The organism is Acinetobacter amyesii (assembly GCF_023499985.1).
In the GTDB taxonomy this organism is placed as follows: domain Bacteria; phylum Pseudomonadota; class Gammaproteobacteria; order Pseudomonadales; family Moraxellaceae; genus Acinetobacter; species Acinetobacter amyesii.
This window is the reverse complement of the sequence record NZ_JAMCOU010000030.1, coordinates 1-51,426: the sequence shown is the minus strand read 5'-3', so window position 1 is coordinate 51,426 and position 51,426 is coordinate 1. Positions and strand designations below refer to the sequence as shown.

Genomic DNA, 51,426 nt, shown 5'->3' with positions numbered 1-51,426 from the left:
CTGACAAAAATTTGCTCAAATAAACTTCGAGTAATTTCTACCATTAATCAATGAAAATAATTTCGATCAATCAATCAGTAAAAATCCACACAAGTTGTTCTTCATAATCTCTTAATGATCTTTCTAACATCTCGTCAATGCTAGAAGCTGGACTTCAATAAACTTAACAACTCAACGCTTCGCGTTTTGTTCGTTTCCGTCTATCTCGTCGGTATGGGGTGCATTCTAGAGCATTTCAGAATCATTGCAACCCCCAATTCACTATATTTTTCACGTATGTATTTTTTATAAGCGTTTTTGCTAAAAAAATTGCATTTTTACCTATTTTTTAAGCATTTTTTATAAATTTTTAGCAAATAGTCGATATTTAATTAAGTAAATTTCTTATATCTAGCAAATCTTTTTCATCACTTTTAAGTCTAATAAAAGTAGCTTTGATTATTTATTAATCATTAGTCTACTTTTCTGCCTCAAAGCACATCATTTTTCTGTCATCACACCGATTCAAGCTTCATTGACATTTTTTAGCGTGCATTTTTATATTTACCAGCATTTTTTTAACGTTCATATGCTAAATGTTGCATGACTTCCAAGATGACTTGTTGCTTTCCACTAAAATCCTCGGCAGAAAATAGCAGCTTTGCACGTCTAGGGAGTTGTTCTCTTACCAATGCGAATAGTTGGTACTGTGCTGCGATATCCAAATCATGTAATTGTTGCCGCGCCTCACAAAATAATGCTCGCTTATGCTGTGTGGTTTGGTAGTCAAATAAATATCTCAAGATTCGATCGATCTGTTCATCATGATTATCGGTGTTGTAATACGCCATATTGTTGCTCTTTTTTGATTTTTGACCATTGTTCCATAAGGCCTGTTTTTGCAAAAATCATTTTAATTACATGCTTAGTCATTTTTGCTGATAAAAATGCAGCCTATTTTATTTGAATAATCACTATTAACGATCACAGTCATAAAAAGCCACTATTTTTGGGCTTTAGACGCATAGAGCGTAGGCTGCGTTTAACGTACACTCTTTTTATTTTTTAGGTGCAGGATGCCAACACAGTTTTTCCCACGCTTACTCTTACTATTAAGCGGATTAGGATTATTGGCTTTTGGTGTCGTACTCTCTATACATTCAAATTTAGGGACATCCCCTATTTCTTCGGTGCCTTACAGCTTTAGCTATATCTTTCCACTCACCGTCGGCACATTAACAGTATTAATGCACATCATCATGATACTGCTGCAAATGCTGATCTTAAAATCACGCTTTCAGTGGATACAGTGGCTGCAATTACCTGTGGGAATTTTGTTTGGTGCATTTATTGACGGTTTAATGTGGCTCACCCAAGGCTGGAGCATAGAAAGTTACCCACTTCAACTCCTGGCTTGCTTGGCAAGTTGCCTGATTACTGCTTTAGGTGTGAGCTTAGTGGTCAAAGCCAGTCTAGTCCTCTTGGCCGCAGAAGGCCTCTATCAAGCCATTGCTGTTCGTTATCGCCTTGATTTTGGCAACTGTAAAACATATGGCGACATCCTCTTGGTCAGTATTGCGGTTATCAGCAGTTGGCTGGTCTTACATCAAGTCATCGGGGTACGTGAAGGCACCATTATTACCGCACTTTTAGTCGGGACTTTAGTCAAGCGGATCTTACCTAAATTAAGCTTCATTCAATTTGGCTCTAAGCCCTAAAACCAAGCTCCATGAACATCTATCTAAGTAAAGACATTTTAAAGCTCGATTGAATCGGGCCTTTTTTCTGGCGCGATTAAAATCTTTAATACAGAAATGAATGTGATTTTTGAAAGGAATAGCTCAATTTTACAAATAAAAAAGGGAAAGATCTCTCCCAAAATCTTTCCCTTAGAATTGAATCTTTAGTCGATCCATCGTGTAATTATTATAGTTATCTGTTTACTTCACTAAAAAAAGAGTCCCTTGGGGAAGAGACTTATAAAAAGTGGAGTTATCGTTATGTACCCTCTAGATGGTATATATATCTCTCTAGATGAATAAATCTTATACATAAAATTCAAGAAATGCAACACATTTGGCAAAATTTAAGTGTTGTTTTTATAAGGTTTTTTTTGAATTTGCTTATTTATATTATTAATATATTAATTGGTAAAAAAAAGCAGGCCGAAGCCTGCTTTTAATTCAATAACTTAACTAAAAATTCAAGAATTTATTAGTCGGTAAAAGTTACTTTTGCGATCGCTTTTTTGCTCGCTTGGATGATCAAAGTTTTGTTTTCTGACACAGCATAACCTGCATCGACCACTTCCCAATCCACTTTCACTGCACCACGACCAATTGCATCTTTTGCTTGAGCTGCATTTTTAGTCAAACCCGCTTCACGCAAAATAGATGTAATGAAAATCTCACCACCAAATGCGCCACGAGAAATAGTCACTTCTGGTGTACCTTCTGGAAGTTCACCTTCAGTAATCAAGTTGCCTGCACCTTTGTGCGCATTTGCTGCAGCTTCTGCGCCATGGAAACGCTCAACCAATTCAAGTGCAAGAATTTTCTTCACTTCTTGTGGGTTACGACCTTCAGCCACTTCTTTAAGCAACTGTTGAATTTCTTCAATCGATTTAAAGCTCAACAAGTCAAAGTAACGTTCGATCAAATCATCTGGCATTGAAAGCACTTTTTGGTACATCGCACCCGGTGCATCAAATACGGCAATATAGTTACCCAAAGATTTAGACATTTTATTTACGCCGTCTAAACCTTCAAGAATTGGCACAGTAATGCACACTTGAGATTCTTGGTCATAACGGCTTTGTAATGTACGACCCATCAGCAAGTTAAAGGTTTGGTCTGTACCACCCAGCTCTACATCCGCTTCTAGCGCAACTGAGTCATAACCTTGCACCAATGGATATAAAAATTCGTGAATCGCAATTGGTTGATGGCTGTTATAACGTTTAGTGAAGTCATCACGTTCCAACATACGTGCCACAGTTTGCTGTGAAGCTAACTGAATCAAGTCAGCAGCAGTTTTTTGACCAAACCACTCTGAGTTGAACACAACTTTAGTTTTCGCAGGGTCAAGAATCTTAAATACTTGTTCTTGATAAGTTTTCGCATTTTCTAAAACTTTTTCACGTGATAACGGTGGACGCGTAGCGCTCTTACCCGTTGGGTCACCGATCATGGCTGTATAGTCACCAATCAGGAAGTAAACTTCATGACCTAAATCTTGGAAAACTTTTAATTTATTAATCAGAACCGTATGACCTAAATGTAAATCAGGTGCAGTCGGGTCAAAACCCGCTTTAATTTTTAATGGGCGATTCTGCTTTAATTTCTTAAGAAGATCTTCTTCAGAAATAATCTCATGTGTGCCTCGTTGGATGAGGGCAAGTTGTTCTTCAGCCGGCAGGAAATTTGACATCACAAAATCCAAATAGATCAGTTATACAATTTGTGCGATATACTAACACTTTTTCAGCACATTGCAGGCTTAAGAATCATCATGACAGCGATCTACATTGGGGTAATGACCGGCACGAGCATGGATGGTGTCGATATTGTTGCTGCTTCTTTTGATCCTTTAGAGATTCATGCGACACTCACACTTCCCTTTGACCCAGACCTTCGTGATGAACTGATGGCCCTCACCTTGCCTGATGATAACGAAATTGATCGCATGGGTAAGGCAGACGTTGCATTAGCTCAAATGATCGGTCATGGCATCAATGAATTGATCGAGAAGAATGAGCTAGATCGTAGTCAAATCAAGGCGATTGGCTCGCATGGACAAACCATCCGTCATCGCCCTGAACATGGTTTTACCCTACAAATTGGCGACCCGAATATTATTACCGAACTCACTAAAATCCCTGTGATTTCAGACTTCCGCCGCCGTGATATGGCTGCAGGTGGTCAAGGCGCACCTTTAGTTCCTGCGTTTCATCAAGCGCTTTTCCAACATGACACCATTCACCGTGTGATTTTGAACTTGGGCGGAATTGCCAATGTCAGCATGTTACCTGCAGGCAAACCTGAAGCCGTGTATGGCTTTGATACAGGTCCAGCTAACATTTTAATGGATGCTTGGTGCGAACGTTATACTGGTCAGCCCTATGATGAAAATGGGAACTGGGCAGCTTATGGTCAACCTATTCGCAGTCTGCTCGACCGCTTACAAGCACATGAGTTTTTCTCTAAAGAACCGCCAAAAAGCACAGGTCGTGAAGACTTCAATCTAGAATGGTTAGATGAACAGATTCTCGATTGGCGTGGAGATCTCGAATATGACGAACTCGAAGATACGCCAGAAAACATTCAAGCAACCTTAATGAAACTCACCACACGCGCCATTAAAAAAGCCATTTACCGTTCTGATATGGATACTGGTGAAGTCTATGTCTGTGGTGGTGGTGCATACAATTCGCACCTATTAGAGCAACTGCGCTGGCGTTTACGTAAACATGAATGGACGGTGCAAAGTACCGCAGATTTAGGCTTAAGCCCAACATGGGTGGAAGCCACAGCCTTTGCTTGGTTGGCGATGCGCTTTGTCAATCAGCTTAGTGCAAATTTACCAAGTGTGACGGGTGCTGCTGGCTATCGTATCTTAGGTACAATCACTGCGGTTTAAGAGTCAAAAACATATAAAAAGGGTCTGCAATTGCAGACCTTTTTATTATTGATGAATTAACGCATCATATTTTTCGCATTTTCATTGCGAAATGCGCGTAAAATCTGTTGCCCTGCACGTCCTGTTGGACTTAAACCCAGTCGATTTTGCTCTTGTCGAATGGCTTGACGGGTTTTATCTCCAATTAATCCATCCACTTTACCAATGTCATAGCCACGGTTAAGTAAAAATTGTTGAATCTCTCGTCGTTCCGCACGTGAAGTCCCAGGATCATCGGTTGGCCATGTCGTACTAAAGCCACCCTTGCCTTGCAAGCGATCGGATAAATGCGCAATCGCTAATGCATAACTCTCTGCCGCATTATAGTTGTAGATTGCATCGAAATTTTTAAACACCAAGAACACAGGCCCACTTGCCCCAGCCGGTGCCATTAAACCTGCTTGGCTCGATCCAGAAAGGTTACCTTGAATTAACGGCGTACCATCGGCACGCTGCAAACCACGATTCATCCAGCTGTCTAATGACTTTTTATTACGGCGACTTTCTCCACTGATCGACATGCCATCCGGAATTTTGACTTCAAAGCCCCACGGCTGACCAGTTTGCCAACCACGCTTTTTCAGGAAGTTGGCTGTAGATGCCAACGCATCCGTGGTACTCGACACCAAATCACGGCGGCCATCACCATCAAAATCCACGGCCAGTTCTTCATAGGTACTCGGCATAAATTGGGTATGACCAAATGCACCTGCCCACGAACCTTTCAATTGAGATTCATTTAAATCACCACGCTGCAAAATCCGCATGGCTGCAAAAAACTCGCCACGGAAATAGCTTTGACGGCGTCCTTCACAACTTAAAGTGCCCAATGACTGTAATAAAGGATAGCTACCCGCAATATCACCAAAATTACTCTCCACACCCCAAACCGCGACCACGGTTTCAGCAGGCACACCATAAGCCGCTGCGACACGGTTTAATACATCACGATGCTGCGCCAATTTCTGCTGACCCAGTTGTACACGCTCTTCATCTACCAGACCGGACAGATAGTCCCAAATCGGAGTTGAAAACTCAGGCTGATAGTTGAGCTTTTCAATCACAGAATAATCAGGTGTTAAATTTTGTGTATAGCGATCATAAGTGGATGCACTCACACCAGCATTCATTGCTTGCGAGCGCAAATTGGCTAAACAACCTTGAAAGTTATTTTGTGGTGAAATGCTGCTTGTTGTAGGAATGCTCGACGAATTGACAGACTGACCATTAATAATCAACTCGGCATTTGCCTGAGTTATTGCCAATAAAGCAGTCCCGAAAACAAATCCTAAGTGATGCTTCATACCCTAGATCTTTTTTGAATTTAAATTGTTGCTTTAACAATAGCAGCTCAAAGCAAAAGTTAAAGGTTCAAAACGTAAATTTAAATTCATATTTTCTACTTATTTAAATTCATTTTTAAAATTTGAATTCAAAAGCAGTTATCCACAACCCAACTTTAAATTCATTAGAAACCAAACACCGGTTTAAATTTAAATTCAAAACTTTTAAATTTAAAGATAAATTAGGTGCATAAAAAATTATCCACAAATGCAAAATGGGGTAAAAATTCATTTTTATTATTAATAATCAAAATATTATAGGTTTTAAAATATACTCCCTATAGATCCAATAAGTCTGAGCAACTTTTAAATTCAAATTTTAAATTTAAACACGGCGAAATGAATTTATTTTTCAAATTTGAATTCATAAACTTTGAATTCATTTTTTCCGTATAGGATTTTTTGAATTCAAATTCATAGTTTGAATTCAAAAACACAATTTAAATTCAAAACGCTTTGGTTATTTTTGATTTTGATTCACACACATCACAGGCTATTGATACACAAAAAATAATACGAAGATTAACGCAGAATATTTATAAACGGACGAACACTTTATGATCAATAGTTTCTTATCGTTTCAGCGATAAACGGTGTGATTTTGCAAAGAGGCGCAATGATGCCCGAACTACAGCAATAAAAAAAGCGGCCATGTGCATGACCGCTTTTTTATCATTCAAACACAGGTTTAAATGGTCATATCTTCGCTAAGTGCCAGTGGATTCGGCAAAATTTTCGCCAAAGCACGACATAAAGCTGTTAATTCTGCAGTATCGTTCGGCATTAAAGTGATGTGACCGATTTTGCGACCTTCACGCTCTGTTTTGTTATACAGATGCAAATGTGCGCCATTCAGTGCCAATACATCTTCAGACTTCGGATGCTGGCCAATGATGTTCACCATGACCGTTGGACGAACAACTTCAGTCGAACCCAAAGGCAAACCTGCTACAGCACGGATGTGGTTTTCAAACTGTGAACACACTGCGCCTTCAATCGACCAATGCCCCGAGTTATGTACACGCGGCGCCATCTCATTGGCATATAAGCCTTTATCCGTCACAAACAGCTCAAGCGTCAAAACACCGACATAATTCAAATGATTGAGCAGGCGAGTAATGTAGTCTTGCGCAACTGGTTGTAAGTCTGCGCTGTTTGGCGCAGGCACAATTGAATGCGACAAAATACCGTTGTGGTGGTGGTTTTCCGCCAATGGCCATGTTTTCACATCGCCATCTTGACCACGCACCGCAATGATTGAGACTTCACGTGAGAAGGTTACAAAGCTTTCCGCGATCAATTCACCTGCAGGGCCTAGTTCAGCCCATGCTTGATCCATTTGCTCAGCGCTACGTAGCACAAATTGACCTTTACCGTCATAACCGCCACGCGATGTTTTCAGTACGATGGGTAAACCCAACTCAGCAACAGCAGCTTGTAAACCCTCGAAAGATGTCACGGCCTTATAAGGTGCAACTGGAATGGCTAATTCATCAAACAAAGCCTTTTCGGACAAACGATGCTGTGCAATCGCTAAAGCTTGGCGCGGTGGGTGCAATGCTTTGTTCTTGGTCAACACATCAACATCTGCTAACGGAGTATTTTCAAACTCTAAGCTGAAAACATCTGCGCTCTGAATGAAATCTTGCAAACCATTTTCAGCTTGAGTCGAAATCACTGGACCCAGCGCTGCAGAAGGGCACTCAGTACTCGCTTCAAAGAAGGTGCATTGAATGTTTAAAGGCAATGCCGCTTGCGCCATCATGCGACCCAACTGGCCACCACCAAAAATACCAATGGTTTTATCCATGAGAAATGCCCCTTAATTAAGCTTGACCCGGAATATTTTTACTCGCCACTTTATCGGTTTGCGCAGCACGGAAATCTGCAACATTTTTTGCGATTTCAGGACGCGTTAAACCTAAAATTTGTGCCGCCATGATCGCTGCATTGGTTGCACCCGCTGGGCCAATCGCCAAAGTACCGACAGCAATACCTGCTGGCATTTGTACAATTGAAAGTAGTGAATCTACACCATTTAAAATCGATGATTTTACCGGTACACCAAGTACAGGTAGGTCAGTCTTGGCTGCACACATACCTGGTAAATGCGCTGCACCGCCAGCACCGGCAATAATCACTTGAATACCACGATCACGTGCGGTTTCAGCATATTCGAATAATCGATCTGGAGTTCGGTGTGCAGATACAACTTCCGCTTCAAATGGGACGCCAAGCTGTTTCAGCATATTGGCAGTGTTTTCTAGCGTTGCCCAATCCGATTGAGAACCCATGATAATTCCAACGAGAGGAGTGTCTTGTGAAGCGGCCGCATTCATTGCAATGTTTCCAGAGATTAAAGTAAGAGAGAGTAAATCTCGACTAGAGCCAAGCTTTAATAAGAGCCCCATATTATAGACTGAAAATTCATCTCAATAAAATTTAACGGTTGTCTTTAAAGAGAAAACTCCATAATATTTTGATGAAAATATTTTTATTTTTTTCAATTTTATAAAAACTTTTATTAAATCAATATTTATAACAACACTTTAAACATGAAACAGATGTTTATCCTACTTACTCTAGCCCTAAGCTCTCCGAGTTTTGCCCAACTCGTTCAACTCAATACAAACCAATTTGAAAAAGACTTTAACCTCTTACAGCAACAAAAAGGCTATAACGGCCAAATTAAGAGTAATGGCTACATCCACGAAAAATTTTTAGTCACCGGAAAATCTATTATTGATGAACGTAAGCCGGTCAAGATGACAGGCTATTACAAAGCAGATGATGGCCGCGATAAAATGTATTCAATTTCAGAATATCGTGTTTATTGTGATGACCAAAGCTATGGTTTTGCTCTCATGAACTTTGAAGCAGACGGTCAAAGACTGTACTAACCAATGAGAGTGATTATGCCTTTGACTATGAAGATCCCACTCCACGAGACCGTGAGTTTAGTAAAGTCCTCAAAAATGCCTGCAAACACGCCTCACTTAAATGATCAGAGCCATGCAGCATTGGATCAGTTAAGCACTGCGAAACACGAAATAGACACATCCAAAAAGGCATAAACCTGCCCACAAATAGTCCAACTTAAAGGGTTGTTTAAAAAGGAAAATCATAAATGGAACGAAGACCAATAGCGTCACGACTTCTTGTGTGATTTTCATTTGACCCAAAGACCACCCATGTTTGGCCAACAGTCGCGTTGCTGGGATCATAAAACTGTATTCGAGTAACGCGATCGCCCATCCAAATAAAATCGCTTGCCAAAGCGGTGCATCATGTAAAAACTTCAAATGCCCATACCAGGCCAAAGTCATAAAACAGTTGGAAATAATCAATAAAAACAGGGCAAGTGACATAAGCAATCAAGATCGCAAAAATTTGCGCATATTGTACGTTTTTCATCACGATTTCGCGCCTATTTTCCGTGTTTTTATCCTCAAGAAAATTGCGTACATTTGATCAGTTACGAGCTCAATCTTTTTGCACGATCTCATACAAAAAAATCTATCTTTTCCCTAAGACCCTTGCTATGGTTGCTCTCAAATGAAATTAACCTTTTCAACCAAATCTATAATGACAACACCACAATAACAAAGTGATGTGTCGATAAAAGCAGTGGAGTTAGAACGAATGCATCTGCATATCTTGGGTATTTGTGGCACCTTTATGGGTTCATTGGCGCTCTTGGCGCGTGATTTAGGACATAAGGTGACGGGTTCAGACCAAAACGTTTACCCACCAATGTCTACCCAATTGGAAAATGCAGGCATTACCTTAATGCATGGCTATGACCGTAGCCACCTTCAACCACACCCAGATCTCGTGATTGTCGGCAATGCCATGAAACGTGGCATTGATGCAGTGGAATACATGCTGAACGAAGGCCTGCCTTATATTTCTGGCCCACAGTTCCTTGCAGACCACGTGCTACAAGGTAAACATGTCTTAGGTGTTGCAGGCACACATGGTAAAACCACAACCACAACCATGTTGGCATGGGTGCTCGATCAAGCGGGTTTAAACCCGGGTTTCTTGATTGGCGGCGTACCCTTAGGCTTTAGTGAAAGCGCACGTTTAGGCGGTGGAAAATACTTCTGTGTAGAAGCCGATGAATATGATTCGGCATTTTTCGACAAACGTTCAAAGTTTGTGCATTACCATCCTAAAACAGCGATTTTAAATAACCTTGAATTTGACCATGCCGATATCTTCGAAGACTTGGCTGCGATTCAAAAGCAATTCCATCATCTAGTGCGTACTATTCCAAGTGAAGGCCGTATCATTGCGCCCATCACTGAAACAAATATTGATGAAGTCTTGGATATGGGCTGCTGGACACCTGTGGTGCGTACATCTTTAGATGCCAATGACAAATCTGAATTGTATGCAGAACAATTGTCTGCTGACGGTTCACATTTCAAAGTGCTACAGCATGGTGTCGTGAAAGGCGAAGTCAAATGGAATATGACTGGGCAACACAGTGTAGCCAATGCTTTGGCAACCATTGCTGCGGCTGAACATGTCGGTGTTTCGATTGAAACGGCGTGTGAGGCACTTTCAAATTTTGGCGGTGTAAAACGTCGTATGGAGCTTTTGGGCACAATCCGTGGCATTGAAGTTTATGACGACTTTGCACATCACCCAACGGCGATTGATACCACATTAGAAGGTGCGCGTAAGCGTCTGGGTCAACGTAAGCTTTGGGCAGTAATCGAGCCACGTTCTAATACCATGCGCATGGGTAGCCATAAAGATGGGCTTGCACATTCTGCACGCTTAGCGGATGAAGTGATTTGGTATCAACCTGAAGGTTTGGATTGGGATTTACAACCTGTGATTGAAGCTGCTGCGAATAAAGCCGTCGTGGCGCGTTCACTGGATGACATCATTCAAACCATCGTAAGCGAGGCAGGCGAGGGCGATGCTGTGGTGATTATGTCGAATGGCGGTTTTGGTGGTTTACATCAGAAGTTGATCAGTGCATTAAAAGCCTAAACCCACTAGATAAAATAAAAAAAGCCCGCTGCGCGGGCTTTTTTTTTATTCACACTCAGCTTAAAAATAATGCTGATAGCCTCGGTTTTTATAGCCTAAATCCAGCTTAACCGACTGTTCAACATTCTCTAATCTTAACAATGTCGTTAAAAACGCCTGAATTTGTTCTAGATTGAGCAGGTCTGGTTGAAAGCTTGAATGTCCAAAGCGCTGAAACAAACTAGCAATTTCACTATGTCGGTTGACATATTTCATCGACCATTTTGAAAAATCGATTTGATCAATATTTTGATCAGGATAACGCACAATATCCCGATGGCGAGTATCTTTCGCAATATGCTGAAAAAGCTGTTCGAGAGCCGCTTGCTCACCTTGCAAGCATTGGAAGAACCGGCCTTCGGCATAGTACAGCACGCCAAAAATACGCTGTTCGGTATTGAAGCTGCGGGCTCTCACCAAAATATCACTTAAATCTTGTATTAAATCAAATTGTTGTTCTACACGTGTACTGGCATAACAGAGTTGTATCATTGTGTTTATTCTTAAAGTATTTGCACGATTTTAACGTAGAAAGTTCTACAGGATGAGTAAATATTTGTATATTTTTTAATCAAATGTGCTTTTTAACTTACAACAGAAAACCAAGATCACGTATACCGATATCACCTTCATTTTTTAAACTTATACATATTAAAACAATGAAATTATTTCCATTTGAAGATGAATAAAGAGGCCGACCATGCTTAAAAATTTACTCATTTTTTTATCGATCACTTGTGTATATTTTGCTGCCTTGATCATACTGAATAATTTTGGCGTTTCAGATTTTTTTAATGTCGTTATTTGCTCATTTATTTTAGGAATAACACTGCGCACCGTGATTCCTCACTATCTTATTTATTTACTAATGATGATGACCATTGGCAGTATTTATTTTGTACTGAATGACTTTGCATTATTAAATATCATGTGTTTAAGCTTATTTTTAGGGATATCAAGCTGCTCGATCTTATTGCAGTTTTGGCCAAATCTTTTCAAAGCACCTTCAACGCTGTTAAAATTAAAGCTCAATTAAATACAACTTAGCTTTTAAATTTTTTAAAAAATTCATAATGATAGAAACGCCCGCATCGCGGGCTTTTTTAGGCTTGAACATCGGCTAATGTCTTGTCTCGGCGAAACATCACCTCTACATAAGAACAGGTTGGAATAATTATTAAGTGTTTCTCACGAGCGAATTCCACCAAATGATCCAATAGTACACGAGCAACCCCTTGCCCACGTAAGGAATCATCTACCCACGTGTGATTTGCCACAATGGTATGTTCATCACGCCATAGATAACTCATTTCTGCAAGGCGTACACCCTCAGCATTTAACTGAAAAAATTCACCTTTTTGACCATTATCTTGATGTTGCATAGTCACTGTTTTTTCTTCCTTTTTATGAAAAAATACACCGTGTAACAAACGAGAAAGTGATTGGTACAGAACTTAAACAACCTATATTCAACTGTAGGTGATAATAAATCCGTACACCTTTCACATTAATTAAAAAACAATTAAATCACACTTGCCGGATATTTTTATTATGGACCTTTATCTTGTCGCTATCTTTGTATTACTGATTGCTGCAGCATGCTTGGTTGTATCGCTGTATAAATCACGATCTTAATTCAACTTCACAACTAGATTTCAAATAAAAACAGCCTGATTGCAATACCATCAGGCTGTTTTTTATTTATCCAAATGATTAATCCACATCACGCTGAACAATTTAGCGTAGAACATCACGAATCGATTCATCTTTATCAAATACAGATTTTGCAAAAGGGCAGAGTGGAATAATTTTCACGTTCTTTTCCCGAGCAAAATTCACTGCTGCATCGAGGAGATGTCGTCCAACACCTTGGCCTCGCAAGCTATCACTGACATCGGTATGATCAATAATAAATTTATCATCGCCTGCCCATGAGTAAGTCATCTCTGCCAAACGCTCTCCATCTTGCTCAACAAAGAAAGCTCCTTTTTTTTGATCATCATCTTGTTGTACAAACATCTTAAATTTCCTCCATTTTTTTATAAATTGGCATGTAATGCAGGTCAACTCTGTTGTTTTTGTATTAATTTAAACCGCATGTACAGGGCTTAAATCGGTTCCTGCTTGTGTATAGAGCATAGTAAAATATGCCACTTTTTTTATTTGAAGACACTCATGTCTGCCTCTCCCTCCGAAACGGCTTCTTCTGGCTCTTGGACGGCTGTGATTGCTTTGGCTTTCGCAGCATTTATTTTTAATACCACTGAATTTGTACCTGTCGCGTTGCTCAGCGATATTGGCAAAACATTTAGCTTAGCCGCGACCGATGTCGGCATCATGATTATGCTCTATGCATGGGTGGTTGCTCCGATTTCTTTGCCGATCATGTTATTGACCAAAAATATTGAACGTCGATCACTCCTGATTTGCTTATTTATGGTGTTTATTGTCAGCCATGTTCTGTCGTATTTCGCATGGAGCTTTAATACTTTATTGCTCAGTCGAATTGGCATTGCTTTCTCGCATGCACTTTTTTGGTCAATTACTGCGTCGCTGGCAGTTCGTGTTGCACCGAAAGGCAAAGAATTTCAAGCCTTGGGGCTTTTGGCCACAGGCACAGCTTTGGCGATGGTTCTCGGTATTCCGTTTGGGCGTATGGTCGGAGAAGCCTATGGTTGGCGAAATACCTTTGCTCTGATTGGCATTGGCGCCAGTATCGTTTGCCTGATTTTAGCCAAAACGCTGCCAATACTGCCGAGTTTGAACTCAGGTTCGCTGAGCAGCCTAAAACAGTTTATTCGCCGTCCAAGCTTAATAATGGTCTTTGCATTAACCATTATCGTCATTAGCGCGCAATTTACCGCATATAGCTATATCGAACCGTTTTCGCTCAACATTGCTGCATTCAGCTCCATGCAAACCACCACGTTGTTATTAATCTTTGGTGCAGCAGGCTTTCTAGGTTCTTATCTCTTTGGAAAATTTGGTGGGAAATATCCCAAAGTTGCGATTCCTTTAAGTACAGCCACACTGGCTTTATCCATGCTGCTGTTGCTTCCTGTTTCTTTGAGTTTTGCAGGTGTAAGTGCAGTGTGCTTATTGTGGGGCATGAGTATCATTGGATTTAGTCTCGCATTACAGTCAAAGACACTACATCTCGCATCCGACGCCACCGATGTCGCCATGGCTATTTATTCAGGGCTTTATAATGTCGGGATTGGCGGTGGCGCACTCTTGGGCGGCATGGTCAGTGTACATTTCGATTTAAGTTATATCGGCGTGATCGGAGGAATCATCGCCGTGATCGGCACACTTTTAGCCTTAGCGTTGGTACACCGTGGTGATTTTAACCCTCCTGTGGCACATTAAATGAATTCGTAAATTGCTGATTGCACTTTGAACTAAAAACTGTCATGCTTTGCCGCATATTTGGACAGTGTCCAAAACAAAATTTGAACAAGGGGAGTAGCCTCCTCCAAACGTAAACCTTGTTTTACGTGTCAGAATATCGTCATTACACTTTGCAAAAAGTCGGTATCTGAGCATCGCTGCTGAAAATCATTACAGTACGATGTAGGCAAGACCTTGATCATGTTGTCTCAGGCGTTTTATTTCGTCTGGCAACTGGTCGAGGTTTTTTTATGGCTGGTTGTTAGATGTGGAGAATACACATGGAAACGATTGGCTCTTTATGGCTATATCTGGCATTTTTCGGTTTAGTCACCATCATGCTACTCATCGACTTTTTAGGCTTTAAAAATAACAAAGGCCAAGAAATCAAAGTCAAAACCGCTGCCTATTGGAGTATTGCATGGGTCTCTGTGGCTACCTTATTCGGTGGTGCATTGTGGCTCTACTTACAGCAAACCGCTGGTGTCGCTGTTGCAAACACCAAAGTCATGGAATATTTCGCTGGTTATCTGCTCGAAAAATCACTTGCAATTGATAACGTTTTTGTCTGGCTCATGATCTTTGCTGCCTTTGCCATTCCACCTGCTTTGCAGCGTAAACTGTTGCTCTACGGTGTCCTCGGCGCAATTGTACTGCGTACCATCTTTATTTTTATTGGGGCATGGTTCGTTCAAGAATTCTCTTGGGTGCTGTACTTCTTCGGTGCGTTCTTGGTGTATACCGGCTTTAAATTCCTTAAAGGCCAAGACGAAGAAGATAAAGATATCGAAGATATGGCGATTTTGAAGTGGCTACGTAAACACATGCGTATTACCCCTCAGATGCATGAAGATAAATTCTTTGTTCGTCAAAATGGTGTCTTATGGGCAACGCCGCTTTTTTTAGTATTGATCTTGGTTGAAGCATCGGACGTCATTTTTGCGGTGGACTCAATCCCAGCGATCTTTGCGGTTACCTCTGACCCGTTCATTGTACTGACGGCAAACTTAATGGCGATTTTAGGTCTACGTGCTATGTTCTTCCTCTTGTCAGGTGCTGCATCGAAAATGCATTACTTACCATATGGTCTAGGCATTATCCTGGTGTTTATTGGCGCTAAGATGCTATTGCTCGATGTTTTCCACATGCCAATTTGGATTTCACTCGGCTTTATTGTGGTGACCTTAACCATCACCGCGTGGTTATCGATCCGACACAGTAAGAAGTACCATCAAACCACGTTATAAAACGCTTAGATAAATAAAAGCCTTCTTTCGAGAAGGCTTTTTTTATTCTGTAACAAAGCCATCAGCTAAGCTTCAGGCGTCATCAAGAGTTTGAGTTTCGGCCAGCGTTGAAAAAATTTTTTCGCTTCTATACGTTGCAAAAAAGTCGCTCGACTAACTAAGGTTGAATTCCAACGCAGTTTTAACTCAAATAAATCATCTAAGCCCAAAGGGGCGATTAGCTGTATTTTTTGTTGATCATCCAATTTAACAGCGATAGCAGTGGCAGTTTCTGGCCACAACGATAGGGCATGCTCAATCGACTTGAGCGCCTGTATTTGCTCGCCATTTTCCAAGCGATACCACTGGTGTACTGTCGCTTGGTTGGTAACATCCCAATGAATGTGAGGAAAATCCAACTGCATCTGCTGTTGAATCCTTTGACCCTGTGTTCCATCATCATGTTCAGCATAATAAATCACATCAACTTCTGTGCCTTCCAGTGCATAGTGTTGTTGATGTCGCTGTGACCAAATCAAATTACGAACCACGCCTGCAGCCAAATAAGCCTGTCTATCCATGGCATACAGGGCATTTAAAATCTGCATGATGCCTTGATGCTGAAGCAGGTTATGCTTTAATTGGTCTGAATAGCTCATGTTCACTAAAGCGTTCATTATCGTTTTTTAAAGGGCGCTCTTGAGATCAATATAGCAAGCGTTGCGACTCATGGTCTTTATTCATTCATCGATGCAATGTATACAGCTCAATGCTTTTGTATTATTCAAATCAAATACAATGAACAAAAAAACAGAATCACTCATAAACAACTGTTCTATTTTTTAGAACACATTTTCACAATTACTCTAACGGTATTTTGAACCAAATTGGGCTACAATCAACCGAAAAAATTCTAAACTGCAGGTATGTCATGTCTTCTGTTATCGCATCTACAGCGATCCGTGGTCGCTTTCTAGATATTCAGAATACAGTTGCCCAAGCACGTGAAATTCACGACCAAGTGCGCTATTTCGAAGATGGTTTGCTAATTACGCAAGCCGGAAAAATTCAATGGTTCGGTCCATGGTCTGAGGGCCAACACCATCTCCCAGATCAGGTTGAAGTACAACATTATCCAGATCAATTGATTGTTCCGGGTTTCATCGACACCCATATTCATTATCCACAAACGGAAATGATGGGGGCTTATGGTGAACAGCTACTGGAATGGCTTGATACTTATACCTTCCCAACCGAAATCCAATTTGAAGATCCGGCTTATGCAGAGCAAATTGCACAGTTCTTCGTAAACGAGTTACTCAAAAACGGAACCACAACAGCTCTTGTTTTTTGTACCGTTCATCCACAATCGGTCGATGCTTTATTTAAAGCTGCAGAACAGCATCAGATGCGCTTAATTGCCGGTAAGGTCATGATGGATCGACATGCCCCTGAAGCATTATGTGACACAGCTGAGAGTGGCTACAACGACTCCAAAGCACTCATCGAAAAGTGGCATGGCAAGGGCCGTAACCTGTATGCCATCACGCCTCGCTTTGCCCCAACCTCAACGCCTGAACAATTGGCACGGGCAGGGGAGCTAAAAGCAGAGTATCCTGATGTTTATGTGCATACGCATTTGAGTGAAAATAAAAATGAAATAGCGTGGGTCAAATCATTATTCCCTGAGCAAAACGGCTATTTAGACGTTTATCATCATTATGGTCTGACCGGATCACGTTCCGTGTTTGCGCACTGCGTGCATTTGGAAGATGCCGAGTGGGACTGTATGCATCAGACCAACTCTGCAATCGCGTTTTGTCCAACCTCGAACTTGTTCCTAGGCAGTGGTTTATTTCCATTAAAGAAAACATGGGAAAAACAGGTGAAAGTCGGCTTAGGCACAGACATTGGCGCAGGCACCTCATTTAACCAACTACAAACCATCAATGAAGCCTACAAAGTTCAACAACTTCAAGGCGATAAACTGTCCGCATTTGAAGCGCTGTACCATGCCACTTTAGGGGGGGCAAAAGCCTTAGATCTAGAGGACAAACTTGGAAACTTTGATTTGGGCAAAGAAGCAGATTTTGTGGTGCTCGATTTAAAAGCCACTGCGCTACAAGCCCTACGTCAACAACGTGCCAAAAATCTGGAAGATGCTTTATTTGCTCTGATGCTGATGGGTGATGATCGTAATATCCATGCCACCTATGTGTTTGGACAATGTGCGTATGTCAAAGCATAAAACGGCTCGACCAAGACGAAAAACAGCGTTGAAAATTGGACTGATTGCCGTCGCGTGTCTGTGCTTACTCAAGCGTGACAGCACTTCCAAGAAAAACTGATTACATTTTCAACGGCAAAAAAGATGCATCTGCGAGCCAGATGTATTAAAATTGGCTCATCTTTAGAGGTGTTGCAAGTCAACACCTTTTTTATTTTTTGATTTGCTTTTTTAGGTATCTACCCATGTCTGTTCAAATGAGCGTACTGATTTCCACTGAAGAAATTCAAGCTAAAGTGAAAGAGCTTGGCGCAAAAATTGATGCACACTATGCTAACAGCGACAAAGAGTTGGTGTTAATCGGTCTTTTACGCGGTTCTGTTATTTTTATGGCTGACCTTTGCCGCGCAATTTCAAAACCGCATGAACTCGACTTCATGACCGTTTCAAGTTATGGCGCTGGGACCGTATCTACTCGTGATGTTAAAATCTTAAAAGATTTAGACGGCGACATTAAAGATAAAGATGTCTTGGTGGTTGAAGATATTATTGACTCAGGCAATACCTTAAGCAAAGTCTTAGAAATTTTACAGACGCGTAATCCAAACTCAATCGAGCTTTGTACTTTGGTTAGCAAGCCTTCACGTCGTGAGATTGAACTCGAAGTGAAATTTTTAGGTTTTGAAGTCGAAGATAAATTTATCGTGGGTTATGGTCTGGACTATGATCAAAAATATCGTCATATTCCATTTATTGGCGAAATTGGTCTCTAAGTAAGATCAGATACTTAAGAGTGGCCGAAGGCCACTTTTTTTTTTATTTTTTGGTTTGTTTTGAACAAAAAAACAACAGTTTTTTGCATGTTTAGGCTATAGCTCAGCTTAGTTTTGATTAAAGATAAAGATTGAACATGTCGTAAAAAACAAATACATGATAACAAAAGGAGAGTTACTATGTGGTCACTCATTGTTGCGATTGTTGTTGGTTTTATTGCTGGTTTAATTGCACGTGCGATCCATCCTGGAGATGACAAAGCCGGTTTCATCATGACCACCATTCTCGGGATTGCAGGTTCTTTACTTGCGACCTATGGCGGACGTTTATTAGGTCTGTATGGAGAAAATTCTGCTGCAGGATTTATCGCTTCCGTCATTGGTGCAATCATCGTGTTGTTTATCTATAACCTTGTAACGAAAAAAACCCGCGTCTAATTTTTATAGCACCATTAAAATACCCGCCTATAGACGGGTATTTTTTTTATATTTTATTCATGCCGTACAGCTGAAATTATTTGATCTCTTTTAACATCGATTCTAATTCAGCAGCAGGGTAAGCACCGGTTAAGATCGAACCGTTGGCAAAAACGATTCCCGGTGTACCACCTAGTTTTAAGCTTTTAGCTAATATTAAATTTCGATCAATCGGGTTTGCACAACTTTTCGCTGACTTCGGTTGAATTCCCTTATTGATTAAATTATCCCAGGCCATAGCAGGGTTTGACTCACAAAAAATCTGCTTCGATGGCGCGAACGACTGCGGTTTTATCGCTGTGACAAAAGTATAAATGGTCACATCATTGAGTTTTGCCAGTTCTACTTCAAGCTTCTTACAATATGGGCAATTTGGGTCAGAAAAGATCGCGATTTGGCGCTTCCCATTCCCCCTGACTGTTTTAATCGCATCTTGTAATGGAAGTTTATTCCACTCAGTTTTTTGCTGACTGAGGATCAATTGTTTGGTCAGATTTTTTTGATCTTTTAAACGAATCATAGAACCTGCGATCACATAATCCGCATTTTCACTCAAATACAAAACTTGATCTTCAACAAAGCCACTATATATGCCCGGCATTTCGGTACTTTGAATATTTTCAATTTTTAAACTAGGGTGCTTTTCTGCCAAGAGCTTTTGAACCTGTGCTACATCCGCCAAAGCAAAAGTCGAAAGGGTGGTACTCAACGCCAACGCACATATTTTTTTCAACATAGACCGAACAACTTCAACATTTAATTGATTCAGCATTCTAAGCCTTAACAGGTGAAAGTCTTGGGCTTTTTTCAGTTCATTACGCAATAGCTACATGCCGTTTCACGTGGAACATATTAAGCTGCATCAGGTGAATTAATTTCAACAGACACATGTACAATTTCTTCATGAATCGACAGCGCTTGACGCACTTCATCGGCGCTCAATGCCTGACTGGTTTCTAAAGCAACAATACATGAAAACTGACCTTTACCCACTTTCCACACATGTAAATCGGTCACATCGACGTCGACAGGCAATTGCATTAAAACCTCTCGAATCTCATCAACGACAGGGTGATCCATTTCCGCATCCAGTAATGTTTGTCCTGTTTCTTTCATCAAGCCAATAGCCCACTTACCGACCAGCACTGCACCAACAATCCCCAATAGCGCATCTAAAAATCCCCAGCCCATCCATTTTCCAGCAAATAAAGCCACAATGGCCAACACTGAAGTCACCGCATCAGCAACTACATGCATGAAGGCTGCTTTCTGATTGAGGTCGTGATGATGATCATGCTGCTCCTCATGGCTATGATGGTGATGGTGATGGTGATGGTGATGGTGATGGTGATGGTGATGGTGATGGTCATCATGCAATAACCAAGCACAGATCAAGTTCACCATTAGACCTAAAATCGCAATAGGGATTGCTTCGTTATAATGAATTTGGACCGGGTTGAATAAGCGTTCCACCGAATGAAAGGCCATAAATGCAGCAACGACCATCAATAATATCGCGCTGCTATAGCCCGCTAAAATTTCAATTTTCCAAGTCCCAAAGCTAAAACGAGCGTCTTGGGCATAGTGGCGTGCCGCACGATAGGCAAAATAGGCCAAGCCTAATGCCAACATATGTGAACTCATATGCCAACCATCAGCCAATAATGCCATCGAATTAAAAATCCATCCGCCAATGACTTCTAACAACATCATGACTGCCGTTAAAATAGTGGCAATTAAGATCCGTTTTTGTGCGAGTGGATTACCTTCATCAAATTGATGATGATGAATTCGGATGGATGGAGAAGTTTTCATTAGGTTCTATGCTTAAATATACTCCCCCATAGTATATTTATTTTCGGGAGAAAGTGTTGAGTCATTTACATCAGGACAAAAAGATTTTAAATCGGGTTAAACGCCTACAAGGTCAGGTCAATGCGGTTGAACTGGCTTTACAGCAACCCGAAGCAGGGTGTATCGAGGTTTTACAACAGGTTGCGGCCATCAAAGGTGCTGTAAATGGATTAATGAATGAATTAATCGAAGCACATTTACGCCATCATGTATTACCTCAAGATGCTGAAATCAATGAAGCAGAACTGGAAGAATTTGTAAAACTGCTTAAACGCTATGGATAAAGTTACAACTGTGATTTGACCATGGAAAAAAATCGGCATTAAACTGAGCCCATATTTCCGTCTTTCTCATACAGCACAATATTGACCCTATTGACTGTACCTCTGCGACTTTAAAATGACCACATCTCCCTCTTGGCGACCGTTTATCATGGTGAGCCTTGCACTCTGTATGGGCACTATTGGTACAGCGCTAGCTAGTCCTCTGTATCCCATTTATCAACAACTTTGGGGACTGCTGCCGAGTCATATCACCTATATCTTTGTTGCCTACATGTTTGGTTGCCTAGCGACCTTGCTGTTTTTAGGTCGTACCAGTAATAGTTTTGGTTTTTTAAGAACCCTGCAAATCGGTATGGCGTGCATCATCTTAGGTTTAAGCTTGTCGGTGTTTGCCAGTAATGCGCTGTGGTTATCTATCGGGCGCTTTATTATCGGGATTGCCTCGGGTTTAATCAGCACCTCAGCCATGCTTGGTTTGGTCTATACCATTCCTGAACCGCATAAAAATAATGCTCCACAGTTGAGTTCAATCATTACCGTGATTGGTTTTGGTCTTGGCCCATTTATTGGTGGAGTGATTGCCCAATTTTCGGAACAGCCTTTAGTCACCCCTTATATCCCTGTGATCTTTGGGGGGGTGGCGTGTTTAATAGGGTTATTTTTTATTCGCACACCGAATTTTGAGCCACAGCCTTTTTCAGTGGCACCACATTTGGAATTGCCTGAAAAGCGTGATCATTCACGATTTTATATCGCTGGACTGACTGCCTTTTGTGCCTTTGGTTCTTTTAGCTTATTTGCATCACTCGCACCCTCTTTCGTCAAAGATGCGATCCCATGGCATGGCCCTTTGGTCAGTGGTAGTGCCATTGCAAGTATCTTGCTGGTTTCCGCTGTCGTGCAATTTATGGCGAAATCGATTCCTTCTGCAAAATGTGTCAATGCCGGCTTAATAGTGTTAATACTGAGCTATGCGCTCCTTGCGCTATGTATGACCCAACACTGGAGTGCATTGTTTTTTATTAGCGATATTTTAGTCGGTGTAGGGCATGGTCTAGGGCTTTTAGGCGCATTTGGCTTAGTTCATCAAATGACCAACAATCAAAACCGTGCTGCGGTGATCTCGACCTATTTGTTTATCGGATATTTAGGAACCATTATTCCAATTATTGCAGCCGGCTATTTATCTGATCATTTCGGCTTGATCGTCGGTGTTTTAGGTTTTTGTATGGGTGTAGGTTTATTGTGTATCGGCTTATTGCTTTGGCACCGTAGTCTGAACACCAATTAACCACTAAACTTATTCAAGAAGCATCTTGTATTGGGTGCTTCTTAAACCCAAAAACAATTAAGAAACCCTATAAAAATCAATCAAATTAAATTAAGATCTTGTCTGATGTGATTCAAAAATTTAAAAAATGCTAAAAATTCAATGTCAAATTAACACTGTAGAAAATCAAATCATTGCTAGCAGCGAATACGGTAATATTCACTATATTTTACCGTTTGAATCCTTACCGCAATTAGAAACCTATGATTTTATTGTTTGGGGCTTTTTACCCATTGCCATGCGCCTTGGCATCCCGCTGCATGTAGAAGGACCTATTTCAATACAAACCCTCCACTCCGCACGGGAGGTTTCAACTGTCTGGGCCGCTTGGTTACCTGATTTATATCAACCAGTCATGCTCAGTGCTGCATCGATTATCCAAACACCACCTGGAAACCAAACCACTCAAAATTTAAGCTTTTTTAGCGGTGGGATTGACTCCACTTATAGTACATACAAAGCTTTTCTTGAAAATGGGCAAGATTCTGATTGTCTCACTGTGCATGGAATGGATTATAAATTTGATGACCATGAAAAATTTCAGGCCTTAATGGATCAGACCCATGACTTTAGAAGCCAAGTTTTTAAGCAAAGTCGCGTGGTAAAAACCGATGCTTACGCGCTATACAGTAAATATGGCTGTAACCCTAAAGGTTCACATGTCACACATATCTTTTCGCTGTTTTCCTGCGCTTCGATTTTTGAACATTACCAGCAATATCGAATTTCAGCCGATTACCGTTTAGATCAACAATTATTCGTTCATCCCTATGGCTCAAATACGGCATCCAACCGATTGATGAAGAACCGATCTGGGGTCTTAATCACCCTCGACGATGATGTCACGCGATCACAAAAAACCGCATTTTTAAGCCAATCTGACTTAGATTTACAAACCCTGTCGATTTGTGTGGACTATAGGGCTCGACCAAAAAATTGTGGTCAATGCAGTAAATGTATGCGCACCAAAGCCATGTTTTATGCCACTAGCCCCGAAATTCCCGATATCTTTTTAGATCGTCGCTTTGAAAAACAATGGTATCAATCCATTCCATTAAGTTCAAAAATCAATCGTGCTTTTTTAATTGATATTTTGTCAGCGGTCGAAAAATCCTCGCAACAGCAACAATTTCCAGATTATGCAACACTCAAAGTCAAAGTTGAAGCCGCATCAAAAAGAGCAGCAAACAATCCTTTTTATGGGATGAAAACGAAAGATGTGCTGAGAACAATCTTTAAAATCATTTTTGGCTCAAACCCACGCTAAACGATGTAAAAAAAGCACGATGATTTCCAATATCGTGCTTTGGGTGGATCTATCCATAGGTGAAACGAGCAGCTCAATCGTTTTATTACTTTCCGATACAGAACGATCCAAAAATCTTCCCAAGCAAATCATCCGCACTGAAATCGCCGGTAATTTCACCTAAGGCATTTTGAGCCAAACGTAGAGATTCAGCCACCAACTCACCCGCATGATAAACCACCAACTGCTCACGTGCTTCTGCAAGATAGCGCTGCGTGCGCTTCATTGCGTCTAAATGGCGTGTTCGAGCAATAAAGGTATCTTCCTCTGGTTGAAAGCCTGCATGCGCTGTAATCGCATCAATAAGCGCTTGAACGCCAGTTTCTTGTTTAGCCGAGACGCGAATATGTCGAAAACCGTTTAAATCGGTAATTTCCGCGGTAGATCCCGTCAAATCACATTTATTACCAATCAACATCAAACGCTTCGGTTCAATATGATCAGCAAAGTACGCTTGAGCCAATTGTAGTGGATCTTCGCCCTGACTTAAGTCATAGACCAAAAGTAACAAGTCAGCTTGCTCAATTTCTTTAATTGCGCGACGAATCCCTTCTTTTTCGACGATATCACCGGTTTCACGTAAACCTGCAGTATCGGTCAAGGTAATTGGCAAACCATTGAGGCTGATTTTTTCATGTAAAACATCACGTGTCGTACCCGCAATATCCGTCACAATCGCACGTTCAACACCCGCCAAAGCATTGAGTAGCGATGACTTACCTGCATTGGGTTTACCGGCAATCACCACTTGTAAACCTTCACGTAGTAACTGACCTTGACGGGCAGATTGCTGCACAGCATGGACCGAGCTTGCCACTTCATCCAATAAACCCAAAATCTTACCATCCGCCAAAAAGTCGATTTCTTCTTCAGGAAAATCAATCGCTGCTTCCACATGCAAACGCAAATGGATAAGTTTTTCTAACACCGTATTGACCTTGCTCGAAAAAGCACCTTGTAATGAACGTACCGCAGAACGCGCAGCAGCTTGTGAGGTGGCATCAATCAGGTCGGCAATCGCCTCGGCTTGCACCAAGTCCATTTTGCCATTTTCAAAGGCGCGCATTGAAAATTCGCCCGCTTTTGCAGCAATAGCACCCAATTCAAGTAAGCGTGCCAATAATGCATTTTGAATAACGGGGCCGCCATGACCTTGAAGCTCCACCACATCCTCACCCGTAAAAGAGTGCGGATTTGGAAAGCAAATCACCAAACCTTCATCCATGATTTCATTCGATGCATCATAAAACTTACGGAAACCAGCAAAACGTGCTTGTGGTAAGGATTGCTGCGTTAATGCTTCAGCAATGGCATAAGATTGGGGACCAGACAGGCGAATCACGCCGACACCACCACGACCCGGCGGTGTGGCAATTGCTGCGATGGTGGTTCGGTTTAACATAAAATTCACCTAAAAATTTTCAAACGACAGATAAAGAAAAATCCGCCTAAGATTACCATCTTAAGCGGATTTATTCAGCCCATCAGCAATGCTTAGTTTGCTGAGTCAGCCGCTTCACGTTTTAAACGTTCTTTTTCAACAGATTTGTTAATCAAACCTTGTTGAAGAATAGTAATACTGTTGTTACAGATCCAGTAAAGCACAAGGCCCGCAGGGAAGAACAACATAAATACCGTAAAGATCACTGGCATGATTTTGAAGACTTTCGCCTGCATTGGATCAGCCGGTTGTGGGTTCAAACTTTGCTGAATAAACATGGTTAAGCCCATTAATAGCGGCAAAATAAACCACGGATCCATCGCAGATAAATCTTGAATCCAACCTAACCACGGCGCATGACGTAGTTCAACGGACTCCATTAACACCCAATACAAAGCAAGGAAGATCGGCATTTGGAGCAATAACGGCAAGCAACCTGATAGTGGGTTTACTTGTTCACGTTTATACAATGCCATCATTTCTTGCGAGAAGCGCATACGGTCTTCACCGAACTCTTCTTTCATGCGTTGCATTTCAGGTGCAATCACACGCATTTTCGCCATAGAGCGGTAGCTCTTCGACGACAATGGCCACAAGATCAGTTTCACCAGAATGGTCAATAGAATAATTGACCAACCCCAGTTACCCACTAAACCGTGGAAAAACTCAAGACCGACGAACAATAATTTCGCAATTGGCCATAACCAACCATAGTCTACTGTTTGGTTTAAACCAACTGCCAATTCTTTTAATTCAGATTGGATTTTTGGACCTGAATAGAACGTTGCATCTACTTCTGCCACAGTTCCTGCAGGAACATTGATTGCAGGCGATGTGAACTGAATGATGTTCATATCATCAGTAGATTTACGTGACTCAAGTTTCGCAGCATACGGTTGACCATTGGCTTGCGTTAATTTGATCTGTCCAGGAATCCACGCACTCACGAAGTAATGCTGAACCATTGCAACCCAACCGCCAGTTGCTTCAACATTCAATTTTTCTTCATTGAAGTTGGCAAATTTAAGTTTGTTGTAATGTTCTTCAGGCGAACCCCATGCACCACCAAGGAATGTACCTAAAGTGAAAATACCTTGATCAGATTTACCCGGATCTTCAGAGTTGTCGCGTTTAAGCTGACCAAACATCTGACCTTGCCAGTTCTGAGCACTGCGGTTCACGATTTTATGATTCACGACAACAGGGTATTCACCTTCAGTGAAGTTAAAGGTTTTAATAACCTCTACTCCATCTGCTGTTTTATAAACCATTGGTACTGACAAAACTTTTGCTGTTTGGCCATCTTTACCCTTCACAGCTTTTGCGTCATTTAACGTATATGAAGATTTTTCAATCTCATAGGTTGGACGTCCTTTCGGATTACTATCAGGGCCATTAAGACCAATTAAGCCAGACTGAGCAACATAAGTACGTTTTGCATCGCTTTCAAGCATTACAAATGGTTCGTCGCTGTCTTTATTTTTGTCATGATTGAGTAATTCAATACGAACAATATCGCCACCCTTTGGATTAATCCAAAGATGGTAAAGGTCAGTTTGTACTGAAATTAACTGTTGACTAACAGGTGCAGTGGCATCTGTTGTTTGTTGTGTAGCAGCATTATTTGCTTGCGGCACATCAGTAGCAGCCGTAGCTGTCTGGCCATTTGGCAAATCGGCAGATACTTCATGCGTTACCACCGCAGCATTTTGCTGAGGTTTTTGTTCCGCATGTCCATAATCTTTCTGCCAAGCCAAAATGAGCAAATATGCGACAACAAACATGGCCCCTAGAATTGCAATCCTGGCCCATTGTTGCATAGGTATTACCCCAAGTGGTTAGAGTGATTTTGGTTCAATAAACGTTCACGAAAGGGTACAGCAACGTGACGCGTTTGAGAATCTATTTGCTGAAATGAAATAAAACGAATTGCTTTTGATGGAACAGGATCATAGCCTGAACCGCCCCAAGGATGACAACGGCAAATACGCTGAACAGCTAGACACACTCCACGTACAGCACCATGTTGATGGACTGCTTCCAAAGAATATTGAGAACATGTTGGAATATAACGACAGCGTGGTCCCAATAAAGGACTAATCGCAATCTGATAGAAACGAATGAGCCAATGCAGTAAACGAACCATTGGTCATCTCTACGCTTGTGGGGAGGTAGCTATTTTTTTATGCTTATTTGCAAGGCGCTGCAATTTTTGCCAAGCAAATTGTAATTGCTGATGCAACTCTGCATTCGGTACCGCCTCTATGCCCATTTTTGGCATAACGACAATATCTAATACATTAGACTGCTGTTGATGCAGGCGAAAACTTTCGCGTGCAAGTCGTTTTACTCGATTTCTTTCATGTGCGCGGCGCACTTTTTTCTTAGCAACAACAATACCCAAACGGCTATTCGGCTGTTCGGAGATTTTTGCTAGAAATAAGAAATGGGGTTGATGCACTTTAAAAAGCGCACCATCGAACACACTTTTATAATCGGCAGCACAGTGTATTCGCACATCTGTGCTAAAGCCGTAAAGTGTTGTCATAACACCCAAGTCTTGACAGTCTTAACTGAAATTAAACAGTTAAGCTGTGACGACCTTTTGCACGACGACGTGCTAATACTTGACGGCCAGCTTTAGTAGCCATGCGAGCACGGAAACCATGAACGCGTTTACGTTTCAACTCAGAAGGTTGGAAAGTACGTTTCATATCGAAACTCCAAAAATGATCTTTCAGTAAAGGTTCGCGATTTTAGTGCTCATTGCTTGAGCTGTCAATGAAAAACACGCTTTCTTTCAAAATCTAGGCTGTGATATATCAAGATAATATAAGGATTAGAAATCAGTCAGAAAGTTTTAAATTAAAATATTCACAAACTAAATCATTGTATATGTTAATTATTTAAGTTATCTTCAAGTTTACTCACAGATTTATCCACAATCTCAAATTTGTGAATTGGTTTTTATGAATTTAAATTTGAATTTAAACCAACCATCAAGTTATCCCCAGAATGGGTCGATCTTATAAATAAATTCAAATTTTAAAATTTAAATTTATTACTATTAGTGTTGATATTTTCTGTGGAAAAAGCATTTTTAATTTTAAAAAACAAATAATTATATTGTGGATAATGATGTTTTTATAATTTTGATAGTTTGTGGATAACTTTGTGTTATAATTTATCCACAGCTTGCGGATAAACTTATCCACACGCGATTTAAATTTAAATTTAAACTCAATTTGCGTTTTTTTGATCGATTTCGACTGATTTGTTCATGACAGATGTGGATAAGATGGTTAGAATGGCTGCCCGCTTAGGCGGGGTTGAATTATTTTTTTACGTACAATGGACTGAAATAGGGGTTTCACATGCTTTGGACAGACTGCTTAACTCGCTTGCGACAAGAGCTTTCAGGAAATGTCTATACAATGTGGATACGCCCACTAGTGGCAGAAGATGCAGGTGATAGTCTAAAACTCTATGCACCGAATCCGTATTGGACACGCTACATTCAAGAGCATCATTTAGAACTGATTTCAATTTTAGCGGAACAGTTGTCTGAAGGTCGGGTACGTAAAGTCGAGATTTTGGTTGATTCACGGCCTGGTGCAATTTTATCTGCAGCTGAGCAACCAGCAACAACCACCGCAGCATTAGAGTCAACGCCACAAGTGTCGGCACCGACTCGTCCTAAAAAAGAAAAAGAAGAGACGTCATCAAAGAATAACCGTAAGCGTCAGCTTAACCCATTATTTACCTTTTCCTTGTTTGTTGAAGGCCGTTCCAATCAGATGGCGGCAGAAACCTGTCGTAAAGTCTTGACGCAGCCCGGTGCTTCACAGCATAACCCCTTATTTTTGTATGGACCGACTGGTTTAGGTAAAACCCATTTGATGCAAGCCGTAGGTAATGCATTATTACAAGCGAAGCCGAATGCACGTGTGATGTACATGACGGCTGAAAGTTTTGTACAAGACTTTGTGAGCTCTCTACAGAAAGGTAAGGTCGAAGAATTTAAGAAAAATTGTCGTTCATTAGATTTGTTATTGGTGGATGATATTCATTTGTTGGCGGGTAAAGAGGCCAGCTTGGTTGAGTTTTTCTATACCTTCAACGCGTTATTAGATGAATCTAAGCAAATCATTTTAACCTCAGATCGTTATCCAAAAGAACTGACTGAACTTGATCCACGTTTGGTTTCACGTTTTTCGTGGGGCTTATCGGTGGGTGTGGAACCACCCGATATTGAAACCCGTATTGAAATTTTATTGAAAAAAGCGGAAAGCAATGGCGTGGAACTTCCACGTAATTGTGCGTTGTTTATTGCTCAACAAGTGGTTGCCAATGTCCGTGAACTAGAAGGTGCGCTGAATAAAGTCGTAGCTATTTCTCGTTTTAAAGGCACTCCAATCGATCTAGATGTGGTGCGTGAATCGTTAAAAGATGTGTTAGCAATTCGTGCGCGCACTATCAGTACTGAAAATATTCAGCGTGTGGTGAGTGAATATTTCCGTATTCCGCTGAAAGAATTGGTTGGCCCAAAACGTACACGTATTTATGCACGTCCACGTCAGTTGGCTATGGGGCTAGCACGTGAGCTGACAGGGGATAGTTTCCCTGAAATTGGTATGGCTTTTGGTAATCGTGATCACAGTACGGTGATGCATGCGTGTGAAAAAGTACAAAGCCTGCGAGAAGAAGATCCAATCTTCAATGAGGACTATAAAAACTTGCAACGTCTGCTGCAAAGTTAAGTCTTTTCGTTCAAATTCTGTTCTTGCAATGCGGTATATTCTGCCGCATAGTACACTGCTAAAAAATTAATTTATTTTGTCTGTCTTCAGTTTTTAGAGGAATGTATTGTGCGTTTAAAAATCGCGAAAGAAAGCTTACTGAATGTTCTGTCACATGTCGTAGGAGCGGTTGAGCGTCGCCATACCTTAAATATCTTATCCAATGTCAAAGTACAGGTTACTGAGCAAGCATTGACCATTACAGGTTCTGACCTAGAAGTAGAATTGGTTGCGAGTACACCGCTGGCAGACGGTGCTTGTTTACAAGCAGGGGTGACGACAGTTCCTGCGCGTAAACTGATGGATATCTGTAAATCATTACCGTCAGCGGCATTGATTGATTTGCAAATTACTGAAGACCAACGTTGTATTTTAAAATCTGGAAACAGTCGTTTTGTATTGGGTACTTTGCCTGCAGAAGACTATCCATTATTAACCACTGAAAATACTCAAGGCACTCAAGTTGGTGTGACTCAACGTGAGTTAAAGCGTTTATTCGAGAAAACATCTTTTGCCATGGCGGTTCAAGATGTGCGTTTTTATTTGACGGGTACTTTGCTTGAAATTGATGAAAATCAATTGCGTGCAGTAACGACCGATGGTCACCGTTTGGCGATGTGTGAAACAGCGGCAAGCTCGAATGCGACACAAGCAATGCAAGCGATTGTTCCACGTAAAGCCGTAGGTGAATTGCAGCGTCTATTGAGTGTTGAAGACGAGCAATTATCGTTGTTAATTGGTCGTGAATTATTAAATGTAACAATTACCATTGCCAGCCGTGATAAAGAGCAGGGTGATATTACCGTACGTTTCACCACAAAATTGATCGATGGTAAATTCCCAGACTACCGCCGTGTGATTCCACGTGGTGGCGATAAAAACGTGCGCATTGCACATGATGTTTTCAAGCAATCGCTACAACGTGTTGCAATTTTGAGTAATGAAAAATTGCGCGGCGTATTCTTGAATTTTGATGCGGACACTTTACAACTTCGTGCCAATAACCCTGAGCAAGATGAAGCAATCGAAGATCTTGCGATTCAATATGCAGATGCACCGATGGAAATGTCGTTTAATGCACAGTACTTATTGGAAGTTCTGAATGTATTGGATGGTGATGATGTTGCAATGACCATGACAGAAGCGAACCAGTCGGTATTGGTACAAGATCCACAACAACAAGATCAAACCTATGTTGTGATGCCAATGCGTGTTTAATTCGGACTGACGTCTCAATTACTATGCATATCACGCGTTTACATGTAGAACGTGTTCGAAATTTAAAGACGGTTGCACTCTCTGGGTTGCAGCCGTTTAATGTCTTTTATGGGCAAAATGGTTCAGGTAAAACGTCTGTATTAGAAGCAGTACATTTGCTGGCAACTGGACGTTCTTTTCGAACCCATATTCCGAAAAACTATATTCAAAATAATAGCCCTGACGCTGTTGTCTTTGCGCAGTCTGCAACAGACCGCATTGGTATGCAAAAAATGCAATCGGGCGAGCAAGTGATTAAAGTCAATGGCGACCTAGTGGGGACACAAGGTCAGTTGGCTAAGATTTTACCGCTACAACTCATCGATCCACAAAGTACGGATATCATTGATCATGGTGCGAAGCCACGACGTCAACTTTTAGATTGGTTGATGTTCCACGTGGAACCGGAGTTTTACCATGCATGGCAATATTATGCACGGGCATTAAAACAGCGGAATAGTTTGCTGAAATCACGACGTCATTTGAGTCTGTCTGACTTAGAACCGTGGAACAAAATGCTCAGTGACTATGGTGAGATATTACATAGTCTACGCAGCAATGTGGTGGAACAGTGGACTCGATATTTTCAACAAGATCTAGAAGCCTTATTGCCTGATTTAACAGTGACATTGGAATATAGTGCAGGCTTTCATGCTGAAACAGGACTGCTGAATGATCTGACCAATCAGCATTTTAAAGACTGCGAGCGTGGCTTTACTGAGTATGGTCCGCACCGTGCAGATTTAAGGTTAAAAACTGCTATGGGTGATGCAGATGTTGTGCTCTCTCGTGGGCAAAAAAAGTTATTGATCATGGCGTTAAAACTGTCACAGATTGCAATGCTACATGCTTGTAATAAGGAAACTGTGGTATTATTAGATGATCTGACAGCAGAATTAGATTTAACCGCACAACAGCGTTTAATTGAGCGTTTAAGCCATCTTGGTAGTCAAGTTTTTATTACCACTTTAGACCATGATTCAGTGCAAAAACACTTACATGATTTATCTATTTCTTATCAATTATTCAAAGTTGAAAATGGTACGGTGCAGGCTGTTGTGCAATGAAATACCACCTTTGGATAGACCTATTTTTCACTAGGGAGAAACCATGAGTTCAGAAGATCAAGCTGCTTCTCAAACAGAACAAACCATAGAAAAAGCTTATGATTCCTCTAGCATCAAAGTATTACGTGGTCTAGACGCTGTACGTAAGCGTCCGGGCATGTATATTGGTGATACTGACGATGGTACTGGCCTACACCACATGGTGTTTGAAGTTGTCGATAACTCAATTGATGAAGCATTGGCAGGTCATTGTGACGAAATTCAAGTCACCATTCATGAAGATGAATCTGTAAGCGTATCGGATAACGGCCGTGGTATTCCTACCGACATTCACCCAGAAGAAGGTGTTTCTGCAGCAGAAGTGATTTTAACGATTCTACATGCTGGCGGTAAATTTGACGATAACAGTTATAAGGTTTCAGGTGGTCTTCACGGTGTTGGCGTTTCAGTTGTAAACGCTTTATCAGAAAAGCTCCTATTAAATATTCGTCGTGCGGGTAAGAGCTATGAGCAGGAATATCGCCATGGCGATCCTGTCTATAAATTACGTGAAACTGGTGTGACTGAAACTTCAGGTACAACAGTCCGTTTCTACCCTAGTGCAGAAACCTTTAGCCAGACTATTTTTAATGTCGATATTTTGGCACGTCGTTTACGTGAATTATCTTTCCTGAATGCAGGTGTACGAATTGTGCTACGTGACGAACGTATCAATCTAGAGCACGTTTATGACTATGAAGGTGGTTTGTCTGAGTTTGTAAAATATATCAACCAAGGCAAAACCCATCTGAATGATATCTTCCACTTCACTACTCAAGCCGATAATGGCATTGGTGTAGAAGTTGCATTGCAGTGGAATGATTCTTATCAGGAAAATGTTCGTTGCTTTACCAATAACATTCCACAAAAAGATGGTGGTACGCATTTAGCGGGTTTCCGTGCTGCATTAACTCGTGGCTTAAACAGCTACATGGAAAGCGAAAACTTACTCAAAAAAGAGAAAGTGGCGGTTTCTGGTGATGATGCGCGTGAAGGCTTAACTGCAATTGTTTCGGTGAAAGTGCCTGATCCAAAATTCTCTTCGCAAACCAAAGAAAAATTGGTGTCGAGCGAAGTGAAAACTGCGGTTGAGCAAGCAATGAATAAATCGTTCTCTGAATATCTTTTAGAGAACCCCCAAGCCGCTAAATCTATTGCAGGCAAAATTATTGATGCAGCCCGTGCGCGTGATGCAGCGCGTAAAGCACGTGAAATGACTCGTCGTAAGAGTGCGCTTGATATTGCAGGCCTGCCAGGTAAATTGGCCGATTGTCAGGAAAAAGATCCTGCGTTGTCTGAACTTTACTTAGTCGAAGGTGACTCTGCGGGTGGTTCTGCAAAACAGGGCCGTAACCGTAAGATGCAAGCGATTTTGCCGCTGAAAGGTAAAATCCTCAACGTGGAACGTGCACGTTTTGACAAGATGATTTCTTCTCAAGAAGTGGGAACACTGATTACCGCTTTAGGTTGTGGTATTGGCCGTGAGGAATATAACCCAGATAAACTGCGTTATCACAAAATCATCATCATGACCGATGCCGACGTCGATGGTTCGCACATTCGTACGCTACTATTGACTTTCTTCTTCCGTCAAATGCCAGAACTTGTGGAACGTGGATATATTTATATTGCACAGCCACCGTTGTATAAGCTGAAAAAAGGCAAGCAAGAACAGTACATTAAAGATAATGATGCACTTGAGACATACCTGATTTCAAATGCAATTGATGAGCTTGAATTACACATCAGTGCAGAAGCGCCAGCCATTCGTGGTGAGGCTTTAGCGGGTGTGATTGCGGATTATCAAACCTCTCAAAAGAGCTTGCATCGTCTGACTGTACGTTATCCTGCAAGTGTGTTGGATGGTTTATTGGCAGTAGAAGGCTTTAAGTTAGATCAAGCAAATAACCAAGACTATGTACAGACTTGGGGTGAGCAACTACGTGCCAATATTGAGAAAACTCAACCTAGCCTACGTCCTGAATTAAGCTTAGAAACTTTTGAGCATGAAGATACTGAAGGCAATAAGTCAGCGACCTATTTCCCGCGTATTACCATCTATGTTCATAATTTACCACACCAATACTTGTTAGATTCAGGTCTATTGGGTTCAGGTGAATATGCGCGTTTACTCAAAAATTCGAAGAGTTGGTTCACCTTATTGGAAGAAGGTGCTTACCTACAAAAAGGCGAGCGCAAAATTCCAGTGAGCAGCTTCCATCAGGTTTGGCAAAACATCTTACAAGACTCACGCCGTGGCATGATGATTCAGCGCTATAAAGGTTTGGGTGAGATGAATGCTGAACAGCTTTGGGAAACTACAATGGATCCTGAGAACCGTAACATGCTGCAAGTAACGGTACAGGATGCGATTGAAGCTGATCGTATGTTCTCTTGCTTGATGGGTGATGATGTGGAACCACGTCGTGCCTTCATTGAAGAAAATGCGTTAAATGCGGATATTGATGCCTAAATTCTGATTACAGAATCATTCAAAAAAGCACTCTTGGGAGTGCTTTTTTTTATGCTATCTTAAATAAAATTGAATATTAAATCGCCAATTTGTGTTTTATAAAATTGACTTATTCTGATGCTAAGCTCAAATCAAATTGAACTTAGCAGCTAAAAATAAGAGGTCTATATATGATGGACAATCAACTTGAACACATTCGTGACATCTGGGTAAATGCATTTTTTACCGGAAATTATACCGTTTTAGCCGAATACGAAGATGAGCACTTTAAGGTGGTTTATGAGCAAGACGGGCGTGTCGAAAGTAATTATGTCCGCTATGAACGTATTGCACATGCAGTGAAGAATGGGGTTTGGAAACCACAAAAACCAGACGTAGAATTTGAAGAATATGAGTTTAATCGTGACCAAACTGAGTGCAAAATTTTAATTGGTTTAGCCGAAACACAGCAGCAAATACAGGAAATCTGGCATTTTGATCAGACCTGGAAAATACAAGAATTACGTTTTTTAAAGGCAAAAAAAGCCCATCCTTCTGCCTTATCTTAAACAATAAAAAGTTTAAATTGATGTCGTGAATGGAGATAAAATGCATCCATCTTGCAAATGTGGATAAGTTTTGTGAATTTTCACATTTAATAGTGTTTAACATCAAAGTCATTTATAATTGTGGACAACATTATTTAAAAATATTTATCCACAAAAAGGTGGTTTGATATTTTGAATTTAAAAAATAAAAATGAATTTAAAACTAAGATTTGAATTTAAAAATGGCTTTTGTGGATAACTGTGGTAATGAGTTTGATGTGAAGTATATTTTTTTGAATTCATTTACAAAATTAGGGTAAAAGCGATCGCTGAATTTTTAGATTCTTTCCGAATAGAAATGCCTTAACGATGCAATAATCAGTTGGATATGAACATTCGATTTTTTAAATATTTTTTAGATTTATAGTGTGATTATGATTGTGAAGTTTAAATAAAAAATCGCCGTGGAACATTTAAATTTCACGGCGATTGATTTTTTGAGCTTAAGTTAGGTTTTCTTAATAATGCAAATCTAGGGTTTTGCTTTTTAAATTAAGCCTGAAAACTACTTTCCATTTCTTCTAATTCCATCATTAATTCAAGCATTTGCTCTTCGACAGATTCAAGTTTGGCTTTTAATTCTGTTTGCTCATTCATAAGTTTGAGTAAGTCATCTTTACGATTGGCTTCATATAAAGCACTGTCTGCTAATAATTCCTCGATTTCGTTTAAGCGTGGCTGAATTTTGCTGATTTGCGCTTCATTTTTTTCAATGTTTTTACGAATCGGGCGGGTCAATTCACGCTGACGTGCAGCTTCTTTACGCTGCGCTTCTTTATCGACTTTAGAAATCGTCTGTTTAGTTTCAACTTGAGATTTGATGGGAGAAGGGGCTTGTTGGCTATTTTTCATCATGTCAATCCGTGCTTGACGCAGCCAATCGGCATAAGCCACGAGGTCACCATCAAATTCGCGACATTTACCATGATGTACCAACAATAATTCGTCACAAACGCTGGCAATCAATTGACGTTCATGCGAAACCAAAACCACAGCGCCTTCAAAGTCTTGTAATGCCATAGTCAGGGCATGACGCATATCAAGGTCTAAATGGTTGGTCGGTTCATCTAGAATTAAAACATTGGGACGTTGCCAAACAATCAAAGCCAAAGCTAATCGTGCTCGTTCACCGCCTGAAAAGCCTTCACTTGGTGTATCCATGCGTTCGCCACTAAAACCAAAGCTGCCTAAAAATGAACGTAATGCAGCTTCACTGATTTTTTTGTCAGCAATTCGAGATAGTTGCAACATCGGGCTGGCATTGCCATCTAGAGCATCCATTTGATGCTGAGCAAAATAGCCAATATTCAACAGTTCAGAGGCTTTGCGCGTCCCTTGTAATAAAGGAAGGTCACCAACTAACGATTTAATTAAGGTTGATTTACCCGCACCATTCATCCCGAGTAAACCAATTCGGCTGGTTGGGGTAATTTGCAGGTTTACATTGGTCACGATCAGTTTGTCGCCATAGCCAATATCTGCGTGTTCCATTTGCAGCAGTGGTGAACTCATTTTGGTCGGTTCACGGAAACTAAAGGTAAATGGTGTATCGACATGCGCCGCAGAAAGTTCCTGCATGCGTTCTAATTGTTTAATACGGCTTTGAGCCTGCTTAGCTTTAGTCGCTTTGGCTTTAAAACGGTCAATAAATTTTTGGAGATGCGCACGGGTTTCAAGCTGCTTTTCATAGGCTTGTTGTTGTTGTGCCAAGCGCTCAGAGCGGGTGCGTTCAAAGGTCGAATAGTTGCCGGTGTAAAGTGTCAGCTCTTGATTTTCGATATGTAAAATATGATCAGTCACCGCATCTAAGAAATCACGGTCATGTGAAATCAAGATTAGTGTACCTTCGTAAGCTTTTAACCAATCTTCTAACCACAAAATCGCATCTAAGTCTAAGTGGTTGGTTGGTTCATCGAGTAATAAGAGGTCGGAACGGCTCATCAGGGTACGCGCAAGGTTTAAACGCATACGCCAACCACCTGAAAAGCTTGAAACATTGAGCTGGGACTGATGTTCAAAGAAACCCAGGCCGGCCATCAGTTGTGAGGCTTTGGATGGAGCTGTATAGCCATGGATTTCATCAAATCGGCCATATAAGTGTGCCAACGCTTCATTGTCTAATTGTTCTGGATGTTCAAGTTTATGTTGTATATCCCAATATTCCTCATCGCCTGATAGAACGAAATCAATCGCTTTCATATCAAGTGCTTTGATTTCTTGTGCCATATGCGCGACGGTCCATACCGCAGGACGAGTTAATGAACCACCATCAGACTCCATTCCACCTAAAAGCGCAGAAAAAAGAGTCGATTTACCCGCACCATTTACACCGGTTAAGCCGATTTTCCAGCCTGGATGCAATTGCATAGATGCTTTTTGAAATAAAACACGCCCACCGCGACGAATGGAAAGTTGGTCTAACTGAATCATGGAACTAACTAAACAAGAAGAATGTGTGGCTATTCTAATGGATGGCTTTGCAAAAGAAAAAACAAAGCATCGCAACCATCTGAAAAAATGTGACAGATTCCACGTATTTAGGTATATTGAACGGGCTTTAGTATTAAAAAAATATTTCAAGTTGTTGTTTTAAATGGATTAATAAAACATATTGGGAATATAAGAAATGAGAAAAGGAATTTTAATTTTATCGCTTCTTTCAGGTGTGATGTCTGCACAAAGCTATGCCAATCAGAAGGTTTGTGTGTTCGATTTACTTGGAAAAGCAGGGGAATCTTATAAGCTGATGGAAGAGTGGTCTCTGGCTAGTAAGGCATGGGGAGCACAAGTTCAACTGATTTCATATCAAGATGAATCCAAAGTCGATAAAGATTTTAAAGAAGGGAAATGTGACGCATTTTATATGACCTCGATGCGGGCACGTGCGTATAACAAATTTGCCGGTTCGATTGATGCCATTGGCGGTGTACCGAATAATACTATCGCACAAAAAGCCATTACCTATGTCTTAGATAAACGGAACAGTAAACGACTGATTAGCAATCTAGGCAAAGATAGTTATGAAGTGGCAGGGATCGGGCAAATTGGTTCAGCCTACATTTTTGTCCGTGATCGCAATATCAATAATTTAGAAAAAGCTGAAGGTAAAAAATTTGCCATTTTGCATTATGATTATGCGCAAAAAGTGATGGTCGACCGTGTTGGCGCTGTGCCAGTGATGTCAGAAATTTCTAATTTTATTCGCAAGTTTAATCAGGCCGAAGTTGAAATTGTGGCTGCGCCAGCTTATGCCTTTAAGCCACTCGAAATTTCAAAAGGCTTAGGCACTACCGGGGCGATGGTGAATTTTCCTGTGGTGAATGTCACGGCAGACCTGATTATTCGTAATAATAAATTCCCAGAAGGTTTTGCTGAACTTTCTCGGCAATGGTTTGTTAAGCAATTACCAAAAAGTTTTGCCATGGTGAAACGTATGGAAGCTGAAATTCCTGCCAAATATAAGATGAATCTCAGCAAAGATGATCAGTTGAAGTATCAGAAAATATTGCGTGAAGGACGGATGGATTTAACCAAACAAGGGATCTATGACTCCACCATGATGACGGTACTAAAAAAAGCCCGTTGTACGATTGAGCGAACCAATTTTGAGTGTTCAGTGGCGGGTGAATAAGCTTTTTTCTGTATTTCTTTGTAAATTTTGATGCAATCGCTGTAAATGTAAAAAGCCATTTTTGCAAATATAAGATGATGATTATATTTATAATTTCACTTTGAATAAAAAGTGATATGCATCACAGAAAAACAGAATATGCCAAAATGACATAAATAAATGGAGTAAATGCTCTATTTTTTTTAATTTAACTTGCTTAATATCGGGCTTGTGTAAGGACACCTCTGAACCATAAAAAGATTTGAAAGGAAAATAGAATGAAAAAAACGCTCCTATCATTGGCTACGTTTGCTGCAATTGGCTTTGCTGGTTCAGCTCAGGCAGCAAAAGTAGATATCTGTGTATTTGACTTACTGGGTAAGTCAGGCGAGTCATATCAAATGGCTCAAGAATGGGCGCTTGCAGCAAAAAGCTGGGGTGCTGAAATTAACTTAATTCCGCGTCAAGACGAAGCAGTAGCCGACAATGACTTTAAAGCAGGTAAATGTGACGGCGTATTTATGACGGCGATGCGTGCCCGTCAGTACAATAAATTTGCAGGCTCTATTGATGCGCTGGGTGGCGCACCGAGCAATGCGATTGCGCAACGTGCGATTACCTTTGCATTAGACCAACGTAATGCTGCAAAAATGGTTAGTAACCTAGGTGGTAAAAAATACGAAGTGGCGGGTATTGCCCCACTGGGTTCAGCATTCATCTTTGTCAAAGACAAGAAAATTGACTCAATTGAAAAAGCAGCAGGTAAAAAGTTTGCAGTATTAGGCTATGACGAAGCACAAAAAATTATGGTGCAACGTGTCGGCGCTCAAGCTGTGATTTCAGATGTATCTAACTTTGTGGCGAAGTTTAATAATGGTCAGGTGGATATGGTGGGTGCGCCTGCATATGCCTACAAACCATTAGAGATCTATAAAGGTTTAGGTACCAATGGTGCGATGTTTAACTTCCCAGTTCTACAAGTGACTGCGGACTTTATTATTCGTCCTGATCAGTTCCCTGCAGGCTTTGGTCAAAAATCACGTGATTGGTTTGTGAAACACTTACCGAAGAGTATCGCGATGATTAACCGTCTAGAAGCGGGTATTCCTGCGAAATATAAACTTAACCTAAGTGCAGAAGATAAAACCAAATATCAAAAATTACTGCGTGAAGGTCGTATGGATATGACGAAGCGTGGCATTTATGATGCAGGCATGATGTCTGTTTTGAAAAAGGCACGTTGTTCTGTCGATAAAGCCAATTTTGAATGTTCACTTGGCGGCGAATAAGCTGATATTTAAAGAAAAAAGTCTGGATTTATCCAGGCTTTTTTTTGCAAATTTACAGGTCATTCTCGCCATTGAGTGAGCAAAATATTCAGGTAATCTAAATTCAAATCGAGGGCTGTGAGTCAATTGAATCGAACTCAGCATGACCCAAAATTCAAAAAATGGTTAAAAAACAAAAACAGTAAAAAACAAGGAAAGTCAGTATGAAACAATGGACAAAGGCATTGAGCGTTGCTGCTGCATTAATAGCGGTAAATGGCGTAGCTCAAGCGAAGCAAGTGGTATGCGTATTTGATTTGGTCGGTAAAAATGGTGATGTTTTTACCCTGATGAAAGATTATCAATTGGCGGCAAAAAACTGGGGCGCAGACATTGAGCTCCGCGTCGGTCAAAATGAAGCAGTGATTGCAGAAGATTTTAAAGCCGGTAAATGTGATGGGATCAGTGTTACTGGTATGCGTGGTCGCCAATTCAATAATTTTACTGGTTCTTTAGATGCCATTGGTGCGATTCCAGATTTGAAATTGGCCGTAAAAGTTATGCAAGGTCTTGCAAGTCCAACATTTGCGAAGAGCATGGTTAATAGTAAATATGAAGTGGCAGGTGTGATACCTGTTGGTGATGCCTACCTGTTGGTGAATGATCGTAGTATCAATACTGTCGCTAAAGCCGCAGGTAAAAAAATTGCGGTGCTTGACTACGATGAAGCACAGAAAATTATGGTGCAGCAGGTCGGGGCTCAAGCGGTCAGTGCCGATGTAACCAATTTTGGCGCTAAATTTAACAATGGTCAGGTGGATATTATTGGTGCTCCTGCAGCTGTGTTCAAACCATTAGAATTACATAAAGGTTTAGGCAGCAAAGGCGCAATTGTCAATTATCCAATTTTACAAGTGACGGGAAATATTATTATTCGCCCAGATAAATTCCCAGCGGGGTATGGGCAAAAATCACGTGATTGGGTCAAAACACAATTACCTCGTGCATTCACGATATTAGGCAAAATGAAGTCAGAAATTCCAGCCAAATATTGGATGGATGTTCCAACAGCAGACAAAGCTGGTTATCAAAAAATGATGCGTGAAGCGCGTATCGATTTGACTAAACGTGGTATCTACGACAAGCGAATGATGAAACTATTATGGCAATTCCGCTGTAAACAAGATCCGAAAAACTTCGAATGCGCATTACAGGAAGAAAACTATAAATAAGTTTTAAATGAATCTTGAGAAAAATACTCTGATTTAACTTTAAACTGTGAAGACTGACCATATATTGAGTATGTTATACTTGAAATATGGTCTTTTCTTTTTAAAAGACACCCCAATGACTCAGAGGAATCCATCATGAATGCTCAAGCACTTGTGCTGACTGACAATGCTGCCAATAAAGTACGCCAATTGCGTGAGAGTGAAGGTAATCAAGACCTTATGTTACGTGTATATGTGACTGGTGGTGGTTGTTCAGGTTTCTCATATGGGTTTAATTTTGCTGAAAGCCAAAACGAAGATGATGCTGAATTTATCAATGGTGATGTGAAGATGTTGGTTGATTCACTGAGCTATCAATATTTAGTTGGTTCAACAGTCGACTATATTGAAGGTCTTGAAGGTTCTCGATTTGTGGTTCAAAACCCGAATGCGACAACCACGTGTGGATGTGGATCTTCATTCTCGATCTAATCGCGATGATGAATTGAGCCATAAAAAGCCCTCATTTAGAGGGCTTTTTTAATGTTTAAAATCGATATTAGGCTTCAAATTTTAGTGCTTCTAATAGATCTAAAATTACGGTAGTCACGTCTTGAGTCAATTGATAATTATTAAAAATTTCATATGCCGTAATGGTGACATCGGTATCACTCGGAAGCAGGCGTTGTTCTTCTTCGATGAGGTCACGGATCGGCAATAGGGTTTGTTTGACCTGTAAATGCAAGACATCTTTAAACTCAAGATTTTCGTCTTCGAGCTCAATTAATTGCTCATTAAAAAAGGGTAAAAGTACCGCATGGAGATAAGGTTGAATGTCTGTAATATCAAAAATCTCAATATCACGGGTTTGTTCAATCGTGCTGATGTGGTCATTCACTTCAATTAAGATATGGTAGTAACTCACATTGCTCTCCACGTAAGATGTCATTGATATAAGGGAATTATTGCAAATCAACAATAACATGAAATGCTAATTATTGTTGGTGAATCCTATAATATCCTTATAGATTGTATGGTTTTTTTTGCTCAGGGTGTTCTAACGATAATATAGTAAGCCTTGGTCTGCTGGCATCAGTTTAAAGTTTTCTAATTGTTGCGCGCCTAAGATTGGGTACATTAATGCAGCAGGGTCATTATGGTGAGATAAGCCGAGAGCATGTCCGAGTTCGTGGGCAAGGGTAAGGCGTAAATCATCTTCGGCATCAAATTGATAAATCTGAATCTGATCCCCCATAAAAACGCCTTTATGAAACTCTCGAGCAGGAAAGCGCTGACTGGCTTGTATCACGCCTGCATTATATTGATCGATTTGCTGGTTATAGCTTAAGACTTGTTGGTTAAATTGATCATTTTGCTGATTAAATCGATCTATTTCTTGGTCTAATTGCATCGCTTGTGCTTTAACTTGCTCAAGTTCTCTTTCAACGCGTTGCATATTGGGGTCTTGTGCATGCTCTATTCGGCTCCAATTCATACGTTCTTGCGACAGCTGTGCGATTTCCGCACGGATCATGGCTTGTTTTGATCGGAGCTGTTGCTCATTCATCTCCAGACCTTTTCTCGAATTTGCTAAGTTCTCGGCATATAAATCATTACGGGCTTTATCTGCGGCTAAGGTCTTTTGGACTTGCTTATAGGCATTGTATTGTTCTTGGCGATCATCATAAATTAGATGGATCGCCAGTTGTGCATTTGGGTCATAGATAAATAACGGTTTGAGTGTCCCTTTATGCCATATCTCTGCGGCTTCTTGGCTAAGTTGAATGACTTGTTGCTGGCTTAATCCAAAACGCGGATCAACATCAGCAACCCGATAACGCAGTCGGGTATCGAGAGGGTGTAAAAGTCGATCTGAAATTGAATTAAATTTCAGTTGAGGATGCTGCTTGGTTTGATAGATCCACCAAGTACTCAAAACGATGACAACAATAATTAAAATCAAACGCATAGCGTCGCAAAACTTGATTATTTTGCATTAATTTAACTGAAATTTAGCGCTATGCAAATCTAAGTATAGACAGATTGGCAGTCGAGAAGAATGTGGCTGTTTGAACGTTTGCGTGTTATTTGAATATTGCCTGATGCAGATAAAATCATCCACAAAAAAACCGCGCTTTCGCGCGGTCTTTTTGAGCTTTGAAAGACTCAGTTAAAGCGACAAATTATTTTTTGTCATCTTTCACTTCAGTGAACTCAGCATCTACAACGCCGTCATCTGCTTTTTGAGCTTGACCTTCAGCGCCTTGGAAAGCGTTAGGATCAAAACCTTCAGCACCGCCTTGACCTTGTGCAGCTTCATAAGCACGTTGAGTGATCGGCATAATGATGTTTTGAAGTGCTTCAGTTTTCGCTTTGATTGCATCTACATCGTTTTCTTTAGTCGCTGCTTCGAGCTCAGCTACAGCAGCATCGATTGCAGATTTCTCATCAGCAGTTACCTGTTCACCAAGATCTTTTACTGCTTTTTGAGCAGAAGAAACAAGTGCATCAGCTTCGTTACGTGCTTTCGCTAATTCTTCAAATTTACGATCTTCTTCAGCATTCGCTTCAGCATCTTTGATCATCGCTTCAATTTCAGCATCGCTCAAACCAGAGTTAGCTTTAATTTGAATTGATTGCTCTTTACCTGTGCTCTTATCTTTTGCAGATACTTTCAAGATACCATCAGCGTTGATGTCAAATGATACTTCAATTTGTGGTACACCACGTGGAGCAGGTGGAATATCGCCCAATTGGAAGTTACCCAACAATTTGTTTTGTTGAGCCATTTTACGTTCACCTTGGTAAACTGAAATGTCTACAGCTGGTTGGTTGTCTGCAGCAGTTGAGAACACTTGAGATTTCTTCGCAGGAATCGTCGTGTTTTTCTCAATGATCGCTGTTAACACGCCACCCATTGTTTCAATACCAAGTGTAAGCGGAGTTACGTCAAGAAGAAGTACGTCAGTTTTATCACCTGAAAGTACTGCACCTTGAATCGCAGCACCCATCGCTACAGCTTCATCTGGGTTCACGTCTTTACGTGGCTCACGGCCGAAGAACTCTTGTACTTTTTGTTGTACAAGTGGCATACGAGACTGACCACCCACCAAGATTACGTCAGAGATGTCAGAGGTTGAAAGACCTGCATCTTTAAGTGCAATCTTACATGGTTCAATTGTACGAGCAACCAATTCAGCAACTAAACCTTCAAGTTTAGAGCGAGTCACGTTGATCACTAAGTGTTTAGGACCAGTCGCATCTGCTGTGATGTATGGAAGGTTGATTTCTGTTGCATTCGAAGAAGAAAGCTCGATTTTTGCTTTTTCAGCAGCTTCTTTTAAACGTTGAAGTGCAAGCGGATCTTGTTTCAAGTTTACGCTTTGTTCTTTCTTGAACTCTTCAACCAAGTATTCAATTAATGCATTATCGAAGTCTTCACCACCAAGGAATGTATCACCGTTTGTAGACAACACTTCGATTTGTTGGTCGCCATCAAGGTCAGCGATTTCAATGATTGATACGTCGAAAGTACCACCACCTAAGTCGTAAACCGCAACTTTACGGTCGCCTTCTTTTTTGTCCATACCGAACGCAAGTGCAGCAGCTGTTGGTTCGTTGATGATACGTTTAACATCTAAACCAGCAATTTTACCTGCATCTTTAGTCGCTTGACGTTGAGCATCGTTAAAGTACGCAGGAACAGTAATTACCGCTTCAGTTACTGTTTCACCAAGGTAGTCTTCAGCTGTTTTTTTCATCTTTTTCAAGATTTCAGCAGAGATTTGTTGTGGTGCAAGTTTCTTGTCGTTTACATCAACCCAAGCATCGCCATTGTCAGCTTTGATGATTTTGTAAGGTACAAGGCCGATATCTTTTTGCACAGCTTGGTCTTGGTACTTACGACCGATCAAACGTTTGATTGCAAATAATGTGTTTTTAGGGTTAGTCACTGCTTGACGCTTAGCAGATTGACCGACAAGGATCTCGCCGTCTTTATACGCAATAATAGATGGGGTTGTACGAGCGCCTTCAGCGTTATCGATTACTTTTACTTTGTCGCCTTCAAGTACTGCTACGCAAGAGTTTGTAGTACCTAAGTCAATACCAATGATTTTCGCCATTTGGATGTTTCCTCTAAAATTCTTTTACGATGTTTTCGCTTGTTATCCGATATGAGAGCCAATCAAAAATTTTCAAGTAATATTGGTTAAAATTTTTAATTCGTCTCAGAAAATTTGTCTTTATGCACCAACCATAACCATAGCAGGGCGTAATAGGCGACCGTTTAAACTATAGCCTTTTTGCAATACTGTTCCGATTTCATTCGATTTGGCATTTGGATCGATGCCCACAGCCTGATGAAGATCTGCATTGAAACCATTTGCAGTATCCACAGCAACCACACCAAATTTTTCTAAAGTGCTGAGCAATGATTTCAGTGTAAGTTCTACACCTTCAGATAAACCTGATTTTTCATCACCTGCCGCAGCAATCGCGCGTTCAAGGTTATCAACTGACTCAAGCAATTGTTTTGCAAATTTTTCCAGCACAGTATCTTTATGCTTTTCAGATTCGCGTTGAATGCGCTCTACACTTTTTTGCGCTTCATATACGGCATTTGCAGTACGTGCTTTTTCAAGTTTTAAGCTTTCTTCTAAATTGGTGATTTGTGCTTGTAAATCTTCAACTGAAACTTCAGCTTGCTCGTTTTCAGCTTGAGTTTGCTGTTCTGCTTGCTCTTGTTGAAGATCTTGAGCGTCTTGGTTTTGCTCAGTCGCCATTGATTTACTCCGTTTAAATGGGTTCTTAAACATGTTCAGTCCTTATAGCTGTGCGTTCAAACGACATCGATGCGTAACTGCCATGCGTTTTGAATTCATGATTAATAAAAGAAATCGGGGCAGGGTATAAAAATTCAAGCGAAGTCAGCGATTAAATGCAATTTTTTATTCAAATAAATGGTTTTTCAGCCAAATATCGACTGCAAAATTAAATTCTATGAAAATATAAATTATTGATTTGAATGTATAATCATATTTTGATCGGATTTATAGATTTTCATCATAAATTTTAACGGTTTCTCTTTGTGCCTGAAAATTTGCATAATTTATCTATCGGAAGTGACCATATCCACTGGAGAGAGGGATATGGTGACTACCTCTAGATTTTAGAAACACTTTTCCATGCTGATTTCCCAAGAATCAGCATTTTTTTTGCCTCAAAAAATAGTGGTTAATATTTATACATAAAAACTCTTAGTATCAGTTTTATTAAATATTTCACAAAAAATGATCAGCACAGTATTCTTTGTTTCAGATTCTATCGCTGTAGTTTCTTAATTTATTTCAAATGTGTTTTTCATGGCCTGCTTCTCTCATAAGCAGGCTTTTTTTTGCATGAAATTTATAAAAACAGCCACTTAAGTAACTGAGTTGCAAGTTTTGTTGAACTTTGTTGTATTCAAAAGCTGTGATCACGCTTTATTCAAAATCATTTATATTTATTTTTTTAATAAAAAACAAAGCACTTGAGTTAAAAAAATGATGTAAAGCCTTAAAATGAAAGAAAACCGCCTAATTAATAAAACATTTCATAAGCTGTACCGTGCCTCGTACAAAGTACAACTCAGAAGGTGGGAACTTCACAGAATTTTTTTCCATTATGACTCGGGCAAAGTTGAGCTTTGCTTTTAATGATTCAATGAAGGAAATAATGAAGATGAAAAAAATTGGTTTATTCGCTGTCGCAGTTTTAGGTTTTGGTTTAGCTGCGGTGGGTTGTACTTCTCAAGAAACTGTAGAATCTCCGGAAACCGCACAAGTAACGTCTGCAACTGAAGCATCTGTAACAACAGAGCAATCGGGTGCTGTGGTTCAAGCAGATCCATCAGCTCAAGGTGCTGAAGTTCAATCTGCGCCTGCACCACAACCTACAGTTCAGCAATAAGATTGTTTAATGCTCTCTGACCTGTAACAACAGGCAGTCAAGAATAGACAGAAGATAGGATGCCTCTTCTGTCTATTTTTTTTCTATTGCTTTTTTTTACCTTTTCTATTTTTAGTGAACGAAAAAAAGCCCATCCTGTAGATGAGCTTTTTACTTCTAACCGATCTGAAAAAAACATCAATTAACGGCGATTTTCCCATGCGCGACGACGTTCTTCAGCCGCTTTACGTTGTTGATCTGATGCCTTTCTTAAATCTTGAATATTTTTTTTGCGCTCTTGCTCAATTTGTTTTCTACGATCTTGACTGGCTTTACGGCGCTGTTCTTCTAAGCGCTGACGCTCTTTGCTGACTTTTTGACGATCTTGTTCAGCACGTTTACGACGTTCAGCTTCAGAGTATTTACGCTGTTGTTCTAGACGTTGACGTTCGAGTTCGTTTTTACGACGATCCCACTCTTGTTGATTTTTACGATTCTGTTCCCAGTTACGCTGGTCAAGTTGCTGCTTTCTACGTTCGAGCTCTAAACGATTACGTTGTTGTTGCTGACGTTCCCATGTACGGCGGTCTTGTTCATAACGACTGTCGTAACGGCGATCATAACGATTATCATAGCGTCGATCATTATGATCATAACGGCGGTCATAACGTTGATCATAACGTCCATCGTAGTAACCATCTTCAGGGAATGCTACGCAGCCTACAGCCAAAAAAGCAGTCGCAAAAGACAGAAGGATGATCTTTTTAGCCATGGTGAGTATCCTTTATCGAGAATGGGTTAGCATAATCAACCCATAAAACTTGGGTAAATTGTCAATGACAACTCTATAAAAGAAGATTAGCTTAACTAGGTCTGTACTATGTATGTCGATGTTGAGACTTATATGTGAATATGGTCACATTTGACCTAGATCATGTAGAAAGTATGAAGAGCATAATTCGAAGGATAGAGCATGTTTGCATTGAATGAATCACTTAAAAATATGAAAGATAAAGGCCAAGGTACGGCTGCTCGGTTACTTGATCGTCTTCCTAACTTTGCCAAAGAAAGCCTCGCAAAACGTCTCGATTATCCGTTTATTTTTCCAGAATTAGATCCGCTGGTGAAATGCATGATGGCGGCTCAACTCAAGCAAGGTAAGTCAGGCTTTGTGACCGAAGACTATGTGAAGTCTCGTAAATTATTTGATTTACAGATGGAGTCGATCAAGACCAAGCCGACCTTTGTGAAACAAGTGCAAGATATACGTCTACCTTTACAAAGTGCAACGCTGTTTGCGCGTCATTATCATCCTGCTCCAAATAAAAAATTACCGATGATCGTGTTTTATCATGGTGGTGGTTTTGTGGTGGGTGGTTTAGACACGCATGATGAAGTTTGTCGTTTATTGGCTGTGCATGCCAAAACACAAGTTTTAAGTATTGATTATCCTTTAACACCAGAAGCCAGCCCAGCTCAATTAATGCAAAGTTGTGAAGATGCCTTGGCTTGGACTTATCAAAATAGTCGTCAGTTTAAAATTCTAAAAAATCGAATTGCGGTGGCAGGGGATAGTGCAGGCGGCAATATTGCTACCGCAGTTGCGCAGCGCAGTGCTCAGAAAGTTTTTGCCCCGCAAGCTCAGCTATTAATTTATCCTGTGGTGGATTTCAAAAGTCGCCACCCATCTTTCTATGCTTATAAAGATGGTTTGGTTCTGACTGAAAAAGATATTGATGTCGTAACTGCTTTATATGTGGAACAACATGCAGTGGCCTTAGATGATCCATTAATTTCACCAACCTATGGAAAATTGGCAGGTATCGCACCCGCGTATATCGTGACGGCAGGGCATGACGTTTTACATGACGAAGGTGAAATTTATTCGCATAAACTCCGTCAGCAAGGGGTGAAAGTGTTTTATCAAGAATATACCGATCAAACCCATGGCTTTATTAACTTAACCCCGGTTTCGCACCGAGCTAAAAAATACGTGATTGAGATCAGTACGAAGTTCCGTAAATTTTGGGATAAACGTAGTTAATCATTCCTTTATATAAAGTAAACCCAGTGTTTCACGTGAAACACTGGGTTTTTATTTATTGGGTTATTTATCTTGGATTTTTGCAGCAGGAAAAACGAGGCTAAATTCGGGGACATAAAAGCTTTGCAATAATCGTGCTTCAGAAAAATTTGGAAAAATGTCCTGTGTGTTGTGCCATTCTACCTGTTTCAGTTTAGATAGCCGTCCGCGAAACTTCGGTGAAAATTGATAGCGCTTACCTTCCCACGCTTGTCTGATTTGCAACATCGCTGCAGGGATATGATGACTATTAATATAGAAAGAACGCTGTAAACGTGATTTTTTTAAACGGATCTGCATCTTTTGTTGTTCAACTTCTATAGTACAGACCACTTCATTGTCATGTTGTTGCCATTCAAACTTTGCCAACTCTTTAGGAATACCCCAGAGTTTTTGGCCATGAATGACAGAGATATCTGTCGAAACATAAATCTTAGGTATCGAACTTAACCTTTTCTTACTCCATAAAGGGTGATCTAAAATCAGCAATTCGTCATAAGGACCCACAGGCGAATCATGGTATCGGACCAATAACACCTGAACCACACGACCCAAAGCTGATGTCGCTAAACGGAACATTTGCGCTTGTTGGATAAAATTCGGAGAGAGCCAATAATTTAAAATAAAAGCATCGCCACGCAGTTGCCAAGGTGGTAAATGTGTTAATGGAGTGTCCGACGGTATTATTTGCGTCATCATTGTTCTCGTTTTAATAATGGCAGAATAATTACTTTTTAATCATCAAAGACTAATATACAGTCAATAACAAGTACGAGATCAATCAGAAGAGTTAGCAAATGTTAAAACAGATTTTATTTACTGTAGCACTTGGCTGTGTGAGCTTAAGCAGTTTTGCTGCCAATACTATTGTCGAAATGAAAACCTCTCAAGGCAATATTGAAATTGAACTATTCAATGACAAGGCACCTATCTCAGCAAAAAACTTTGAAAGCTATGCAAAAGAAAAATTTTATAACGGTACAATCTTTCATCGCGTGATTCCTGGATTTATGGTTCAGGGTGGGGGCATGGATGTCAAAATGCAGGAGAAACCAACAAAAGCGGCGATTAAGAATGAATCAAGTAATGGCTTGAATAATAAGCGCGGCACATTGGCAATGGCACGGATGAATCATCCTGATTCAGCAAGTAGTCAGTTCTTTATTAATGTTGCAGACAATGACTTTCTCAATAAAAGTGCAATGAATGCGGGATATGCTGTTTTTGGTAAGGTCACTAAAGGTATGGATATCGTCGATAAAATCGTAAAAGTTCCAACTGCGAACTATGGAATGCACCAGAATGTCCCTGTAAACCCAGTAGTTATACAGAGTGTGGTGATTAAAGCAGCACCTGTAAAAAACTAAGCGCACAAAATAGGAAAAATATTTTACATGATATTTGTAATAAATATCATGTATTTATGTAAGTAAAGTGTGTTTTTTGAACCATAATGGTGCATAAAAATAAAACACTCGTGTTCTTTGTGAGTGAAAAGCACTTGCACGTGTAAGAAATTGCTCTATAATGAGCACCATACCGACGAGATAGACGGAAACGAACGAAACGCAAAGCGTTGAGTTGTTAAGTTTATCGAAGTCCAGCTTCTAGCATTGACGAGATGTTAGAAAGATCATTAAGAGATTATGAAGAACAACTTGTGTGGATTTTTACTGATTGATTGATCGAAATTATTTTCATTGATTGATGGTAGAAATTACTCGAAGTTTATTTGAGCAAATTTTTGTCAG

The 51,426-nt window shown here is 40.5% G+C and carries 48 protein-coding genes; 24 read left to right on the top strand and 24 right to left on the bottom strand.

The genetic code is table 11. The annotated features are described in order from the left end of the window. Positions 1 to 557: 557 nt before the first annotated feature. Complete coding sequence (locus M5F03_RS08620) at positions 558 to 830, bottom strand: hypothetical protein (protein ID WP_180103158.1); 273 nt, start codon at positions 828 to 830, stop codon at positions 558 to 560. Positions 831 to 1,055: 225 nt separating this feature from the next. Here M5F03_RS08620 and M5F03_RS08615 point away from each other — a divergent pair, with 225 nt between their 5' ends. Further along, complete coding sequence (locus M5F03_RS08615; RefSeq protein ID WP_249708008.1) at positions 1,056 to 1,697, top strand: YczE/YyaS/YitT family protein; 642 nt, start codon at positions 1,056 to 1,058, stop codon at positions 1,695 to 1,697. Between the two features lie 496 nt (positions 1,698 to 2,193). Here M5F03_RS08615 and tyrS read toward each other — a convergent pair whose 3' ends face one another. Further along, complete coding sequence (tyrS, locus tag M5F03_RS08610; protein ID WP_171262600.1) at positions 2,194 to 3,426, bottom strand: tyrosine--tRNA ligase; 1,233 nt, start codon at positions 3,424 to 3,426, stop codon at positions 2,194 to 2,196. A 63-nt stretch (positions 3,427 to 3,489) separates the two neighbouring features. On the opposite strand from tyrS, the gene M5F03_RS08605 reads away from it, so the two are divergent. Beyond that, entirely contained in the window at positions 3,490 to 4,617 is a 1,128-nt protein-coding gene (locus M5F03_RS08605; protein WP_180103156.1) for an anhydro-N-acetylmuramic acid kinase, read from the top strand. Positions 4,618 to 4,673: 56 nt separating this feature from the next. On the opposite strand, the gene M5F03_RS08600 is transcribed toward M5F03_RS08605, so the two are convergent. The 3 genes from M5F03_RS08600 to purE all read right to left on the bottom strand — a co-directional run bounded on the left by M5F03_RS08600 (position 4,674) and on the right by purE (position 8,338). Further along, entirely contained in the window at positions 4,674 to 5,960 is a 1,287-nt protein-coding gene (locus M5F03_RS08600) for a lytic murein transglycosylase (protein ID WP_249708007.1), read from the bottom strand. A gap of 727 nt (positions 5,961 to 6,687) precedes the next feature. Continuing rightward, positions 6,688 to 7,809 (bottom strand): 5-(carboxyamino)imidazole ribonucleotide synthase, encoded by a 1,122-nt coding sequence (locus M5F03_RS08595; RefSeq protein WP_078194467.1) that lies wholly within the window; start codon positions 7,807 to 7,809, stop codon positions 6,688 to 6,690. A gap of 16 nt (positions 7,810 to 7,825) precedes the next feature. Continuing rightward, positions 7,826 to 8,338, bottom strand: coding sequence for a 5-(carboxyamino)imidazole ribonucleotide mutase (gene purE, locus M5F03_RS08590; protein ID WP_078189531.1), 513 nt, complete (start codon positions 8,336 to 8,338; stop codon positions 7,826 to 7,828). A gap of 216 nt (positions 8,339 to 8,554) precedes the next feature. On the opposite strand from purE, the gene M5F03_RS08585 reads away from it, so the two are divergent. Then, complete coding sequence (locus M5F03_RS08585; protein WP_249708006.1) at positions 8,555 to 8,899, top strand: hypothetical protein; 345 nt, start codon at positions 8,555 to 8,557, stop codon at positions 8,897 to 8,899. Between the two features lie 129 nt (positions 8,900 to 9,028). Here M5F03_RS08585 and M5F03_RS08580 read toward each other — a convergent pair whose 3' ends face one another. Further along, complete coding sequence (locus M5F03_RS08580) at positions 9,029 to 9,367, bottom strand: DMT family protein (protein WP_078189529.1); 339 nt, start codon at positions 9,365 to 9,367, stop codon at positions 9,029 to 9,031. Positions 9,368 to 9,641: 274 nt separating this feature from the next. Here M5F03_RS08580 and mpl point away from each other — a divergent pair, with 274 nt between their 5' ends. Continuing rightward, entirely contained in the window at positions 9,642 to 11,006 is a 1,365-nt protein-coding gene (gene mpl / locus M5F03_RS08575) for a UDP-N-acetylmuramate:L-alanyl-gamma-D-glutamyl-meso-diaminopimelate ligase (protein ID WP_249708005.1), read from the top strand. A 60-nt stretch (positions 11,007 to 11,066) separates the two neighbouring features. On the opposite strand, the gene M5F03_RS08570 is transcribed toward mpl, so the two are convergent. The 3 genes from M5F03_RS08570 to M5F03_RS08560 all read right to left on the bottom strand — a co-directional run bounded on the left by M5F03_RS08570 (position 11,067) and on the right by M5F03_RS08560 (position 13,088). Continuing rightward, positions 11,067 to 11,537, bottom strand: a complete 471-nt coding sequence (locus tag M5F03_RS08570) for a BLUF domain-containing protein (protein ID WP_249708004.1) — start codon at positions 11,535 to 11,537, stop codon at positions 11,067 to 11,069. Between the two features lie 611 nt (positions 11,538 to 12,148). Then, a complete protein-coding gene (locus M5F03_RS08565; RefSeq protein ID WP_257225408.1) occupies positions 12,149 to 12,475 on the bottom strand; it encodes a GNAT family N-acetyltransferase in 327 nt (108 codons plus the stop codon). 307 nt (positions 12,476 to 12,782) lie between these two features. Then, a complete protein-coding gene (locus M5F03_RS08560) occupies positions 12,783 to 13,088 on the bottom strand; it encodes a GNAT family N-acetyltransferase (RefSeq protein ID WP_347269446.1) in 306 nt (101 codons plus the stop codon). A gap of 132 nt (positions 13,089 to 13,220) precedes the next feature. Here M5F03_RS08560 and M5F03_RS08555 point away from each other — a divergent pair, with 132 nt between their 5' ends. Both M5F03_RS08555 and M5F03_RS08550 read left to right on the top strand, forming a co-directional pair. Further along, on the top strand, positions 13,221 to 14,414 hold the full coding sequence (locus tag M5F03_RS08555) for a sugar transporter (RefSeq protein ID WP_249708003.1): 1,194 nt from the start codon (positions 13,221 to 13,223) through the stop codon (positions 14,412 to 14,414). A 302-nt stretch (positions 14,415 to 14,716) separates the two neighbouring features. Next, positions 14,717 to 15,682 carry a TerC family protein gene (locus M5F03_RS08550; RefSeq protein WP_180095140.1) on the top strand — a complete coding sequence of 322 codons (966 nt, stop codon included), beginning with the start codon at positions 14,717 to 14,719 and terminating at the stop codon, positions 15,680 to 15,682. 65 nt (positions 15,683 to 15,747) lie between these two features. On the opposite strand, the gene M5F03_RS08545 is transcribed toward M5F03_RS08550, so the two are convergent. Next, positions 15,748 to 16,338 (bottom strand): nucleotidyltransferase family protein, encoded by a 591-nt coding sequence (locus M5F03_RS08545; protein WP_249708002.1) that lies wholly within the window; start codon positions 16,336 to 16,338, stop codon positions 15,748 to 15,750. A gap of 254 nt (positions 16,339 to 16,592) precedes the next feature. Here M5F03_RS08545 and guaD point away from each other — a divergent pair, with 254 nt between their 5' ends. The 3 genes from guaD (at position 16,593) to M5F03_RS08530 (ending at position 19,099) form a co-directional block, all read left to right on the top strand. Further along, complete coding sequence (gene guaD, locus M5F03_RS08540; RefSeq protein ID WP_249708001.1) at positions 16,593 to 17,909, top strand: guanine deaminase; 1,317 nt, start codon at positions 16,593 to 16,595, stop codon at positions 17,907 to 17,909. A 224-nt stretch (positions 17,910 to 18,133) separates the two neighbouring features. Then, positions 18,134 to 18,661: a hypoxanthine phosphoribosyltransferase gene (hpt, locus tag M5F03_RS08535; protein ID WP_180103148.1), complete on the top strand. Its 528-nt coding sequence runs from the start codon at positions 18,134 to 18,136 to the stop codon at positions 18,659 to 18,661. Between the two features lie 180 nt (positions 18,662 to 18,841). Further along, entirely contained in the window at positions 18,842 to 19,099 is a 258-nt protein-coding gene (locus M5F03_RS08530; RefSeq protein WP_078189516.1) for a GlsB/YeaQ/YmgE family stress response membrane protein, read from the top strand. A gap of 76 nt (positions 19,100 to 19,175) precedes the next feature. On the opposite strand, the gene M5F03_RS08525 is transcribed toward M5F03_RS08530, so the two are convergent. After that, positions 19,176 to 19,874 (bottom strand): DsbC family protein, encoded by a 699-nt coding sequence (locus M5F03_RS08525; RefSeq protein WP_180103160.1) that lies wholly within the window; start codon positions 19,872 to 19,874, stop codon positions 19,176 to 19,178. Between the two features lie 116 nt (positions 19,875 to 19,990). Continuing rightward, the gene (dmeF, locus tag M5F03_RS08520) at positions 19,991 to 20,953 is read right to left on the bottom strand and encodes a CDF family Co(II)/Ni(II) efflux transporter DmeF (protein WP_249708000.1); all 963 of its coding nucleotides are present in this window, start codon (positions 20,951 to 20,953) and stop codon (positions 19,991 to 19,993) included. Between the two features lie 56 nt (positions 20,954 to 21,009). Here dmeF and M5F03_RS08515 point away from each other — a divergent pair, with 56 nt between their 5' ends. From M5F03_RS08515 to M5F03_RS08505, 3 genes are all read left to right on the top strand, one after another. Next, entirely contained in the window at positions 21,010 to 21,276 is a 267-nt protein-coding gene (locus M5F03_RS08515) for a metal/formaldehyde-sensitive transcriptional repressor (protein ID WP_078194474.1), read from the top strand. Positions 21,277 to 21,391: 115 nt separating this feature from the next. Continuing rightward, on the top strand, positions 21,392 to 22,567 hold the full coding sequence (locus M5F03_RS08510) for an MFS transporter (protein ID WP_249707995.1): 1,176 nt from the start codon (positions 21,392 to 21,394) through the stop codon (positions 22,565 to 22,567). Between the two features lie 127 nt (positions 22,568 to 22,694). Continuing rightward, complete coding sequence (locus M5F03_RS08505; RefSeq protein ID WP_249707993.1) at positions 22,695 to 23,873, top strand: hypothetical protein; 1,179 nt, start codon at positions 22,695 to 22,697, stop codon at positions 23,871 to 23,873. A gap of 85 nt (positions 23,874 to 23,958) precedes the next feature. Here the strand turns inward: M5F03_RS08505 and mnmE are convergent, their stop codons facing one another. The 5 genes from mnmE to rpmH form a co-directional block, all read right to left on the bottom strand. Then, on the bottom strand, positions 23,959 to 25,314 hold the full coding sequence (mnmE, locus tag M5F03_RS08500) for a tRNA uridine-5-carboxymethylaminomethyl(34) synthesis GTPase MnmE (RefSeq protein WP_180022820.1): 1,356 nt from the start codon (positions 25,312 to 25,314) through the stop codon (positions 23,959 to 23,961). Between the two features lie 92 nt (positions 25,315 to 25,406). Continuing rightward, a complete protein-coding gene (gene yidC, locus M5F03_RS08495; protein ID WP_078194451.1) occupies positions 25,407 to 27,173 on the bottom strand; it encodes a membrane protein insertase YidC in 1,767 nt (588 codons plus the stop codon). Between the two features lie 5 nt (positions 27,174 to 27,178). Continuing rightward, on the bottom strand, positions 27,179 to 27,499 hold the full coding sequence (gene yidD, locus M5F03_RS08490; protein ID WP_111885710.1) for a membrane protein insertion efficiency factor YidD: 321 nt from the start codon (positions 27,497 to 27,499) through the stop codon (positions 27,179 to 27,181). 9 nt (positions 27,500 to 27,508) lie between these two features. Continuing rightward, positions 27,509 to 27,901 (bottom strand): ribonuclease P protein component, encoded by a 393-nt coding sequence (gene rnpA / locus M5F03_RS08485; protein ID WP_078189509.1) that lies wholly within the window; start codon positions 27,899 to 27,901, stop codon positions 27,509 to 27,511. 31 nt (positions 27,902 to 27,932) lie between these two features. Then, on the bottom strand, positions 27,933 to 28,067 hold the full coding sequence (gene rpmH, locus M5F03_RS08480; protein WP_000831329.1) for a 50S ribosomal protein L34: 135 nt from the start codon (positions 28,065 to 28,067) through the stop codon (positions 27,933 to 27,935). 660 nt (positions 28,068 to 28,727) lie between these two features. Between rpmH and dnaA the strand changes: the two genes are divergently transcribed. From dnaA to M5F03_RS08455, 5 genes are all read left to right on the top strand, one after another. Beyond that, complete coding sequence (dnaA, locus tag M5F03_RS08475) at positions 28,728 to 30,113, top strand: chromosomal replication initiator protein DnaA (protein WP_249707991.1); 1,386 nt, start codon at positions 28,728 to 28,730, stop codon at positions 30,111 to 30,113. Between the two features lie 108 nt (positions 30,114 to 30,221). Beyond that, the gene (gene dnaN / locus M5F03_RS08470; protein ID WP_180108252.1) at positions 30,222 to 31,370 is read left to right on the top strand and encodes a DNA polymerase III subunit beta; all 1,149 of its coding nucleotides are present in this window, start codon (positions 30,222 to 30,224) and stop codon (positions 31,368 to 31,370) included. Positions 31,371 to 31,393: 23 nt separating this feature from the next. Then, positions 31,394 to 32,476 (top strand): DNA replication/repair protein RecF, encoded by a 1,083-nt coding sequence (recF, locus tag M5F03_RS08465; RefSeq protein WP_180074177.1) that lies wholly within the window; start codon positions 31,394 to 31,396, stop codon positions 32,474 to 32,476. Between the two features lie 43 nt (positions 32,477 to 32,519). After that, positions 32,520 to 34,988 carry a DNA topoisomerase (ATP-hydrolyzing) subunit B gene (gene gyrB / locus M5F03_RS08460; protein WP_249707989.1) on the top strand — a complete coding sequence of 823 codons (2,469 nt, stop codon included), beginning with the start codon at positions 32,520 to 32,522 and terminating at the stop codon, positions 34,986 to 34,988. 170 nt (positions 34,989 to 35,158) lie between these two features. Continuing rightward, positions 35,159 to 35,536: a hypothetical protein gene (locus M5F03_RS08455; RefSeq protein ID WP_078189504.1), complete on the top strand. Its 378-nt coding sequence runs from the start codon at positions 35,159 to 35,161 to the stop codon at positions 35,534 to 35,536. A gap of 531 nt (positions 35,537 to 36,067) precedes the next feature. On the opposite strand, the gene M5F03_RS08450 is transcribed toward M5F03_RS08455, so the two are convergent. Then, a complete protein-coding gene (locus tag M5F03_RS08450) occupies positions 36,068 to 38,005 on the bottom strand; it encodes an ATP-binding cassette domain-containing protein (protein ID WP_249707987.1) in 1,938 nt (645 codons plus the stop codon). Between the two features lie 196 nt (positions 38,006 to 38,201). Between M5F03_RS08450 and M5F03_RS08445 the strand changes: the two genes are divergently transcribed. The 4 genes from M5F03_RS08445 to erpA all read left to right on the top strand — a co-directional run bounded on the left by M5F03_RS08445 (position 38,202) and on the right by erpA (position 42,156). Beyond that, a complete protein-coding gene (locus M5F03_RS08445) occupies positions 38,202 to 39,206 on the top strand; it encodes a putative solute-binding protein (protein ID WP_180079199.1) in 1,005 nt (334 codons plus the stop codon). Between the two features lie 257 nt (positions 39,207 to 39,463). Next, on the top strand, positions 39,464 to 40,474 hold the full coding sequence (locus M5F03_RS08440) for a putative solute-binding protein (RefSeq protein WP_180079198.1): 1,011 nt from the start codon (positions 39,464 to 39,466) through the stop codon (positions 40,472 to 40,474). Positions 40,475 to 40,677: 203 nt separating this feature from the next. Beyond that, positions 40,678 to 41,685, top strand: a complete 1,008-nt coding sequence (locus tag M5F03_RS08435; protein WP_180024958.1) for a putative solute-binding protein — start codon at positions 40,678 to 40,680, stop codon at positions 41,683 to 41,685. A 135-nt stretch (positions 41,686 to 41,820) separates the two neighbouring features. Further along, positions 41,821 to 42,156 carry an iron-sulfur cluster insertion protein ErpA gene (gene erpA, locus M5F03_RS08430; protein WP_078194440.1) on the top strand — a complete coding sequence of 112 codons (336 nt, stop codon included), beginning with the start codon at positions 41,821 to 41,823 and terminating at the stop codon, positions 42,154 to 42,156. Between the two features lie 67 nt (positions 42,157 to 42,223). On the opposite strand, the gene M5F03_RS08425 is transcribed toward erpA, so the two are convergent. The 4 genes from M5F03_RS08425 to grpE form a co-directional block, all read right to left on the bottom strand. Then, a complete protein-coding gene (locus M5F03_RS08425) occupies positions 42,224 to 42,601 on the bottom strand; it encodes a hypothetical protein (protein WP_171263823.1) in 378 nt (125 codons plus the stop codon). 120 nt (positions 42,602 to 42,721) lie between these two features. After that, entirely contained in the window at positions 42,722 to 43,633 is a 912-nt protein-coding gene (locus M5F03_RS08420; RefSeq protein WP_180131260.1) for a matrixin family metalloprotease, read from the bottom strand. A gap of 214 nt (positions 43,634 to 43,847) precedes the next feature. Then, positions 43,848 to 45,788, bottom strand: coding sequence for a molecular chaperone DnaK (gene dnaK, locus M5F03_RS08415; protein ID WP_078194438.1), 1,941 nt, complete (start codon positions 45,786 to 45,788; stop codon positions 43,848 to 43,850). A 120-nt stretch (positions 45,789 to 45,908) separates the two neighbouring features. Then, the gene (gene grpE / locus M5F03_RS08410; protein ID WP_111885723.1) at positions 45,909 to 46,448 is read right to left on the bottom strand and encodes a nucleotide exchange factor GrpE; all 540 of its coding nucleotides are present in this window, start codon (positions 46,446 to 46,448) and stop codon (positions 45,909 to 45,911) included. A gap of 937 nt (positions 46,449 to 47,385) precedes the next feature. Between grpE and M5F03_RS08405 the strand changes: the two genes are divergently transcribed. After that, positions 47,386 to 47,613: a hypothetical protein gene (locus M5F03_RS08405; RefSeq protein ID WP_228144800.1), complete on the top strand. Its 228-nt coding sequence runs from the start codon at positions 47,386 to 47,388 to the stop codon at positions 47,611 to 47,613. Between the two features lie 181 nt (positions 47,614 to 47,794). Here the strand turns inward: M5F03_RS08405 and M5F03_RS08400 are convergent, their stop codons facing one another. Further along, positions 47,795 to 48,364 carry a hypothetical protein gene (locus tag M5F03_RS08400; protein ID WP_078194437.1) on the bottom strand — a complete coding sequence of 190 codons (570 nt, stop codon included), beginning with the start codon at positions 48,362 to 48,364 and terminating at the stop codon, positions 47,795 to 47,797. Between the two features lie 201 nt (positions 48,365 to 48,565). Between M5F03_RS08400 and M5F03_RS08395 the strand changes: the two genes are divergently transcribed. Beyond that, positions 48,566 to 49,636 carry an alpha/beta hydrolase gene (locus M5F03_RS08395; protein WP_249707985.1) on the top strand — a complete coding sequence of 357 codons (1,071 nt, stop codon included), beginning with the start codon at positions 48,566 to 48,568 and terminating at the stop codon, positions 49,634 to 49,636. A gap of 63 nt (positions 49,637 to 49,699) precedes the next feature. On the opposite strand, the gene M5F03_RS08390 is transcribed toward M5F03_RS08395, so the two are convergent. Beyond that, complete coding sequence (locus M5F03_RS08390) at positions 49,700 to 50,371, bottom strand: acetoacetate decarboxylase family protein (protein ID WP_249708009.1); 672 nt, start codon at positions 50,369 to 50,371, stop codon at positions 49,700 to 49,702. A gap of 101 nt (positions 50,372 to 50,472) precedes the next feature. Between M5F03_RS08390 and M5F03_RS08385 the strand changes: the two genes are divergently transcribed. Continuing rightward, complete coding sequence (locus tag M5F03_RS08385) at positions 50,473 to 51,042, top strand: peptidylprolyl isomerase (protein WP_180103138.1); 570 nt, start codon at positions 50,473 to 50,475, stop codon at positions 51,040 to 51,042. Positions 51,043 to 51,426 lie beyond the last annotated feature (384 nt).

Bases quoted from the DNA above. Each gene is read 5' to 3' on its own strand.
- M5F03_RS08620 (WP_180103158.1), bottom strand. From the start codon at position 830: ATGGCGTATTACAACACCGATAATCATGATGAACAGATCGATCGAATC.
- M5F03_RS08615 (WP_249708008.1), top strand. From the start codon at position 1,056: ATGCCAACACAGTTTTTCCCACGCTTACTCTTACTATTAAGCGGATTA.
- M5F03_RS08605 (WP_180103156.1), top strand. From the start codon at position 3,490: ATGACAGCGATCTACATTGGGGTAATGACCGGCACGAGCATGGATGGT.
- M5F03_RS08600 (WP_249708007.1), bottom strand. From the start codon at position 5,960: ATGAAGCATCACTTAGGATTTGTTTTCGGGACTGCTTTATTGGCAATA.
- M5F03_RS08595 (WP_078194467.1), bottom strand. From the start codon at position 7,809: ATGGATAAAACCATTGGTATTTTTGGTGGTGGCCAGTTGGGTCGCATG.
- purE (WP_078189531.1), bottom strand. From the start codon at position 8,338: ATGAATGCGGCCGCTTCACAAGACACTCCTCTCGTTGGAATTATCATG.
- M5F03_RS08585 (WP_249708006.1), top strand. From the start codon at position 8,555: ATGAAACAGATGTTTATCCTACTTACTCTAGCCCTAAGCTCTCCGAGT.
- M5F03_RS08580 (WP_078189529.1), bottom strand. From the start codon at position 9,367: ATGTCACTTGCCCTGTTTTTATTGATTATTTCCAACTGTTTTATGACT.
- mpl (WP_249708005.1), top strand. From the start codon at position 9,642: ATGCATCTGCATATCTTGGGTATTTGTGGCACCTTTATGGGTTCATTG.
- M5F03_RS08570 (WP_249708004.1), bottom strand. From the start codon at position 11,537: ATGATACAACTCTGTTATGCCAGTACACGTGTAGAACAACAATTTGAT.
- M5F03_RS08555 (WP_249708003.1), top strand. From the start codon at position 13,221: ATGTCTGCCTCTCCCTCCGAAACGGCTTCTTCTGGCTCTTGGACGGCT.
- M5F03_RS08550 (WP_180095140.1), top strand. From the start codon at position 14,717: ATGGAAACGATTGGCTCTTTATGGCTATATCTGGCATTTTTCGGTTTA.
- M5F03_RS08545 (WP_249708002.1), bottom strand. From the start codon at position 16,338: ATGAACGCTTTAGTGAACATGAGCTATTCAGACCAATTAAAGCATAAC.
- guaD (WP_249708001.1), top strand. From the start codon at position 16,593: ATGTCTTCTGTTATCGCATCTACAGCGATCCGTGGTCGCTTTCTAGAT.
- hpt (WP_180103148.1), top strand. From the start codon at position 18,134: ATGTCTGTTCAAATGAGCGTACTGATTTCCACTGAAGAAATTCAAGCT.
- M5F03_RS08530 (WP_078189516.1), top strand. From the start codon at position 18,842: ATGTGGTCACTCATTGTTGCGATTGTTGTTGGTTTTATTGCTGGTTTA.
- M5F03_RS08525 (WP_180103160.1), bottom strand. From the start codon at position 19,874: ATGTTGAAAAAAATATGTGCGTTGGCGTTGAGTACCACCCTTTCGACT.
- dmeF (WP_249708000.1), bottom strand. From the start codon at position 20,953: ATGAAAACTTCTCCATCCATCCGAATTCATCATCATCAATTTGATGAA.
- M5F03_RS08510 (WP_249707995.1), top strand. From the start codon at position 21,392: ATGACCACATCTCCCTCTTGGCGACCGTTTATCATGGTGAGCCTTGCA.
- M5F03_RS08505 (WP_249707993.1), top strand. From the start codon at position 22,695: ATGCTAAAAATTCAATGTCAAATTAACACTGTAGAAAATCAAATCATT.
- mnmE (WP_180022820.1), bottom strand. From the start codon at position 25,314: ATGTTAAACCGAACCACCATCGCAGCAATTGCCACACCGCCGGGTCGT.
- yidC (WP_078194451.1), bottom strand. From the start codon at position 27,173: ATGCAACAATGGGCCAGGATTGCAATTCTAGGGGCCATGTTTGTTGTC.
- yidD (WP_111885710.1), bottom strand. From the start codon at position 27,499: ATGGTTCGTTTACTGCATTGGCTCATTCGTTTCTATCAGATTGCGATT.
- rnpA (WP_078189509.1), bottom strand. From the start codon at position 27,901: ATGACAACACTTTACGGCTTTAGCACAGATGTGCGAATACACTGTGCT.
- rpmH (WP_000831329.1), bottom strand. From the start codon at position 28,067: ATGAAACGTACTTTCCAACCTTCTGAGTTGAAACGTAAACGCGTTCAT.
- dnaA (WP_249707991.1), top strand. From the start codon at position 28,728: ATGCTTTGGACAGACTGCTTAACTCGCTTGCGACAAGAGCTTTCAGGA.
- recF (WP_180074177.1), top strand. From the start codon at position 31,394: ATGCATATCACGCGTTTACATGTAGAACGTGTTCGAAATTTAAAGACG.
- gyrB (WP_249707989.1), top strand. From the start codon at position 32,520: ATGAGTTCAGAAGATCAAGCTGCTTCTCAAACAGAACAAACCATAGAA.
- M5F03_RS08455 (WP_078189504.1), top strand. From the start codon at position 35,159: ATGATGGACAATCAACTTGAACACATTCGTGACATCTGGGTAAATGCA.
- M5F03_RS08450 (WP_249707987.1), bottom strand. From the start codon at position 38,005: ATGATTCAGTTAGACCAACTTTCCATTCGTCGCGGTGGGCGTGTTTTA.
- M5F03_RS08445 (WP_180079199.1), top strand. From the start codon at position 38,202: ATGAGAAAAGGAATTTTAATTTTATCGCTTCTTTCAGGTGTGATGTCT.
- M5F03_RS08440 (WP_180079198.1), top strand. From the start codon at position 39,464: ATGAAAAAAACGCTCCTATCATTGGCTACGTTTGCTGCAATTGGCTTT.
- M5F03_RS08435 (WP_180024958.1), top strand. From the start codon at position 40,678: ATGAAACAATGGACAAAGGCATTGAGCGTTGCTGCTGCATTAATAGCG.
- erpA (WP_078194440.1), top strand. From the start codon at position 41,821: ATGAATGCTCAAGCACTTGTGCTGACTGACAATGCTGCCAATAAAGTA.
- M5F03_RS08420 (WP_180131260.1), bottom strand. From the start codon at position 43,633: ATGCGTTTGATTTTAATTATTGTTGTCATCGTTTTGAGTACTTGGTGG.
- dnaK (WP_078194438.1), bottom strand. From the start codon at position 45,788: ATGGCGAAAATCATTGGTATTGACTTAGGTACTACAAACTCTTGCGTA.
- grpE (WP_111885723.1), bottom strand. From the start codon at position 46,448: ATGGCGACTGAGCAAAACCAAGACGCTCAAGATCTTCAACAAGAGCAA.
- M5F03_RS08405 (WP_228144800.1), top strand. From the start codon at position 47,386: ATGAAAAAAATTGGTTTATTCGCTGTCGCAGTTTTAGGTTTTGGTTTA.
- M5F03_RS08400 (WP_078194437.1), bottom strand. From the start codon at position 48,364: ATGGCTAAAAAGATCATCCTTCTGTCTTTTGCGACTGCTTTTTTGGCT.
- M5F03_RS08395 (WP_249707985.1), top strand. From the start codon at position 48,566: ATGTTTGCATTGAATGAATCACTTAAAAATATGAAAGATAAAGGCCAA.
- M5F03_RS08390 (WP_249708009.1), bottom strand. From the start codon at position 50,371: ATGACGCAAATAATACCGTCGGACACTCCATTAACACATTTACCACCT.
- M5F03_RS08385 (WP_180103138.1), top strand. From the start codon at position 50,473: ATGTTAAAACAGATTTTATTTACTGTAGCACTTGGCTGTGTGAGCTTA.